We start from the raw sequence: 48,413 nt of genomic DNA on the forward strand, positions 1-48,413 counted from the left end.
GGCAGAGAGGTCACACCCGTTCCCATACCGAACACGGAAGTTAAGCTCTCTAGCGCCGATGGTAGTTGGGACCTTGTCCCTGTGAGAGTAGGACGTCGCCAAGCAACTAAAAACACAAGTCATTTGACTTGTGTTTTTTTGTATTGTTAAAAAGAATGGGAAAGAAGTAATGGAAATACAAACACGTTGCCCAAGAGTTAATCATATTATATAAAAGATGGGTGTATATTTTTCTGTAAATTGTTAAGGATTAGAAGTATAAAATAGGTTCACTTAAATAGGGAGGGAAGATTATGAAATTACAAAGTGAAGTTTGTATTGTTTGTGAGACAAAAAGAAAAGAAGGTATATATGTTTATAATAATTTAATATGCCATGAATGTGAAAAGGATATGGTGAATACAGAGACAGATGATCCGAAATATATATATTATTTAAAGCAGCTTCGAAAATTAGAAGTATCATATTTTTAAATAGGCATATGCCTATTATTTTTTTTGTTCTGTATAATAGATAGAGAATGAATAATAAGGAAGAGATGTAGATGAATCAAAATCGTATGCCTTTATATGAGGCGTTAATAGAGTTTAAAGAAAGAGGGCCGTTATCCTTTCATGTTCCTGGTCATAAGAATGGTTTAAACTTCCCTCAGGAGGTAATAAGAGAGTTTAAAGGTATTCTATCTATTGATGTAACTGAATTAGCAGGACTAGATGATTTGCATAGTCCGTTTGAATGTATAGATGAGGCACAACAATTATTGGCTGAAGTTTATAATACAAAGAGAAGTTATTTTTTAATTAATGGTTCAACAGTCGGGAACTTAGCAATGATTTTGTCTTGTTGCGGGGAACATGATATTGTTCTTGTACAAAGAAATTGTCATAAATCAATTATTAATGGTTTAAAACTTGCGGGAGCAAATCCCATTTTTTTAGATCCATGGATTGATGAAGCTTATAACGTACCAGTGGGAGTTCGTAATGAAATTATTAAGAACGCAATTGGAAAGTATCCAAATGCGAAAGCACTTATTTTAACGCATCCTAATTATTATGGTATGGGGATGGATTTAGAGGCAAGCATCGCTTTTGCACATGCACATAAAATCCCTGTTTTGGTAGATGAGGCACATGGGGCACATCTATGTTTGGGAGAACCATTTCCGAAGTCAGCATTAACATATGGTGCAGATATTGTAGTTCATTCTGCACATAAAACATTACCCGCAATGACAATGGGTTCCTATTTACATATAAATAGTCATTTAGTAGACGAAGATAAGGTTACTACTTATTTAAGTATGCTACAATCTAGTAGTCCATCGTATCCAATTATGGCTTCCTTGGATATAGCACGCTTTACAATGGCGCGTATAAAAGAAGAAGGTCACAGTGAAATTGTTGAGTTTTTACGAAGATTTAAGGAACAATTACGTTCTATTCCCCAAATCGCCATTTTAGAATATCCGTTGCAAGATGAGTTAAAGGTCACCGTACAAACTCGTTGTCAGTTATCAGGGTACGAATTACAGTCTGTATTTGAAAAGGTCGGTATATATACAGAGATGGCTGATCCGTACAATGTCCTATTTATTTTACCCTTACAAGTAAATGAGGGATATATGAAGGTTATAGAGATGATCCGAGTAGCATTGCAACATTATGAGGTGAAAGACAAGAGGGAATCTATTCGTTATACTTATAATGGTGAATTCTCTCTTTTACCGTATACGTATAAACAACTAGACGGATATGAAACAAAGATAGTATCTATAGAAGAGGCTGTTGGAATGATTGCGGCGGAAATGGTGATTCCGTATCCACCTGGAATTCCATTAATTATGTATGGAGAGAGAATTACTTCAGAGCATAAAGAGCAAATTATGTATTTAGAAAGAGCAGGAGCTCGTTTTCAAGGTAATACGAAATATATGAAAGTGTATGATATAGAAAGTAGGTTTTAGGATGAAGGGATTATTTGTAACAATTGAGGGCCCAGAAGGTTCAGGTAAAACAACGTTAATTAAAAGCTTATTGCCATATTTTGAACAAAAAGCACAGAAGGTAATGGCGACAAGGGAACCAGGCGGTATTGCAATTTCTGAGGACATTAGGACGATTTTACATAAACAAGAATATACGATGATGGAAGCACGTACAGAAGCGCTTCTTTATGCTGCTGCGCGCAGACAACATTTAGTAGAAAAAGTTATGCCAGCACTTAATGAGAACTACCTCGTGTTATGTGATCGTTTTATAGATAGCTCTTTAGCATACCAAGGCTATGCAAGAGGATTGGGTATGGATAAGGTATTTGAAATAAATCGTTTCGCAACAGAGGACTGTATGCCTAGTTTAACAATTTATCTAGACATTGAGCCTGAGGTTGGTTTGGCTCGGATTGAAAAAGATGCAGGGCGTGAAGTAAATCGACTAGATATGGAAGATATCTCTTTCCATAAAAGTGTGCGCGAAGGGTATTTACAAGTTGTAGAACGTTTCTCGGATCGTATTGTATTGGTAAATGCTGATCAACCGATGGAAAAACTTATAGAAGAAGTTGTTCAGATTATAGAAGATAAATTGTTATAATAGAAGGAAAGAATGAAATAAGTGAGGTATGCATTATGACGAAGACGTGGGAGCAGCTTTCTGCTATACAACCCATCGGTGTAAAAATGTTGATGAATAGCATTGCAAAAGAGCGTATATCCCACGCTTACTTGTTAGAGGGAGGGAAAGGGACAGGAAAGTTTGCGACAGCAATTCAAATGGCAAAGAGTTTCCTCTGTTCTGAGCGGAATGGAGTAGAGCCCTGCCATGTATGTACAAACTGTAAGCGAATTGATTCAGGTAACCACCCTAACTTACATATTGTAAAACCAGACGGATTATCTATTAAGAAGCAGCAAATTCATGATTTACAAGAAGAGTTTTCCAAAACAGGATTAGAGGCAAATAAAAAAATATATATTATTGAGCACGCAGATCGTATGACAGCAAATGCGGCAAATACACTTTTGAAATTTTTAGAAGAACCAAGTAGTGATACAACTGCTATTTTACTTACTGAACAAAGTCATCAAATTTTAAATACGATTTTATCTCGCTGCCAAGTTGTTACGTTTAGACCGTTACCTACGGAATCTTTAATTAGAAGATTACAGGATGAAGGGATTACAGCATCTTTATCGACACTTGCTGCTCAACTTACAAATAGTTTTGATGAAGCTTTAGCTTTATGTAGTGATGAATGGTTTGCACAAGCACGAGCTTTAGTGATAAAATTATGTGAAGCGCTCGAAAAAGATAAAACCTCTATTTTTTTTGTACAAGAAAAATGGGGAAAACACTTTGGAGAGAAAGAACAATTACAGCAAGGTTTAGATATGTTACTCCTTATTTATAAGGATTTATTATATGTTCAACTTGGAGAAGAAGATCGTCTTGTTTTTCATGAGCAGAAAGAGATGTTTGAATCGTTTTCCTATGCTCAGAAGCGCATTGTATCAGCTCTCTTTAATATATTAGAGGCAAAAAATAGAATCAACGCTAATGTAAATGCGCAGCTTGTGTTCGAACAGTTAGTGTTGCGGTTGCAGGAGGGATGACCGTTTTGTATGATGTAGTAGGTGTTCGCTTTAAGAAGGCCGGAAAGGTATATTACTTTGATCCAAACCAGTTCGATATCTCTGAAAATGAGTTTGTCATTGTAGAAACGGTAAGAGGTATTGAATACGGAAAAGTAGTTATTACCAAAAAACAAGTTGATGAAAACGACGTTGTATTACCGCTAAAAAAGGTTATTCGTATTGCAAATGAAAATGATCGTACCATTGTTGAAGAGAACAAACATGCTGCCAAAGAAGCATATCAAGTCTGTCAACAAAAGGTAGTAGAGCATAATCTTGATATGAAACTTGTAGATGTAGAGTATACATTCGATCGTAATAAGATTATTTTCTATTTTACTGCGGATGGTCGGATCGATTTCCGCGAACTAGTGAAGGACTTAGCCGCAATTTTTAGAACAAGAATTGAACTAAGACAAATTGGTGTTCGTGATGAAGCGAAGATGCTAGGTGGTATTGGTCCATGTGGTCGTATGCTTTGTTGTTCTACTTTTTTAGGGGATTTTGAACCTGTATCCATTAAAATGGCAAAGGATCAAAATTTATCATTAAATCCTGCAAAAATCTCTGGTTTATGTGGTCGCTTAATGTGTTGCTTAAAATATGAGAATGATGAATATGAGGCAGCAAAGGAACAACTTCCTGATTTAGATCAACGTATACAAACCCCGCATGGTACTGGCCGTGTTATCGGATTAAATATTTTAGAAAGATTAATTCAAGTGGAACTAGTAGACAAGGAACGGATAGTAGAATATACGTTAGATGAGTTAGTGAATAAAGGGGTCGTTTCGAGTCAAACCACAGATTAATGAGGTGGGTGCTTGTGGAGAAAAAAGATATTTTTGAATCGGTTTCTAGTATGGAAGAGCAAATTGGACATTTATATAAACAGTTGGGAGAGTTAAAACAGCATCTTGCAGAGTTGTTGGAAGAAAACCAGCATATAAAAATGGAAAATAACAATTTGCGACACCGTTTTGAAGAAGTGCAGAATAAAGAAAAACAAAAAACTCAAAAACGTAAAGAAGTGAAGCCGAAAACAGATATTGGTGAAGGCTATGACAATTTAGCGAGACTATATCAAGAAGGTTTTCATATTTGCAATCTACATTATGGAAGTGTACGTAAAGAGGGAGATTGTTTGTTCTGTCTTTCATTCTTAAATAAAAAGTGAAATTACCTTTCCAATTATAATTGGAAAGGTAATTTTTTATACATGAAATAGGGTAGGTTAAGGGTAAGAAAAGGAGCAGTATATGAATTTATATGAAGATGAACGTTTAGATTACTTATTAGCACAAGACATGAAGATTATACAAAGCCCATCAGTATTTAATTTTTCTTTAGATGCCGTTTTACTTGCAGATTTTGCATGGGTACCAATTCAAAAGGGGAATTTACTTGATTTGTGTACAGGTAACGCTGTTGTTCCCCTTCTATTAAGTACAAGAACAAAAGGAAATATTACTGGTGTGGAAATTCAAGAACGCTTATATGATATGGGAGTAAGAAGTGTTCAATACAATGGGTTGGAAGAAAGAATTCACCTCATACATGGAGATTTGAAAGATATGCCAGAGAAACTTGGACGTCATCAATATGATGTTGTTACATGTAATCCACCATATTTTCAAACACCTCAAACTTCAGAGAAAAATATGAATGAACATTTAGCGATAGCTCGTCATGAAATTATGTGTACATTAGAAGATGTTGTATCTGCAAGTAGTCAGTTAGTAAAACAAGGTGGGAAAGTAGCGTTTGTACATCGTCCAGGGCGATTACTAGACATTGTCACATTAATGCGTAAATATAAAATTGAACCAAAGCGTGTGCAATTTGTTTATCCTAAGGTTGGAAAAGAAGCAAATACATTGTTAATTGAAGGAATTAAGGATGGAAATGCAGATTTGAAAATTTTACCGCCTCTCGTTGTATATGAGAACAATAACGAATATACAAAGGAGCTACGTTCAATTTTATATGGAGAAGAATAAGCACTTTTTTTATGTGGTAGAGTGCTCTGATGGAAGTTATTATGCTGGATATACAAACCATATAGAAAAGAGAATTCAGACTCATAATAGCGGCAAAGGGGCTAAGTATACACGCGTCAGGCTTCCTGTCGTTTTAAAATATGTAGAGACCCACGATGATAAGCGTACAGCTATGCAAGCGGAGTATTACTTTAAGCAATTAACGAGAAAACAAAAAGAGGCATATATGCAAAAAGGAGAACGCTATGTGGCAACAAAAAAGCTTTCAACAAAATGAAAAGGGAGTTTTATATTTAGTACCAACTCCTATTGGAAATCTAGAAGATATGACATTTCGTGCAATCCGAATTTTAAAAGAAGTTGATTTAATTGCTGCTGAAGATACGAGACAAACGAAAAAACTTTGTAATTATTTTGAAATTGAAACACCTGTCACGAGTTATCATGAGCACAATAAAGAAGTAAGTGGGAAGAAACTATTAGAGAAATTAGAGGATGGAAAGAATGTAGCACTTGTTAGTGACGCTGGTATGCCGTGTATTTCTGATCCAGGTTACGATATTGTCGTTGAGGCAGTAGCTGAGCAATATCATGTAATTCCGCTTCCTGGAGCAAATGCAGCCCTTACAGCATTAATTGCATCCGGTCTTGAAACAAAGCAGTTTTATTTCTATGGTTTCTTGCAGAGAAACAAAAAGGAACGGAAGATGGAGTTAGAAAAGCTTCGTTATGTACAAACTACAATGATGTTTTATGAAGCACCTCATCGTTTAGATGATACTTTAATTTCGATGCAGGAAGTGTTGGGAAATAGAGAGATTGTATTATGTCGAGAGTTAACGAAAAAATTTGAGGAATTTATTCGAGGAACAATCGAAGAAGCAATTGAGTGGACGAAGCAAAATGAAGTACGTGGTGAGTTTTGTATTTTAGTAGCTGGTTCAACAGAAGAACCTGCTCCAGAAGAACAATGGTGGGAATCTCTTTCGGTATATGATCATATTGAATATTATATAAATGAAAAAAGTATGAATTCAAAAGAAGCGATTAAAACAGTCGCTAAAGATCGAGATTTGTCGAAAAGAGATGTATATCAAATCTATCATGTCGATAAAAAATAAGCTTCTCATAATTGAGAAGCTTATTTTGCTGTTTCGATATAATCTTGAAGTTCGTTTAAGATTTGCTCAGCGCCTTCTTTGCTTAAGATGATTTTACCTTCAGCTAAAGAAAGGTTACCGTCAGATACTTCACCAGTTACTTGGCAAGTCATGTTTGGTTTATATTTCTTTAAGATGATTTTTTCGTCATCAACATAGATTTCAAGAGCGTCCTTTTCTGCAATACCTAAAGTACGGCGTAATTCGATTGGAATTACTACACGACCTAATTCATCAACTTTACGAACAATACCAGTAGATTTCATAATTTTTTTCCTCCTAAATAAATAGTTTATAAGTTTCGAGTCTATTTTTAGATTCGTCATTTTTCGACAAAATACCCTATGGACATATGATACCAATCATTTACATTTCCGTCAATTCTTAAATTCTATATTTTTTAAAAAGATTTATAGATTTCTTATTTCTTATATATAATAGATTGAGAGGAAATTCCACAATTATTTACATTATTTTCTGAAAAAATAATAAATTAAAAGTGGATATTGTATATTTTTTTGAAATATGAGCAATAGATGATAAAGATATTGAGCATTAAGATCTAAATTGAAAATTAGGTTGGCGTAAAGAAGATAAGTTAGATTTGGGCTGCTCGTAAAAGCCCAATTAACGTAGGCTAATAATTAGTGGGGAGGAACAAAAACCCTACTGATTAAAGTTTCACTTTATATATGAGTTTTTGATATACTGTTTATAAATACATATGAGGTTATTCGGGAGGTCCAAAACAATGACAGAGGAAAATAAGTCCTTTTATATTACTACCCCAATTTATTATCCAAGTGGAAAATTACACATTGGACATGCTTATACGACAGTAGCAGGAGATGCGATGGCACGATATAAGCGTATGCAAGGTTATAATGTGCATTATTTAACAGGAACTGATGAACATGGACAGAAGATCCAAAAGAAAGCAGAAGAGTTAAATATTACGCCACAGGCATATGTTGATAACATTGTTGCAGGAATTAAAGAGCTTTGGGAGAAGATGGATATTTCTTATGATGATTTTATTCGTACAACTGAAGATCGTCATAAAGATGTTGTCGAAAAAATCTTTAAACAATTAGTAGATCAAGGTGACATTTATCTTGATGAATATGAAGGTTGGTATTCTGTACAAGATGAGACGTTCTATACAGAGCATCAATTAGTAGAGCCAATTATGGAAGGCGACAAAGTAGTTGGAGGAAAAAGCCCAGATAGTGGTCATGATGTAGAACTTGTTCGTGAAGAATCTTATTTCTTTAGAATGGGTAAATATGTCGACAGACTATTAAAGTTCTATGAAGATAATCCACATTTCATTCAGCCGGAGTCTCGTAAAAATGAAATGATTAATAATTTTATTAAACCGGGATTAGAAGATTTAGCAGTTTCTCGTACTTCATTTGACTGGGGAGTTCGTGTTCCTGGTAACCCAAAACACGTTATTTACGTATGGGTTGACGCATTATCTAACTATATTACGGCGTTAGGTTATGGAACAGCAAATGAAGAGAAATATAAAAAATTCTGGCCTGCAGATGTGCATTTAGTTGGGAAAGAAATTGTTCGTTTCCATACAATTTATTGGCCGATAATTTTAATGGCATTAGATTTACCTCTTCCGAAGAAAGTCTTTGCTCATGGCTGGATTTTAATGAAGGATGGAAAGATGAGTAAGTCAAAAGGAAACGTAGTAGATCCAGTTACATTAATCGATCGTTACGGATTAGATGCATTACGTTATTACCTACTTCGTGAAGTTCCATTTGGATCTGATGGCGTATTTACACCAGAAGGATTTGTGGAGCGTATTAATTTCGACTTAGCAAATGACTTAGGTAATTTATTAAATCGTACAGTAGCTATGATTGATAAGTACTTTAACGGAGAAATCCCTGCATTTAAAGCAAATGTGACGGAATTTGATGAAACGTTAGTAGCGTTTGCACAAGATACTTTGAAAAAAGTAGAAGAAGCAATGGAGAATATGGAGTTCTCTGTAGCGTTAGGATCTATTTGGCAACTAGTTAGTCGTACGAATAAATATATTGATGAAACACAACCATGGGTATTAGCAAAAGATGAGAATGATCGTGAAAAGTTAGCCTCTGTAATGGCTCATTTAGCAGAAGTACTTCGTCAAACAGGTATTATGCTTATGCCATTCTTAACAGTAGCACCAAGCAAGATGTTTGCTCAGCTTGGCCTTACTGATGAAGCTCATAAATCTTGGGAAAGTCTATCTACAATTGGCTGCATTCCAGCTGGAACAAAAGTAGAAAAAGGAAACCCAATTTTCCCTCGTTTAGAAATGGAAGTGGAAGTAGAGTACATTAAAGAACAAATGAAAAGCTCTGCTCCTAAAGTAGAAGAGAAAAAAGAAGAAGAACCGAAGGCAGAAGAAATTACAATTGATGATTTCTTTAAAGTAGAATTACGCGTAGCTGAAGTACTATCTGCTGAACCTGTGAAAAAAGCAGACAAGCTGTTAAAAATTCAACTAGACTTAGGTACAGAAAAGCGTCAAGTTGTTTCTGGAATTGCAAAATTCTATTCGCCGGAAGACTTAAAAGGTAAAAAGGTTATTTGTGTAACAAACTTAAAACCTGTAAAATTACGCGGTGAATTATCGCAAGGTATGATTTTAGCGGGTGAAGAGAATGGCGTATTGTCATTAGCATCAATTGACCAAAATCTACCAAATGGTACAAAAATCAAGTAATTAAGACAAGAAAAGAGATGTTTCACGTGTAACATGTGTGAAGCGTCTTTTTTCTTTTTACACTCTCTATTTTTGCATTAAGATTGTAGTATTGTTATCGTTAAGTTATTAAAGAACTTATTTTTGTAGAATAAACTTGATTTCAATATAAAAGGAGTTATGTATTATGTTGTTTGATACACATTCACATTTGAATGCAGAGCAATTCGAAGGAGATTTGCAAGAGGTTATTGCCCGAATGAAAGAAGCGGGAGTTACTTATACAGTTGTTGTTGGTTTTGATGAAGTAACGATAAAAAAGGCGATGGAATTAGCTGAAGCCTATGATTTTATTTACGCTGCGGTTGGGTGGCACCCAGTTGATGCAATCGACATGACAGAAGAACATTTAGCTTGGTTAGAAGAACTTGCTTCTCATCCTAAAGTCGTTGCACTTGGAGAAATGGGCTTAGATTATCACTGGGATAAGTCTCCAAAAGAAATACAGAAAGAAGTATTCCGTAAACAAATTGCATTAGCGAAAAAAGTAAAATTGCCGATTATTATACATAACCGCGATGCAACTCAAGATATTGTTGATATTCTAGAAGAAGAGAATGCAGCTGAAGTAGGAGGCATTATGCATTGCTTTAGCGGCAGCGTAGAGGTAGCAGAGCGATGTGTTGATATGAACTTTTTAATTTCGTTAGGTGGACCAGTTACATTTAAAAACGCTAAGAAGCCGAAAGAGGTTGCTACGGAGATTCCATTAGAGAAATTGTTAATAGAGACGGATTGTCCGTATTTAACACCGCATCCATTTCGAGGGAAACGAAATGAACCGAGTTATGTAAAACTCGTGGCAGAAGAAATTGCGAATTTAAAAGGAATTTCTTATGAGGAAGTAGCAGAAATGACAACTAAAAATGCAAAAGTTTTATTTGGTGTTGAATAAAAAAGAATGGGGAAACCTGTTCTTTTTTATTTTGAGAAAAACTAGTAGAAGTGATGAAGAAAATAAATGTGAATGATGAAGTGTTACAATAAGGACAGAGAACAAAGATTTTTCTATTCTATTTTTTAAAATATAAGAATGGGGAAAATAATAATGGAAAAGTCGTCATTTTTTTGTTTTACTAAGTAGAGACGAAATGAGTGTGGAGGCAAGCATGAAAATAAAAGAGATTATCGTTGTAGAAGGTAAAGATGATACAGTTGCGATTAAGCGTGCTGTTGATGCGGATACAATTGAAACGAACGGTTCAGCAATCGGTGATCATGTTATTGAGCAAGTTAAATTAGCGCAGCAAAAAAGGGGCGTTATTATTTTCACAGATCCGGATTATCCTGGAGAGCGTATTCGAAAAATTATTTCTGACAAGGTTCCTGGCTGTAAGCATGCCTTTTTACCGAAGGAAGAAGCGCTTGCTAAAAGGAAAAAGGGTGTTGGGATCGAACACGCTTCTAATGAGTCGATTCGCCGCGCTCTAGAGAATATACATGAAGAAATGGAAGCTTACACAAGTGAAATTAGTTGGAGTGATTTAGTCGATGCAGGCTTAGTGGGCGGAGAAATGGCAAAGAGCCGCAGAGAAAGAATGGGTAAGCTATTAAAGATTGGTTATACAAATGCAAAACAGTTACATAAACGATTACAGATGTTTCAAGTTTCAAAGGAATCATTTGCAGAAGCTTATAAGCAAGTAATACAGGAGGAAAAAAAATGAAGGATATCGCAACGCCAAATCGTACAAAAGACATTGTTGAAAAGTATGGATTTTCATTCAAAAAAAGTTTAGGACAAAACTTTTTAATTGATACAAATGTATTAAATCGTATTGTCGATCATGCAGAAATTGGTTCAGAAAGTGGTGCAATTGAAATTGGACCAGGTATTGGTGCATTAACAGAGCAATTAGCAAAGCGTGCTAAAAAAGTAGTGGCTTTTGAAATTGATCAAAGACTATTACCAATTTTAGATGAGACGTTAGCGCCATATGGTAACGTTACAGTTATTAATAAAGACGTACTAAAAGCAGATGTACATGAAGTATTTAATGAGCAATTTGAAGAAGGGCAAGATGTAATGGTAGTAGCTAACTTACCATACTATATTACAACGCCAATTTTATTTAAATTGCTTGAAGAAAAGTTACCAGTTCGTGGATTTGTTGTTATGATGCAAAAAGAAGTTGGAGATCGTTTAGCTGCTAAACCTGGAACGAAAGAGTATGGTTCTTTATCGATTGCTATTCAGTATTATACAGAAGTTGAAACAGTTATGACTGTACCGCGTACAGTGTTTGTACCACAGCCAAATGTTGATTCTGCAATTATTCGCCTTCTAAAGCGTCCGAAACCGGTTGTAGAGGTGACAGATGAAACATTCTTCTTTGAAGTAGTACGAGCAAGTTTCGCACAGCGCCGTAAAACTTTGATGAATAATTTATCAAATAATTTAAATGGTTTCCCGAAAGATAAGGAATTATTGGATCGAATTTTAACAGAAGTAGGAATTGATCCAAAGCGAAGAGGCGAAACGCTATCTATTGAAGAGTTTGCAACATTAAGTAATGCATTAGTTCTTCATAAATTATCATAAGAATATGAAAGGGACAGTTCAAGTTGAACTGTCCCTTTTGTCACCTTTCTCTCTTTAAATTCATACTTTAAAAACAGGTAAGATGGCCTAATGAGTTTGGAGGTAGGAGAATGGTTTTACATGTTGGAGAATTAGTGGAACGATATTCTCATAAGAGGGATATTCTTTTTCGTATTATAGAAATAAAAGGCGAGATAGCTATATTGTTTGGAGAGGAAATTAGACTGGTGGCGGATGCGCCACTTGAAGATTTAATTAGTATAGATCAAAGAGAACATAAAAAAAGGGTGAAGCGTGAGAAAGAAACAATGGAGCGCACGTATCGTTTGTTTCAACAAGATTATGTACTGATGAAACAAAGGCATGAACATACTTCAACTGGTGGATACACAAGTGAGGTGAATTATTTTCAAATGCCGGGACGTGTATTGCATATAGATGGAGACCCTTTATATTTGCGCAAGTGCTTAGATTTATATAATAAAATTGGCGTTCCTGTTCAAGGTATTCATTGTAAAGAAACGGAGATGCATGAAAAAGTAGTAGACTTAATAGATCACTTTCGCCCAGACATTCTCGTTATTACAGGGCATGATGCATATACAAAATCAAAAGGAGTGAAGGGAGATTTAGCGGCATATAGGCATTCAAGACATTTTGTACAGGCTGTTCGTGAAGTGCGAAAAAAATATCCATCATTGGATCAACTTGTTATTTTTGCTGGGGCATGTCAATCACATTTTGAGGCACTAATTCGTGCAGGGGCCAATTTCGCTAGTTCACCATCTAGAATTAATATTCATGCACTAGATCCTGTATATGTAGTTGGTAAAATTAGTTTTACTTCATTTATGGAGAGAGTCAATGTATGGGATGTCGTACGTAATACAATTACTGGTGAAAAGGGACTAGGTGGAATTGAAACGAGAGGGATTTTACGAACGGGATTACCTTTTCAACATTACGAAGAGTAAGCAGGATACATATGTATCTTGCTTTTTTGTATGGAAGGATTTAAATGAATTTGGATAAAAAGAGGTAAGAACGTGCAGACTACGTAATGATACTTTTACAATATAGTATTTCTTCTATCTATTCAAACGCAGGATGATATTAGCTGTGAATCGCGGTTAATAATTAGGATAGATATATCGTGCTTTAAGTGTTCAATCTAAATTACAGCGAGGTGTAGCGAAGTATATGTCAAAACGTTTAGATGAAATTAAAAGCGAATTAGATCACCATCTTGGACAGCGACTTATGTTAAAAGCAAATAGTGGAAGAAGAAAAACTGTGGAGCAATCAGGTGTACTAGCAGAAACATACCGTTCCGTTTTTGTTGTACAATTAGATCAACAAGAAGATGCGTTGCAACGTGTATCTTATAGTTATGCAGATGTTTTAACAGAGACAGTAGAGTTAACATTTTATGGAGACCCTCATAATGAGGTCATTTTATAATTTGTATATCATTACATATATTCCCATAAATGAAAAGCTATATTATTTTGCATACTAACTATACCGTAGCAAAATAAGGAGGGACTCTGCATTGAGTAGACGAAGAGGTGTCATGTCAAACCAATTTAAAGAAGAGCTAGCAAAAGAGCTTGGCTTTTATGATGTTGTTCAGAAAGAAGGATGGGGCGGAATTCGTGCGAAAGATGCTGGTAACATGGTGAAACGTGCTATAGAAATTGCAGAACAGCAATTAATGAAACGAAACCAGTAGTTGTAAGATACTTTCTATGCTACGGTAGCCGAGGAGACATTCCTCGGCTTTTTGTACTCTAAAAGGTGCCATCATTTTACATAAGTAGTTTCATTCTGAATGCTTTTCGTTATAATTAGGGAAGTGTCATCGTCTTACTATAAATTTATGGTAAAATAAACGATAAAAGATTGAGTACATAGAGTGGGTGAATAGATTGAAGCTACTAGTGAAAGCACCAGCAAAGATTAATCTGTCGTTAGATGTACTGGGAAAAAGACAAGACGGATATCATGAAGTGAAAATGATTATGACAACCATTGATTTAGCAGATCGTCTAGAACTAACGGAATTAGCAGAAGACCGTATTGAAATTTTATCCCATAATCGGTATGTCCCAGACGACCAACGAAATTTAGCTTATCAGGCAGCGAAATTATTAAAAGAGAAGTTTAATGTAAAAAAAGGTGTATCTATTACTATTGAAAAAACGATTCCAGTAGCAGCTGGATTAGCAGGTGGAAGTAGTGATGCAGCAGCGACATTACGTGGTCTTAATAAATTATGGAATTTAGGGCTTACAATTGATGAGTTAGCAGAGCTTGGCGCAGAAATTGGATCAGATGTATCGTTCTGTGTATACGGAGGCACAGCAATTGCCACTGGAAGAGGAGAGAAAATTGAGCATATAAAGACTCCGCCTTCTTGTTGGGTTATTTTAGCGAAACCACATATAGGTGTATCTACTGCTGATGTGTATGGAAATTTAAAGTTAAATCGAGTTACACATCCGAATGTAGATAAAATGGTTGATGTCATAAATTCTGGTGATTATAAAGGAATTTGTGATACTGTTGGTAACGTTTTAGAAGATGTAACATTTGGAATGCATCCTGAAGTTGCCCGTATTAAATCACAGATGAAGCGATTTGGAGCGGATGCTGTATTAATGAGTGGAAGTGGTCCAACTGTATTTGGACTTGTACACCATGATTCACGAATGCATCGCATTTATAACGGATTAAAAGGATTTTGTGAACAAGTCTATGCGGTACGTTTATTAGGAGAGCGAGAAACGCTTGAATAAAGACGTATAATACGTTATGATTTGTTTAGAATATTCGTGATTTGAGGTGAGAGTATGAAAATTAGAAGAAGTACAAGATTAGTCGATATGACTTATTACTTGCTACAAAACCCTCGTCAGCTAGTATCTCTCACTTTTTTTGCTGAAAGGTATCAATCGGCTAAGTCTTCCATTAGTGAAGATTTAGTTATTATTAAGCAAACGTTTGAACAACAAGGGGTCGGCACATTGCAAACGATACCAGGAGCAGCAGGAGGAGTGAAATATATACCGTATATAAGTGAAGAAGAGGCAGATCTAATTATTGATGAGCTTTGTGGCTTATTTGAAAACCCAGATCGTATTTTGCCTGGCGGTTACTTATACATGACAGATTTATTGAGTAATCCTCGCCATATTAATGGCGCAGGTCGTTTGTTTGCTTCTGTTTTTGCTAGGCAACCAATTGATGCAGTTATGACGGTGGCAACGAAGGGGATTCCACTTGCTTATGCAGTGGCAAATTACTTAGATGTACCAGTTGTAATTGCAAGGAAAGATAATAAGGTAACAGAAGGTCCGACTGTTAGTATTAACTATGTGTCGGGTTCTTCTAAACGAATTCAAACAATGACGTTAGCAAAACGCAGTCTTCCAGAAGGGTCGAATGTTTTAATTATTGATGACTTCATGAAAGCTGGCGGAACAATTCAAGGTATGATGAGTATGTTAGAAGAGTTCAAGGCTAATGTTGTTGGTATTGGTGTATTAGTAGAATCCACAGATATTGAAGAACGACTAATTAATAATTTTGTATCATTAATTCGTCTATCGGAAGTTGATGTGAAAGAAAAAACGATTCAAGTGGAAAAAGGGAATTATTCTCTTGCGCCATTTGATGAAGGGCTTGTAGAGGCGGAATAAAAGATAGAGCAGATAGCTCTATCTTTTTTTATTTTATTTATAGATTATAAAATAGATGGACAAACTGCCTTTCGTACACTATTTTTAAAGAGTAAAATAAATAATAAAAGGGTGAAAAGTATGAAAGTTGTTCAAACAAGCAAGGCACCACAAGCAATTGGACCTTATTCACAGGGGATTATTGTAAATAACATGTTCTATAGCTCAGGACAAATTCCATTGACGGCAAATGGGGAGCTTGTAACAGGAGATGTAACAGTACAAACAGAACAAGTATTTCAAAATTTACAAGCGGTATTAGAGGAAGCAGGTGCTTCATTTGATACAGTCGTAAAAACAACAGTATTTTTAAAGGACATGGATGATTTTAATGCTGTGAATGAAGTGTATAGCTCTTATTTCTCTACTCATAAACCAGCTCGATCTTGTGTGCAAGTAGCAAAATTACCGAAAGATGTTTCCGTTGAAATTGAAGTAATCGCCCTAGTTAAGTAACCTTTTGTAAGCGATAACCTCCACTAATCTCTATATTCAACTACTTTAAAAATTTTTATCTTAAAAATTTTTAAAAAATTAAAGGGAAAATAGAAAATTTGTGGAATTTATACAAATATATCGCTTATTTAGAAAAGGGTGGTGAACACAAGATGGAAGTGACTGACGTAAGATTACGCCGCGTAAACACAGAAGGCCGCATGAGAGCAATTGCCTCTATTACTCTAGACCATGAATTTGTTGTTCATGATATTCGTGTAATTGATGGTAATAATGGATTATTTGTAGCAATGCCAAGTAAACGTACTCCAGATGGAGAGTTCCGTGACATTGCACATCCAATTAATTCTGGTACACGCTCTAAAATTCAAGATGCGGTTTTAACAGAGTATCATCGTTTAGGCGAGTTAGAAGAGGTTGAGTTTGAAGAAGCGGGTGCTTCGTAAAATTCGAATGAAAAGGGCTTTTGACAAAAAGCCTTATAATTTTGTAGCAAACTCCTGTAAGCATTTACAGGGGTTTGTTTTTTTTTGCTTTATATTTGGAAACTGCATAATTTATTAACATAAAAAGAAGAAACTACTAATTTTTTCAAAATCATTTTAAATAGTATAGCTTATTTCTTAAAAAAGATACTAAAGAGTAAAACATCTTATAAGAATTATGGTAAAATTTAATAGTTAAAATGTGTTTCTTGAAATATATGATGATTTAGGATAATATCTTTAATGGATAAATAGGTTGCGATGGAGGGTCTATATGTCAAACAGATTTGCAGTGATTCTAGCTGCAGGTAAAGGCACACGTATGAAGTCTAAGCTATACAAAGTGCTGCATCCTGTATGTGGAAAACCTATGGTACAACACGTAGTCGATCAAGTATCTCAATTAGGATTGCAGAAACTTGTAACGGTTGTTGGACATGGTGCTGAAATGGTACAAGAACAGCTAGGGAACGTAAGTGAATTTGCATTACAAGCAGAACAACTTGGTACAGCACATGCTGTAGATCAAGCTGCAAGTGTACTTGCAAATGAAGAAGGAACAACTTTAGTTATTTGTGGTGATACGCCTCTAATAACTGCTGAAACAATGGAAGCATTACTTCAGCAACATAAAGAAGCAGGAGCAATGGCGACGGTGCTAACAGCATACATAGAAGAGCCTGCTGGATATGGCCGTATTGTTCGTAATGAGAATGGTCATGTTGAAAAGATTGTTGAGCATAAAGATGCAAATGAGAAAGAATTAGCTATTAAAGAAATCAATACAGGTACGTATTGTTTTGATAATAAGGCTTTATTTGCTTCACTTTCTAAAGTTTCAAATGATAACGTGCAAGGTGAATATTACCTTCCAGATGTTATTGAGATTTTAAAAAATGAAGGTCATATCGTATCAGCTTATCAAACAGAGCAGTTCGACGAAACGTTAGGTGTTAACGACAGAGTCGCTCTATCGCAAGCGGAAATTATTATGAAAAACCGTATCAACCGAAAGAACATGGTAAACGGTGTTACAATTATTGATCCAAGTAACACTTATATTTCTGCTGATGCAGTTATCGGTAGTGATACAGTTCTTCATCCAGGAACAATTATTGAGGGGAACACTGTAATTGGCTCTGATTGTGAAATTGGACCGCATACAGTAATTCGCGATAGTGAAATTGGAGATCGTACGACAATTCGACAATCTACTGTACATGATAGTAAGCTTGGTACAGAAGTATCGGTTGGTCCATTTGCACATATTCGCCCAGATTCAGTTATTGGAGACGAAGTACGCGTTGGAAACTTCGTGGAAATCAAAAAAACTGTCTTTGGTAATAGAAGTAAAGCTTCACACTTGAGTTATATCGGGGATGCACAAGTTGGAGAAGACGTGAATCTTGGTTGTGGTTCAATTACGGTGAACTATGACGGTAAGAATAAATTCAAAACTGTGATTGGTAATGGGGTATTTATTGGATGTAATTCAAACCTTGTTGCTCCAGTAACAGTTGAAGATGGTGCTTATGTGGCAGCAGGCTCTACAATTACAGAGAATGTTCCATCAAAAGCATTATCGGTAGCACGTGCACGTCAAGTTAACAAAGAAGACTATGTTGATCAATTGCTGAATAAGAAAAAATCATAATGTGGAGGGTTAATCTAGATGTCGACTCAATATCTAAATTCTAATTTGAAAGTATTCTCTTTAAACTCTAATAAGGAACTTGCTGAGCAGATTGCAAAGCATATTGGAGTAGGGCTAGGAAAATGTTCTGTTGATCGTTTTAGTGATGGAGAAGTTCAAATTAACATTGAAGAAAGTATCCGTGGTTGCGATGTATTCATTATTCAATCTACAAGCTTCCCAGTAAACGAACATATCATGGAATTACTTATTATGATTGATGCATTAAAACGTGCATCTGCGAAAACAATTAATATTGTTATTCCTTACTATGGTTATGCGCGTCAAGACCGTAAAGCGCGTTCTCGTGAACCAATTACATCGAAACTTGTAGCAAACTTGCTTGAAACAGCAGGTGCAACTCGTGTAATCACTCTAGATTTACATGCTCCACAAATTCAAGGGTTCTTTGATATCCCAATCGACCACTTAATGGGTGTACCGATTCTTTCAGATTACTTTGAAACAAAAGGTCTTAAAGATATCGTAATCGTGTCTCCTGACCATGGTGGTGTAACTCGTGCAAGAAAAATGGCAGATCGTCTAAAAGCGCCAATCGCTATTATTGATAAGCGTCGTCCTCGCCCGAACGTATCAGAGGTAATGAACATTATCGGTAATATTGAAGGTAAAACAGCGATTTTAATTGATGACATCATTGATACAGCTGGTACAATTACATTAGCAGCAAACGCTCTTGTTGAGAACGGTGCTTCTGAAGTATATGCTTGCTGTACACACCCAGTATTATCTGGTCCAGCAATTGAGCGTATTCAAAATTCAAATATTAAAGAGTTAGTTGTAACGAACTCTATCGTATTACCAGAAGAGAAGAAAATCGACAAAGTACATGAACTTTCAGTTGCTCCATTAATCGGAGAAGCAATCATTCGTGTATACGAAGAAGAATCTGTGAGTGTATTATTCAATTAATTGGATAGAATGAGACGTAACCAAAATTGGTTACGTCTTTTCGTATCGAAAAAAGAAAGTAGTGGTACAAGAATGAAATTGATAGTAGGACTTGGGAACCCAGGTAGAGAATATGAATTAACAAGGCATAATATTGGATTTATGGCCATTGATGAACTTGCGAAGCGTTGGAACATTTCTTTGAATGAACAAAAATTTAAAGGTGTATTTGGTGCAGGGTTTGTTAATGGAGAAAAGGTAATCTTATTAAAGCCGCTAACATACATGAACTTATCTGGGGAAAGTATTCGTCCACTCATGGATTATTATAAAATTGATGTTGAGGACTTCGTTGTTATGTACGACGATTTGGACATTCCTGTAGGTAAATTGCGTCTTCGCATGAAAGGTAGTGCTGGTGGACATAATGGTGTAAAGTCAACGATTTCGCACCTAGGAACACAAGAATTTCAACGTATCCGTATGGGAATCGATCGCCCGAAAAATGGAATGAAGGTAGTCGATTATGTATTAGGACGCTTTACATCTGAAGAGATTCCGGATGTTAACCATTCTATTGAAAAAGCAGCGGATGCATGTGAAGAGTGGCTAAATAAGCCTTTTCTCCAAATCATGAATACTTTCAATAGTTAAAAATGAGATTGGGAATATTTCTCTTTTGTTTTACCCATACTAGTAGTAATTGAATTTTTAGGAGGCTAGTATGGAAGGGTATTATTATTGCAGACACTGCGGAGGTAATGTAGGCTCCATTAACGCAGAAAAAGTATATAGCGACGTTTTATTTCAACTAACAGAGCAAGAAGTAGTAGAAATGATTCATTTTCATGAGAATGGAAATATATATATAAAAACGATTTGTGAATCGTGTCAAGAAACGCTCGCATCTTATCCTGAGTATTATGAGTATGAAAAATTTCTGCAATAAAATGTTGTCGCTTTGGCATGTCCAAAGCATTTTTCTGTTTTCCTTTTCCAAAATATTTGCATAAAATAGAATGACTTGCTCTTTATGTTGAGAGGAGTTTTAAAAATGATAGGTTTATTAGAGCAATTTTATAAAAATGAAGAGATACAATCGGTTATTAATGGATTAGAAGATGGGTTAAAAGAACAACTTATATCAGGGATGGCAACGTCTTCTCGTTCGTTATTAATGGCGGCTTTATATAAAAAAACAAAAAAATCACAATTAATCGTGACACATAACTTATACCAAGCACAAAAAGTACATGAAGATTTAGTGGCATTACTTGGTGAAAAAGATGTGTGGCTATATCCAGTGAATGAACTGATAGCATCGGAAATTGGGGTTGCAAGTCCAGAATTGAAGGCGCAACGTATAGAAGTGTTAAATCGCTTGGCTGCGGGAGAGAATGGAATCATTGTAGCGCCAGTGGCAGGATTGCGTAGATTTTTACCAATAAAAGAATTGTGGAAGCAAAAGCAAGTTGAAATCAATCTAGGGCAAGAGATTGATTTAGATGCGCTCTTGCATACTTTACATCATATTGGCTATGAACGTAAGTCGATGGTAGAAGCTCCAGGGGAGTTCAGTTTGCGTGGGGGAATATTAGATATTTATCCTTTAACTGAAGAACTACCATTTCGTATTGAATTCTTTGATACAGAAGTCGATTCTATTCGATTATTTGATGTGGATGAACAGCGTTCTCAAGGTAAAAAAGAAAGCGTTAGGTTTGGTCCGGCAACAGAGTTTTTATTTTCACAGGAAGAATTAAAATCAGGAATTCAGCATCTTGAAGAAGGTTTAACTAAGACGATGCAAAAACTTTCTGATGATAAACTAAAGACTACAGTGCTTGAGACGGTAAGTCATGAAATTGAGATGTTGAAAAACGGGCAAAGTATAGAACAGATGTTTAAATACTTATCTATTTTCTATAAAGAACCTGCTAGTCTGATAGATTATTTACCAGAAGACGGTGTTGTAATTTTAGACGAGATTTCCCGTATTCAAGAAACAGCATCGCATCTTGAAACAGAAGAGGCGGAATGGTATATATCACTTCTTGGTGAAGGAACAATTATTCAAGATTTATCTTTCTCTCACCCATTCGAGGGGTTTCTTCATCATAAAAAAAGAAGTTTTGTATATTTAACGTTATTCTTGCGTCATATCGCACACACACATCCGCAAAATATTGTTAATGTAACATGTAAAACAATGCAAGATTTCCATGGACAGATGAATTTGTTAAAAACAGAAATTGATAGATGGAATGAAGGGCATTTTACGACTGTTGTACTTGGAACAGATGATGAACGTGTGAAAAAATTACAACATATTTTAAGTGATTATGATATTGAGGCAGATATTGTAGAAGGTACAGATATCTTATTGCCTGGAAGGTTACAAATTGCTGTAGGTGATTTACATGCAGGATTTGAAATGCCGATGCAAAAGCTTGTTGTCATTACTGAAAAGGAGCTTTTTCATAAGAAAGTTAAAAAATCACAACGTAAACAAAAGTTATCGAATGCTGAACGTATTAAAAGTTATTCGGAATTAAAAGTTGGAGATTATGTAGTTCACGTAAATCATGGTATAGGTAAATTTTTAGGTATTGAGACATTAGAGATTAATGGTGTTCACAAAGATTATTTAAATATTAAATATCAAGGTAATGATAAGCTATACGTTCCAATTGAACAAATTGATCAAGTCCAAAAATATGTAGGATCTGAAGGTAAGGATCCGAAAGTTTATAAATTAGGCGGTAATGATTGGAAAAAGGTTAAAACGAAAGTTGAAAAATCTGTACAAGACATTGCGGATGACCTAATTAAACTATATGCTGAGCGCGAAGCTTCAAAAGGCTATGCATATACGCCAGATACGGCAGAACAACAAGAGTTCGAATCCTCTTTCCCATATCAAGAGACAGAGGATCAGTTACGTTCTATTGACGAGATTAAAAAAGATATGGAACGCGGACGCCCGATGGATAGGCTCCTTTGTGGTGACGTAGGGTATGGAAAGACTGAAGTGGCTATTCGTGCGGCATTTAAAGCAATTATGGATGAAAAACAAGTTGCAATTTTAGTACCGACAACGATTCTTGCGCAGCAACACTATGAAACAATTCGAGAGCGTTTTCAAGATTATCCGATCAATATAGGCTTATTAAGTAGATTCCGTACGAGAAAACAACAAAATGAAACAATTAAGGGCTTAAAGGATGGAACAGTAGATATCGTAATCGGAACACATCGTATTTTATCTAAAGATGTTACGTATAAAGATTTAGGGCTTCTTATTATTGATGAAGAACAAAGATTTGGTGTAACACATAAAGAAAAAATTAAACAATTGAAGGCAAATGTTGACGTATTAACATTAACGGCAACTCCGATTCCGCGGACGCTTCATATGTCTATGCTTGGTGTGCGCGACTTATCTGTTATTGAGACACCACCAGAAAATCGTTTCCCAGTCCAAACGTATGTAGTCGAGTATAATCCAGCGTTAATGCGAGAGGCAATAGAGCGAGAGCTTGCAAGAGGTGGTCAAGTTTACTTCCTATATAACCGTGTAGAGGATATTGAAAGAAAAGCAGATGAAATTTCGATGTTAGTTCCAGATGCCCGCGTAACGTACGCACATGGGAAAATGAACGAAAGCGAATTAGAGTCTGTTATGCTATCATTTTTAGAAGGACAGCATGATGTTCTTGTAAGTACAACAATTATTGAGACGGGTGTAGATATTCCGAATGTAAATACGTTAATTGTATTTGATGCAGATCGTATGGGATTATCACAGTTGTATCAGCTTCGTGGGCGTGTTGGACGTTCTAATCGTGTTGCGTATGCATACTTTGCATATAAACGTGACAAAGTGCTGTCAGAGGTTGCAGAGAAGCGTCTACAAGCAATTAAAGAGTTCACGGAACTTGGATCTGGTTTCAAAATTGCGATGAGAGATTTATCTATTCGTGGAGCAGGTAATTTGTTAGGGGCAGAACAGCATGGATTTATTGATTCTGTCGGATTTGATCTATATTCGCAAATGTTAAAAGATGCAATTGAACAGCGTAGAGGAACAGATGGGGCTGAAAATATAGTTAATGTTGAAATTGACTTAGAGGTAGATGCATATTTACCAGATGCTTATATTTCAGATAGTAAGCAAAAAATTATGATGTATAAACAATTTAGAGGTGTTTCTGCAATTGAGGATATTGAAGAATTGCAGGAAGAAATGATCGATAGATTTGGCGATTATCCACAAGAAGTTGGTTATTTATTACAAATTGCAAATATTAAAGTGTTGGCAATGAAAGAACAAATTGAATTAATTAAGCAGAATAAATTTGAAGTAACATTCCTGTTTTCTGAACAAGCAAGTCAAAATATTGATGGTGGAAAATTATTCATGCTCGGAAATAGTTTTGGACGTATGATCGGTTTAGGAATGGAAGGATCACAATTGAAAATTGTTATGAAAACAAATGGCTTAGAGACATCGAAGTGGTTAACAATTGCTGAAAATTTATTAAAAGGCTTACCAGATGTAAAAAAAGAAGTAATAAATGCCTAAAATAAGATAAAAAAATACAATTCGACGTGCATAGAAGAACTAATGTGTAAAATACTATGTCTAACAGTTGGTGATTTTTACATGAACAGGTAAATTCACCACTTTGATCATCAGTAGAAAGTGAGGCAGCATTAGAATGAAAGCAACTGGAATCGTACGTCGAATTGATGATTTAGGCAGGGTAGTAATCCCGAAGGAAATTCGTAGAACTTTACGTATTCGAGAAGGAGACCCACTAGAAATATTTGTTGATCGCGATGGAGAGGTAATTTTAAAGAAATATTCTCCAATTAGTGAGCTAGGTGATTTTGCAAAAGAATATGCTGATGCTTTATATGACAGCTTAGGACATAATGTGCTTGTGTGTGATCGAGATTCTATCATCGCAGTATCAGGCGTATCGAAAAAAGAATACTTAAATAAAAGTGTTGGCGATCTAATTGAAAAAACGATGGAAGAACGAAAGTCTGTTATTATGACGGATGAAAGTGATATTTCCATTATTGATGGTGTAACAGAAAAGGTTCATTCTTATACAGTTGGACCGATTGTTGCAAACGGAGATCCGATTGGAGCCGTCATTATTTTTTCAAAAGAAGCCATTATAAGCGAGATCGAGCATAAAGCGGTTAATACTGCTGCCAGTTTCTTAGCGAAACAAATGGAACAGTAAGGGTATATTGATTTTAGAAGTAGCAATCTTTCCTAATTATGATCTTTCTTTTTGAGAAATCAATTATTTGGAGATATATGTATATTGAATGAAGGTAGCACTTTGCTACCTTTTTTCGTTGAATATTTTTAACATTTAGGAACTCATTATTACCCGTGTTGGTAAGGGAGTTTGTTCTTTTCTTTATGATATAATACGAGAGGTGAGAATAGAAAAAGGAGTTTTCTTGTATGGAAGCGAAGAAGTATCAAGCCTTTTGGCGTGGGGCTATTATATTAACGATTGCAAGTTTCGTTACAAAAGTATTAAGCGCTTTTTACCGTATTCCATATCAAAATATAGCGGGGGATATTGGGTTTTATATTTACCAACAAATTTACCCGTTTTATGGATTTTGTTTAATTTTAGCTACTTATGGATTTCCTGTTATCATTTCGAAAATGGTTGCAGAACGACTAGAGCGGGGAAAACAAAAAGAAGCAGAAGAAATTATTTGTGTATCTTTTTGGTTCTTATTAGGGATTGGTTTTATAGGCTTCTTTACACTGTTTTTTGGGGCCGAAACAATTGCGGTAGCTATGGGCGATATACACTTAGATAAGTTACTACGTGTTATTTCATTTTCATTCTTATTGATGCCATTTTTGTCTGTAGCAAGAGGGTATTTTCAAGGATTCAATAATATGATGCCAACGGCTGTTTCGCAAGTAATAGAACAAACAATTCGAGTTTCTATTATTGTATTTTTATCGCTATTCCTAATTGCTCACGGATTTGATTTATATACAGTTGGTGCAGGGGCTATGTTAGGCTCAATTGCGGGTGGACTTATTGGGATTATTGTACTTATATTGTATATGCGTCAAGATTTTCGTTCTATATTCTTCAAAAGTGCAGCGAGAATTAAGGGTAAAAGGAAGATAGTTAAAATCCTTTTTTGGCAGGGGTTAGCGATTTGTGTTAGTAATTTAGTGCTTATTTTTATACAGATGGCTGATTCAGTGTCCTTTTACAGCTTACTTATTGGTGCGGGAGAACAGGTTGAAAATGCAAAGGTATTAAAGGGTGTTTATGATAGAAGTATTCCGCTAATGCAATTAGGTACTGTTGTGACGACTTCTTTCTCGTTGTCACTTATTCCGATTATTACAGCGGCGAAGGAAAGAGGAGATCTTTCCTTTATTCAAGAAAAGGTAAAGTTAGCAATGAAAATAACATTTGTTATTGGACTTGCAGCAGCTATTGGACTAACTTGTATTATTCAACCTACCAATATTATGTTGTTTGAAAACAGTGATGGATCAGATGTTTTATCTATTTTATCGTTATCTATTTTATTTAGTTCATTGTCAATTACGACAGCTTCTATTTTACAAGGATTAGGGCAAACGTTTAAGCCAGCGTTATTTGTTGTATTTGGAGGTTGCTTAAAGTTAGCGTTAAATTATATATTCATGCCTTATTTTGGTGTGAAAGGTGCAGCTTTTGCGACTTTATGTGCGTTAATTATAATCTCTGGATTAAATAGTTTGTTGCTTACGAGAGCTGTATCAGGGTCACTTATCAATAAGCGAAATATGTTAGGGATAGTAATTAGTGGTATCTGTATGGGGTTTGTATTAATGATGTTCACACGTGTGTTACAGATGTCTGGATTAGTAATTAATACGGAACATAGAGGAAGCGCGACGCTTGAAGCGTTGTTAGGTGTAGCCATCGGCGGATTGACATATATGTTTTTTATTTTGAAATTACGTGTATTTACAAAAAAAGAATTAGGAACCGTTATGAAACAAGAGAAAAAAGAAGGTTCATTGAAGAAGAGTGGATAGAGGTGACTGGTTGTGAGTGGAATCATTACTATTTTAGGTTTAGGAGCTGGTGAATTAGATCAGCTAACGATGGGTGTATATCGAAAAATAAAAGAAGCAGACCATCTGTTTGTTAGAACGAAGGAACATCCAGTTATAGAAGAATTGGAGAAAGAAGGCGTACAATATACGTCTTTTGATGCTGTATATGAAGCGCATGATACGTTTGAAATTGTATATGAAACAATTGCGAATAAATTGCTAGAACAAGCTGAAGGTACAGAAATTATCTATGCTGTTCCCGGGCATCCACTTGTAGCAGAAAGAACAGTTCAGCTACTGTTAGAAAAAGGAGAAGTTTCAAATGTTGAAGTGCGAATTGAGGGTGGACAAAGTTTCCTTGATCCTATGTTTGCAAGTCTAAAGATTGATCCGATTGAAGGATTCCAATTACTTGATGCTACATCATTTGAAAGAGGGCAATTAGAACTGCGTCAACACTTAATCTTTTGCCAAGTATATGATGCATTCGTTGCATCTGATGTGAAATTAACATTAATGGAGATGTTACCAGATGATTATGAAGTGTATATCGTAACAGCTGCAGGAACTTCATTTGAACAAGTAAAGAAGGTACCGTTGTACATGTTAGATCATGAAACGGAATTGAATAATTTAACGAGTGTGTACGTGCCGCCAGTTCAGGAGCGTGCGTCCTTGTATCAACAGTTTGATGTTCTTAGAGAAATTATTGCGGAACTTCGTGGTCCAAATGGTTGTCCGTGGGATAAAAAGCAAACACATCAATCATTAAAGAAATATTTAATTGAGGAAGCTTATGAAGTGTTGGAAGCAATCGATGAAGAGGATGATGATCACTTAGTAGAAGAATTAGGTGATATATTATTACAAGTTATGCTTCATGCTCAAATCGGAGAAGATGAAGGTTGGTTCTCTATAGATGATATCATTCGAACTCTATCTGAGAAAATGGTTCGTCGCCATCCGCATGTGTTTGGAAATACGGATGTAAACAGCGCTGATGAAGTGATTGCAAATTGGGAAGAAATTAAAAAACAAGAAAAAGGATTCGTGAAAGAATCTGTTTTAAATGGCGTTCCAAAAAGTTTGCCGCAGTTACTACGCGCCTATGAAATTCAGAAGAAAGCTGGTAAGGTTGGATTTGATTGGGTTGATGTGCAACCGATGATAGAGAAAGCTTTGGAAGAATGGCAAGAGTTCCAACAAGAGGTTACAAATATGGATGAGGAAAAGATGCTGGGTGAGTTTGGTGATTTACTATTTGCATTTGTTAATATAGCTCGTCATTACAAAATAGATCCAGAAGAGGCGTTACGTTCAACTAATGAGAAATTTACTGGTCGTTTTTTATACATGGAGGCAAAAGTAGCTGAAATGAATAAAGAGATGAAAGATTTATCATTAGAACAGTTAGATGTTTTATGGGAAGAAGCGAAACAAACAGAGCGTTAATAGGGGGATTTGATATGCGTCTAGATAAGTTTTTAAAAGTATCACGTTTAATTAAAAGAAGAACATTAGCGAAAGAAGTAGCTGATCAAGGAAGAATATCTATTAATGGTCAAGTGGCAAAAGCGAGTTCTGATGTGAAAGTAGCTGATGAATTAACAATTCGTTTTGGTCAAAAAATAGTGACTGTGAAAATAAATGAATTAAAAGAAACAACTAAAAAAGAAGATGCAGCAAATATGTATAGCTTAGTTCGTGAAGAAAAAGTAAAAGCGGAAGAAGGCTTGTTCTAAAATCATGTATCCCCTCATACATTACTATTAGCTAGTAAAAACCTATGGGGGGATTTACGTGAATAATGGTTACTCACCTACGTCTTCTAATCAACAAAATGTTTCTGTAGAGCATGACATTATTATGCGTGGCAGGCGTATAATCGATATTACCGGTGTGAAGCAGGTAGAGAGTTTTGATAGCGAAGAGTTTTTACTAGAGACCGTAATGGGTTTTTTAACGATTCGTGGTCAAAATTTACAAATGAAAAATTTAGATGTGGAAAAAGGTATTGTGTCGATTAAAGGGAAAGTTAATGAGATGCTGTATATTGATGAAAATCAAGGGGAAAAAACTAAAGGTTTCTTTAGTAAGTTGTTTAAATGAGCTTAACAATTCAGTTGTATACAATGCTTTCAATGATTGGGATGGGTGCTTGGATTGGAGCGTCTTTAGATACATATCAACGTTTTTTAAAGCGCCAAGAACGTAAACGTTGGCTTGTATTTATACATGATATATTATTTTGGATTGTCCAAGCATTATTCGTCTTTTATGTATTGCTTCTCGTAAATGAAGCTGAGCTACGTATATATGTGTTTTTGGCATTATTATGTGGTTTTGCGGCATATCAAAGCTTATTGAAGGCACTATACATGAAGCTGTTAAATTTTCTCATCTATATTTTTATGCAAACAACATATTTTTTTGTTCGAATTATACAGCTACTCATGATAAAACCTGTTATTATTATAGCGCAGCTATTTATTGCATTTATATTATTCTTATTTCGTATACTGCTTTCAATTGGACATGTGTTATGGAAAATGGTGATTTGGATATTACTTTTCATATGGAAAGTTTTTTTCTGGCCTGTTCGATTTATTGCTTCGCTCATATGGAAACTTCTCCCTAATCGTGTTAAACTTTTTATAGTGAAACATATAGGGTTCCTGCAATATATAGCAAAATTGAAGGGACATATCTTCCAACTATGGGAGCATATAAAAAAGAAGTTAGGGGGACCTCGGAAATGAGGGAACTGAGACAAAGAACAATCGAAAAACAGAGTCCAAATCCTGTTAAAGAGCATATAATACAAACGGATGAGAACAGGAAGCGACTTTATCGCCGTTTAGCGGTTTTTCTTGTCTTTACTTTTACAATTATTGCGAGTATTAGTGTAACGTTTTATCAACAAAACAGTTCCATTAAAGCAAAAGAAGCAAAAGTTAAGGACATGAAAAAAGAACTGGATTCATTAACGAATAAAGAAAAAAGTCTAAAAGACGAAGTTCAAAAGTTAAATGATGAAGAGTACGTATTAAAGATTGCTAGAAGGGATTATTTCTTCTCTGGTAAAGGGGAGATAATTTTTCCTGTTTCTAAGTAGAGTATGTCTTATTGACACTATATTTTAGGATTATATATAATAAAGTAAAATTTGACTTTTTAACCACTAAGGAGGAGCATTTTTTTTATGTCAATCGAGGTAGGCAGCAAGTTACAGGGTAAAGTAACAGGTATTACAAATTTTGGGGCTTTTGTGGAGCTGCCAGAGGGCTTAACGGGTCTTGTTCATATTAGTGAAGTTGCTGATAACTATGTAAAAGATATTAACGATCACTTAAAAGTGGGCGACCAAGTAGAAGTAAAAGTTATTAATGTTGAAAAAGATGGAAAGATTGGTTTATCTATCAAAAAAGCGAAAGAACGTGAAAAAACAGAAGGAGATCGTCCACGTGGTGAATACCAACGCGGTGGTGATCAACAACGTTCTGGACGTCCACAACGTAATAATCGCTCTTTCAACAGAGATAATCGCGGTGGCGGTAACGACCGAGCTCCGAAAGAAACATTTGAGCAAAAGATGGCACGCTTCTTAAAAGATAGCGAAGATCGTTTAACTTCTTTAAAGCGTAACACAGAGTCTAAACGTGGTGGCCGTGGCGCGCGTCGCGGATAATAAGGACGTTTAGTTTTTAACATATAGAGAGGTACCCAGAGTAATGTCTCAGGGTGCTTTTTTATATGTAAAAAATATTTTCAAAAAAGTTTTTGAGATGTGTTGACTTTAATTAGTATCTGATGTAAGATACTAATTGTCCGTTAAATAAGACGACATGGCGGTGTAGCTCAGCTGGCTAGAGCGTACGGTTCATACCCGTGAGGTCGGGGGTTCGATCCCCTCCGCCGCTATATTTAATTTAACGGCCCGTTGGTCAAGTGGTTAAGACACCGCCCTTTCACGGCGGTAACACGGGTTCGAATCCCGTACGGGTCATCTAAAAAGATCATGCAAATTTGCATGATCTTTTTTTGTTAAATAAATTAAGATATACAACACTTCTACAAAATCACCCTATATTTTCTGAATGTTTAATTAAAATCTTGAAAATAACTTACATACCCTGTATATCTGTAGAGTTATTTCGAATAAAAAGTCGAACGATTATAAAAGTGAAAACTGTTGTTTTGACAAAAAAACCAACAATCATCTTTTATAATGACAGTAATTAAACTATGCAGGTGGTGTTAAAAATATGCCTAAAGCAGGAAGGAATACTATGAATACAAGTGCATTGGCAATGAATGAGAGTCAGCTTGATGGAATAAAGTGGACGAGTAAGTTGCGAATAAAATTTGAGCAAGTTTTCTTTAGATGGGGATTTATTATTGTTGTTATTGGTTTTCTTTTGGGACGAGCATATATATTAACAAATATTTTACCGTTTGCACTGCCATTTTTTGCTGCTGTTTATGTTATGAAGCGGGATAAGATGCCGCTAGCATTTTTAGCTCTAATGGGAGGAGCTCTTTCAGTATCGATAGATAATTTGTTTTTTACCTTTGCATCTATCTTTACCTTCTTCATTTATAATATCTTCTTTAGTCGATTTACACGTAAAACTGTTGGACTTGTTCCATTTCAAGTATTTATCTCCGCATTAACCGCACACTTAGTTGTTGTATATTTTGCACAACAAACTGTCACCATGTACGATTTACTCGTTAGTACCATTGAGGCTGGGCTTAGTTTTGTATTAACTATGATATTTTTACAAAGTGTCCCACTTTTAGTGGAAAGGAAAGGAAAACAACAGGCATTAGAGACGGAAGAAATTGTTTGTTTGATTATATTACTAGCATCTGTTTTAACGGGTACAACAGATTGGTTTGTATATGATGCTTCTATTCAACATATTTTTACAAGGTATTTAGTGCTAGTATTTGCATTTATTGCGGGTGCTGCCACAGGGTCTACAGTGGGGGTTGTAACAGGACTAATATTAAGTTTAGCAAATGTGTCTAGCTTGTCTCAGCTTAGCCTTCTTGCTTTTTCTGGATTGCTTGGTGGATTGTTAAAAGAAGGAAAGCGTTTAGGTGTTAGTTTAGGTTTATTAATTGGGACAAGCTTAATTACATTATATGTAGACAAACAGACAAATATTGTAACAACTTTAATTGAGTCAGGTGTAGCGATTGTTATCTTCTTATTAACACCGAAGCTTGTTTTGGATCGTATTGCTAAATTTATGCCAGGTACACAAGAGCATTCGCAAGATCAACAACAATATTTAAGAAGGATGCGTGATGTTACAGCAAATAAAATCAACCAATTTGCAAATGTATTTGCTGCTTTATCTAATAGCTTTTCTGTATATGGGTATGTAGAGGAAGAAGATAAAGAGACAGAAGCAGATTTGTTTTTGAGTACAATTACTGCGAAAACATGTCAAACATGCTTTAAAAAGGATCAATGCTGGGTAGTGAATTTTGATAAAACGTACGATTATATGAAACAAATAATGAATGAAACGGAAGGAGGAACCCTGCAACATAATCGTAAATTAGTTCGTGAGTGGGACAAGCATTGTGTGAGAGGGAAAAAAGTGACGGATTTAGTAGCCGGTGAATTAGATCACTTCTATGAGGGACAAAAATTACGAAAACAAATGAAGGAAAATCGTAGAATAGTAGCGGAGCAACTATTAGGTGTATCAAAGGTTATGGAGGATTTTGCTAAGGAGATACAACGAGAGCGTGAAAATCATCAAGTGCAGGAAGAACAGATTATGCAAGCGTTCCGAGATTTTGGTGTCGAAGTAGAGCATGTTGATATTTATTGTTTAGATAGAGGAAGTATTGATATTGAAATGTTAATTCCAGTTGCATCTAATGAACATGGTGAGTGTGAAAAGTTAGTTGCACCGATGCTTTCAGATATCCTTAAAGAAAATATTGTCGTTAAACATGAAGAAAAGTCTTCTTATCCAAATGGCCATAGTTTAATATCATTTGGTTCGGCGAAGACGTATTCTCTTGATACAGGATTGGCTACAGCTGCAAAAGGCGGTGGATTTGTTTCGGGTGACTCTTATGCGATGATGGATTTAAGTGTTGGTAAATATGCACTTGCGATTAGTGATGGTATGGGTAATGGGCAAAGAGCTCATATGGAAAGTAAGGAAACGGTGAAATTATTACAAAAAATACTCCAATCAGGCATTGATGAAGAAATAGCAATTAAGTCTATCAATTCAATTCTTTCTTTGAGAACGACAGAAGAAATGTTTACGACATTAGATTTAGCTATGGTAGATTTGCGGGATGCGAGTGCAAGGTTTTTAAAGATTGGATCAACGCCGAGTTTTGTTAAACGCGCAAATAATATTTTGAAAATTGAAGCAAGTAATTTGCCGATGGGAATCATCGAAGATGTTGAAGTTGATGTGGTGGGTGAACAATTAAAAACGGGCGATATTCTTATTATGATGAGTGATGGGATTTTTGAAGGAGCACAGCATGTGGAGAATCATGAATTGTGGATGAAACGAAAAATTAAAGAATTGCAAACCGAAGACCCGCAAGAAATTGCTGATATCATTATGGAAGAAGTGATTCGCTCTTGTGATGGTTATATAAATGATGATATGACTATTGTAGTGGCAAAAGTGAAGAAAAATATGCCGAAGTGGGCTACGATTCCGATTGTAGGAATGCAAGCGCAGTAAAATGTAAGTGGAATGTTTATCTATAATTTGATTTTAAAAACCTAGGTGAATACCTAGGTTTTTTTGTGGGAAAAGGTAATGTTATTAATTTTGTGAATATACACGGAGGATGTAAGATAAAAATGTAATTTTTGTATATCTTTTTTTTGCACAATGTTTGTAAAAGTTGTACCATTGTAGACAAGGTGACTAAGGTTGCTGTTCTTGTTTAATGAAAGGTGATTGCGAAGTTGAAAGATACATTTGTTGAAAAAGTAGATGACTTTGTAAAGCAGCATGATGTATTAAAGAATGATTCAACAATTGTTGTGGGAGTTTCTGGTGGTCCTGACTCGTTAGCGCTTTTATATTATTTATTAGAAAAAAGAGCGGAAAAACAGTTGGAAATTGTAGTTGCTCATGTGGATCATATGTTTAGAGGTGATGAATCTTATGAGGATTTACAGTTTGTGCAGGGCCTTTGTGAAGAACTGGGAATTATTTGTGAAACGATAAGGATTAATGTATCACAATATCAACAGCAATACGGAATGAATGCACAGGTTGCTGCGAGAGAATGCAGATATGCATTTTTGGAAAGAATAATGAAGAAATATGATGCAAGATATGTTGCTCTTGGACATCATGGAGATGATCAAGTCGAGACAATTTTAATGCGTCTTGTAAGAGGGAGTACTCCGAAAGGATATGCAGGAATTGCAGTGAAGCGTCCTTTTCATAATGGATATTTAATTAGGCCGTTACTTGGCGTAACGAAGGAAGAAATTGTTGATTACTGTAATAAGCTAAATTTAATGCCACGTATAGATCCGAGTAATAAAAAGGAAGTATATACAAGGAATCGATTACGTAAATATGTCCTTCCTCATTTGAAAGAAGAAAATCCACAAATGCATGAGAAATTCCAAAAATTTAGCGTGCAGATGCAAGAGGATGAGGCTTATTTGCAGGAATTAGCTTTTGAGAAAATGAATAAAGTAATTACAAAAAAAAGTGATAAACAAATTAGCTTATCAATTCCTGCCTTTGAATCCATGTCTATGCCTTTACAAAGAAGAGGGATTCAACTAATATTAAACTATCTTTATGAATATAAGATTCCATCTTCTCTTTCTTCTATACATATTGACAAGTTGATTGAGTTTTTTAAGCGGACACAACCTTCAGGTTCACTTGATTTTCCGGGTGATTTGAAAATTGTTCGTTCATACGAGGAGTGTAGCTTTAGATTTAAACAAGAAATTGTCTCTCCTTTTTCACAAGATTTATTAGTACCCGGGACCATTACGCTATTGAACGGGGATGAATTTGTAACAGAGGTGAGCGAAGATATACCAAGTAACATGAATGAAACAGTATTTGTTGCTAAGTATAATGATATATCATATCCACTTCGTATTCGTTCTAGAGAAAATGGAGATCGCATGTCAATACAAGGTATGAATGGCACGAAAAAGATAAAAGCTATTTTTATCGAAGCGAAAGTACCGAAAGAAAAAAGAGAAGAATGGCCGGTCGTTTGTGATGCAAGTGGGACTATTATTTGGGTACCCTTGTTGAAACGATCTGCATTTGCAATTTCGAAAGAGATGGCAAAGAAGGATAAATATATGATTATTCACTACAAAAGCAAGGAGTCTTCCGGGAGGATAATGAAATGATGAATCAAGATATCGAAAAAGTATTAATTTCTGAAGAGCAAATACAAGAAAAGGTGCGCGAACTAGGTGCAATTATTGCAGAGGATTATAAAAACACAGTACCTCTTGCAATTGGTGTATTAAAAGGCGCAATGCCATTCATGGCAGATTTATTAAAGAGAACAGATACATATCTTGAAATGGATTTTATGGCTGTATCTAGTTACGGTCACTCTACAGTTTCAACAGGCGAAGTGAAAATTTTAAAAGATCTTGATACTTCTGTAGAAGGTCGCGATATTTTAATCGTCGAAGATATTATTGATAGTGGTCTTACACTAAGCTACTTAGTAGACTTATTCAAATATCGTAAAGCGAAGTCTGTAAAAATTGTTACATTATTAGATAAGCCAACAGGCCGTAAGGTTGATCTGAAAGCGGATTATGTTGGATTTACTGTTCCACATGAATTTGTAGTAGGATATGGATTAGATTATAAAGAGCAATACCGTAATCTTCCTTATGTAGGCGTATTAAAACCAAGCGTTTACTCAAATTAATTAAATATAGGCTTCACAATTGTATAGGAAAGTTTTTCTATGTTACGATTTACTATAGTGTTTATGCCGTGAGAGGAGGTTAGGAATGAATCGTATCTTCCGTAATACCATCTTTTATTTACTGATATTCTTAGTAGTAATTGGAATCGTGAGCTATTTTAATGGTTCGACACAAAAAACGACATCAGTTAGCTACGACAAATTCATTACTAAACTAGAAAGCGGTGAAGTGCGTAATGTGCAACTTCAACCGAAAAATGGTGTATTTGAGGTAAAAGGACAATTTAATAACTCTAGCCAAGGAGAACAATTTGTTACTTATGCACCAAATACTGAGGAATTACAAAAGAAAATTAATGATAAAGCGAAAGGTGCCGAAGTTAAGTATCAACCAGCAGAAGAAACAAGTGCTTGGGTAACATTCTTTACTTCAATCATTCCATTTGTCATCATCTTCATTTTATTCTTCTTCTTATTAAACCAAGCTCAAGGCGGCGGTAGCCGTGTTATGAACTTCGGGAAAAGTAAGGCGAAGTTATATAATGATGAAAAGAAAAAAGTTCGTTTCAGAGATGTTGCTGGTGCGGATGAAGAGAAACAAGAACTTGTTGAGGTAGTTGAATTCTTGAAAGACCCTCGTAAGTTCTCTGAAGTTGGTGCTCGTATTCCAAAGGGTGTCCTATTAGTTGGACCTCCAGGTACAGGTAAAACTTTATTAGCACGTGCTGTTGCAGGTGAGGCTGGCGTTCCATTCTTCTCTATCAGTGGTTCTGACTTCGTAGAGATGTTTGTCGGTGTCGGTGCATCACGTGTACGTGATTTATTTGAAAATGCAAAGAAAAATGCTCCTTGTATCATTTTCATTGATGAAATTGATGCAGTAGGTCGTCAACGTGGCGCAGGTCTTGGTGGTGGTCATGATGAGCGTGAGCAAACATTGAACCAATTACTTGTTGAAATGGATGGATTCGGTGCAAACGAAGGTATTATTATCGTTGCTGCGACAAACCGTCCAGACATTCTTGACCCAGCGTTATTACGTCCAGGTCGTTTTGACCGTCAAATTACAGTAGATCGTCCAGATGTAAATGGCCGTGAAGCTGTACTGAAAGTACATGCGCGTAATAAACCACTTGATGAGCATATTAATTTAAGAGCAATTGCGACTCGTACACCAGGATTCTCTGGTGCGGATCTTGAAAACTTATTAAACGAAGCTGCTTTAGTAGCTGCACGTCAAGATAAGAAGAAAATTGATATGAGTGATATCGATGAAGCGACGGATCGTGTTATTGCAGGTCCAGCTAAGAAAAGTCGTGTTATCTCTGAAAAAGAACGTAATATCGTTGCTTTCCATGAAGCAGGTCATACTGTAATTGGTGTTGTTCTTGATGAAGCAGATGTCGTTCATAAAGTAACAATTGTCCCTCGTGGTCAGGCTGGTGGATATGCGGTAATGCTTCCGAAAGAAGATCGTTACTTCATGACGAAACCAGAGTTACTTGATAAAATCACTGGTTTACTTGGTGGCCGAGTAGCTGAGGAGATTGTATTTGGTGAAGTGAGTACAGGTGCTCATAATGACTTCCAACGTGCGACTGGTATTGCAAGACGTATGGTTACGGAATTTGGTATGAGTGACAAACTTGGACCGATGCAATTTGGTAGCTCGCAAGGTGGTCAAGTGTTCTTAGGAAGAGACTTCCACTCAGAACAAAACTATAGTGATGCGATTGCACATGAAATCGATATGGAAATGCAATCAATTATGAAAGAATGTTATGCTCGTGCAAAACAAATTCTTACTGAAAACCGTGATAAACTAGATATTATCGCACAAACGTTACTTGAAGTAGAAACGTTAGATGCAGAGCAAATCAATCATTTATGTGATTACGGCAGATTGCCAGAACGTCCAACATCTTCAGATGATGTGAAAGTAAACATCAACATGAAGAAAGACGATGAAGATAAAGAAGATAAGTAAGAAGTGAAGGAGTGACTATCGTCACTCCTTTTTTGTTTGTTAAAATCTTTGTTAATTACTATTGAGAACTTAGTGGATAAAGTAATTTAAGTAAAACTAGTATTAAAAATTGAAATAGAGAGCAATCTTTTTGTAAAATGATGAGGATAGGAAAGCTGATTATATAAGTATGTGTGATATGATGTTTTTATAAGTTTTATACATACTGCACAAATATAGATTAAATAAGATAAGTGGTGAGAATATGATTTTTGTATTGGATGTAGGGAACACAAATGCTGTACTAGGTGTGTTTGAAGAGGGGGAACTTCGTCAGCATTGGCGCATGGAAACAGATCGTCATAAGACAGAAGATGAATATGGAATGCTTGTAAAGCAATTGCTTGAGCATGAGGGTCTTTCGTTTGAAGATGTGAAAGGTATTATTGTGTCTTCAGTCGTACCACCAATTATGTTTGCTTTAGAGCGCATGTGTGAAAAATATTTTAAAATTAAACCGCTTGTAGTAGGGCCTGGGATAAAAACAGGACTAAATATTAAATATGAAAATCCGCGTGAAGTAGGCGCAGACCGAATTGTAAATGCAGTAGCAGGAATCCACTTATATGGAAGTCCGCTCATTATTGTTGATTTTGGTACGGCTACTACATATTGTTATATTAACGAAGAAAAACATTATATGGGTGGAGTTATTACGCCAGGAATTATGATTTCAGCAGAGGCTTTATATAGCAGAGCAGCAAAACTTCCTCGTATCGAAATTACAAAACCAAGCAGTGTTGTTGGGAAAAATACAGTAAGTGCGATGCAATCTGGTATTCTTTATGGTTATGTTGGACAAGTGGAAGGTATTGTTAAGCGTATGAAAGAAGAAGCTAGACAAGAACCTAAAGTTATTGCAACAGGTGGATTGGCAAAATTAATTTCCGAAGAATCGAATGTAATTGATATTGTAGATCCGTTTTTAACGTTAAAAGGTTTGTATATGTTATATGAACGTAATGCAAATTTACAGCATGAGAAAGGTGAATAAATACGTATGAAAGATTATTTAGTAAAAGCGTTAGCATTTGATGGAGAAGTGCGTGCGTATAGTGTACGTACAACAAATACAGTAAGTGAGGCGCAAAGACGTCATGATACATGGAGAACAGCTTCAGCGGCACTAGGGCGTTCTTTGACTGCGGGTACAATGATGGGCGCAATGTTAAAGGGTGAGCAAAAGTTAACGATTAAGGTAGAAGGTAACGGTCCAATTGGCCCTATCTTAGTAGATGCTCATGCAAATGGAGATGTACGTGGTTATGTAACGAATCCGCATGTTGATTTTGAAGGAACAGAACAAGGGAAGTTACGTGTATATCAAGCGGTAGGTACAGAGGGGTTTGTAACTGTAATTAAAGATATTGGAATGCGTGAGCCGTTTATTGGTCAATCTCCAATCGTTTCAGGAGAATTAGGAGAAGACTTTACGTATTATTTTGCAGTTTCTGAACAAACGCCTTCTTCTGTAGGTGTTGGTGTTCTTGTAAATGGAGATGATAGCATATTAGCGGCAGGTGGATTCATCCTTCAAATTATGCCGGGTGCGCAAGATGAAACGATTTCATTTATTGAAGACCGTTTACAAAAGATTCCACCTGTATCAACGTTGATTGAACAAGGTCTTTCTCCGGAAGAGCTACTATATGCAGTTCTTGGAGAAGATAAAGTAAAAGTATTAGAAACAATGGATGTTCAATTTAATTGCACATGCTCACGCGAGCGTATTGAGAGTGTATTAATTAGTTTAGGTAAAACAGAGTTAGAGCAAGTTCGTGAAGAAGAGGAAGAGACAGAAGTTCACTGTCATTTCTGTAATGAACGATACAAGTTCTCTAAAGAAGATATTACAAATTTAATCGAGAATTTGTAATAAGGGAATTAAGAGGAGCAATCCTCCAAATGAATTGACAAACAGGGAATTTTCTGACAAAATCTAAATATAGATAAAACCAATAAAAATACTCGGTGTTAGGAGTGACAGGAATGCGAGTGGCACAATCAGTTTCAGAATTAATCGGGAAAACGCCGATCGTTAAGTTGAACCGCATCGTAGAATCAGACAGCGCAGATATATACTTAAAATTAGAATTTATGAATCCGGGGAGTAGTGTTAAAGATCGTATCGCATTAGCTATGATTGAAGATGCTGAAAAAAAGGGATTATTAAAAGAGGGCGATACAATCATTGAGCCGACAAGTGGTAACACAGGAATTGGTTTAGCGATGGTAGCGGCTGCTAAAGGATATAATGCAATCTTAGTAATGCCAGAAACAATGAGTATTGAGCGTCGTAATTTATTACGTGCTTACGGTGCGGAATTAGTATTGACTCCAGGGCCTGAAGGAATGGGTGGAGCAATTCGTAAAGCGACTGAATTAGCAAAAGAACATGGCTACTTTATACCACAACAGTTCAAAAACCAATCGAATCCAGAAATTCACCGTTTAACAACAGGTCCAGAAATTATTGAACAAATGGGCGACCAATTAGATGCGTTTATTGCAGGTATTGGTACAGGTGGAACGATTACTGGTGCTGGTGAAGTACTGAAGGAAGCGTATAAAGATATTAAAATTTATGCAGTAGAACCTGCAGATTCACCAGTATTATCTGGTGGGAAGCCAGGTCCACATAAAATCCAAGGAATTGGGGCGGGATTTGTTCCGGAGACGTTGGATGTAGAAGTATATGATGAAATTATTCAAGTGAAAACAGAGCAAGCATTTGAATATGCGAGAAGAGTGGCTAAAGAGGAAGGTATTTTAGTTGGTATCTCTTCAGGCGCAGTTATTTATGCAGCAACAGAGGTTGCGAAAAAGTTAGGTAAAGGGAAAAAGGTACTTGTTATTATCCCGAGTAACGGTGAACGTTATTTAAGTACACCACTTTATCAATTTGAATCCTAATTAAACGCGATTGAAAAAGCATCCTTGAAAAAGGGTGCTTTTTCTTTTGGGATTGGAAATAGGAAAAGAGTGAATGACTAGAAAACTTCATGTAAAATAAGAGGTAGTATAATTAAATTATTTTCACTAGCCTTCGAGTATAATCAATCTCTATATAAATAACTTATGTAGTTTGAGCTGGTTTATCTAAGAGGGTGGGATAAAAGAAGACGGGGTGTTGATATGCAACGAAGAAAATCTTTAGCGCTTTCTATTCCATATCAGTTAGATTTCTTTAAGCAATATAAATTTCTTTCTCAGGGTAAATCGCAACATATTTTGTTAGAAAGCGGCCGTGGCGGTCGTTATAACATTGTAGGGCTGAACCCAGTAGCGGTAATCCGAGGGAAGGGTGAAACGTTACATATAAGTGAAAGTGGTAAGGAAACAATAAAACGAGGGAATCCGTTAGATTTAATGCAAGAATATATGGAACAATGGAAGACGGACTATAACCCAGAGTATCCGCCTTTTCAAGGTGGTGCAATTGGCTATTTCAGTTATGACTGTATCCGTTATATTGAAAAGCTGCCTTCTCTTGCGGAAGATGATATTGATATACCTGACATCTTCTTTTTATTATTTGATGACGTATTTGTCTATGATCAAAAAGAACAAGTGTTATGGGTTATTACGCATTATGTAGATAAATATGAAGAGGCGAAAGAACGGCTAAATGAGTGGAAGAGTCTTTGGATGACAGAAGCGCCTGAAGTGACCGTGCCCTTTGAAAGTCCTGAAAAGAAAAGTGAAGCAGTTGCTTTTACTGAAGCTGGCTTTATGAAGGCAGTTGAATGTATTCAAGAATATATTGGAGCGGGTGATGTGTTCCAAGTAAACTTGTCGACGAGACAAGAAAGAACGTTACAGACACACCCACTAGAAATTTATACAAGTCTTCGTGAAATTAATCCATCTCCATATATGGGTTACCTGGAGCTTGGGGATTTTCAAATCGTTAGTGGATCGCCAGAGTTGTTAATTAAGAAACAAGGAACTGAAGTAAGTACAAGACCAATTGCTGGAACGAGATCTAGAGGCGCGGATGAGCAAGAGGATGAAGAATTAGCAAGAGAATTAATTGAGAACGAAAAAGAAAGAGCAGAGCATGTAATGCTTGTGGATTTAGAAAGAAATGATTTAGGACGTGTTTGTAAATATGGCACTGTAGAAGTAGATGAATTTATGGTAATTGAGAAATACTCACATGTTATGCATATTGTTTCTAATGTGCGTGGTGAGGTGGAAGAAGATAAAGATGCTTTTGATTTAGTGAAGGCTGTATTCCCTGGGGGAACAATTACTGGTGCCCCAAAAATACGTACGATGGAAATTATTGAGGAATTAGAACCTGTTCGAAGAGGGATTTATACAGGTTCAATCGGTTGGATTGGTTATTCTGGAGATACAGAATTGAATATTGTAATTAGAACACTTCTTGCTAAAGATGGAAAAGCTCATGTACAAGCAGGGGCGGGAATTGTAATTGATTCAAATCCGGAAAATGAATATAAAGAGTCGTTAAAAAAGGCGATTGCTTTATGGCGTGCAAAAGAACGTAGTGAAGAAACGGTTAGGTGAGAGAAATGATATTAATGATTGATAATTATGATTCTTTTACATTTAATTTAGTGCAGTTTCTTGGAGAACTTGGACAAGAGCTCGTTGTTAAACGTAACGATGAAGTGACTATTTCAGATATTGAGAATATGAAACCAGATTTTCTAATGATTTCTCCAGGTCCGTGCAGTCCTAATGAAGCTGGGATTAGTATGGAAGTTATTAAATACTTTGCTGGAAAGATTCCGATTTTTGGTGTTTGTCTAGGGCATCAATCCATTGCACAAGTGTTTGGTGGAGAGGTTGTCCGTGCAGACCGATTAATGCATGGAAAAACGTCGCTTATGCATCATGATGGAAAGACGATTTTTTCGGATATTCCTAATCCGTTTACTGCGACGCGCTATCATTCCCTTATTGTTAAGAAAGAGACGTTACCCGATTGCTTAGAGGTAACATCTTGGACAGAGGAAGGGGAAATTATGGCACTTCGTCATAAGACATTACCGATAGAGGGTGTGCAATTCCATCCAGAATCTATTATGACTTCTCATGGGAAAGAGCTGTTGCAGAATTTCATTCGTAAATACAGTCCAAGTGTGACATTATGTTAATTTACGTAAATGGTCAGTATGTAGAAGCAAGTGAAGCGAGAATTTCTCCTTATGATCATGGTTATTTATATGGTCTTGGAGTTTTTGAAACGTTTCGTATTTATAATGGTCATCCTTTCTTATTGGATGATCATTATAACCGTTTAATAGAGGCGCTGGATACATTGCAAATTAAATGGACAATGACAAAAAATGATGTGATGCTTATTTTGAAAGATTTACTCGCTAAGAATGAATTGAAGCATGCATATGTACGTTTTAATGTATCGGCGGGTATAGATGAAATAGGATTACAAACGGAAATGTATGAAGAGCCTTCTGTTATTGTTTTTATAAAACCTTTAACAGCTCCAGGGGATGTAGTGGAAAAAGAAGGTGTTATTCTAAAACAAGTGCGAAATACACCGGAAGGGACATTTCGCCTGAAGTCTCATCACTATTTAAATAATATTTTAGGGAAGCGTGAAATTGGAAATGTTGTGAGTAAGGAAGGTATTTTCCTCACTGAAGCAGGTTATGTTGCAGAGGGCATTGTTTCGAATCTATTTTTTGTGAAAGGTGATGTTTTATATACACCTTCGTTAGAGACAGGGATTTTAAATGGTATCACTCGTGCGTTTATTATAAAGAGTGCTGAAGAATTAAATATAGAAGTAAAGGAAGGTTTCTTTACAAAAGATGAGCTACTTTCAGCGGATGAAGTCTTCGTAACAAACTCCATTCAAGAAATTGTTCCGCTTTATCGTATAGAAGCGCAGGATTTCCCGGGTAAAGTAGGAGTGGTTACAAAAAGTTTAATGTACCTTTATGGAATGCAAAGAGAGAAATTATGGAGCAGAAATGAATTACGAAGAGGAGATGTGTAGTTTGAAGTGGGATTATGATTTGCGCTGCGGCGAATATACATTGAATTTAAATGAAAAAACATTAATTATGGGGATTTTAAATGTAACACCAGATTCGTTTTCTGATGGTGGGAGTTACAACGAGGTAGATGCTGCGGTACGTCACGCAAAAGAAATGCAAGGTCAAGGTGCTCATATTATTGATATTGGTGGCGAATCTACTCGCCCAGGTTTTGCTAAAGTATCAGTAGAAGAAGAAATAAAGCGAGTTGTCCCGATGATTCAAGCAGTTTCAAAAGAAGTAAAATTGCCTATATCTATCGATACATATAAAGCTGAAGTTGCAAAGCAAGCAATTGAGGCTGGTGCTCATATTATTAATGATATTTGGGGAGCGAAGGCGGAGCCAAAAATTGCTGAAGTCGCAGCTCATTATGATGTACCCATCATTTTAATGCATAACCGCGATAATATGAATTATCGTAATTTAATGGCGGATATGATTGCTGATTTGTATGACAGTATTAAAATTGCTAAAAATGCTGGTGTGCCAGATGAGAATATTATTTTAGATCCAGGTATCGGTTTTGCTAAAACACCTGAGCAGAACTTAGAGGCGATGCGTAATTTAGAACAGTTAAATGTGCTAGGTTATCCAGTTCTCTTAGGTACTTCGAGAAAGTCCTTTATTGGGCACGTATTAGATTTGCCAGTGGAGGAACGCCTTGAGGGAACAGGAGCTACCGTTTGTCTTGGTATTGAAAAGGGCTGTGAGTTTGTTCGTGTCCATGATGTGAAAGAAATGGCGCGTATGGCTAAAATGATGGATGCGATGATTGGTAAGGGGGTAAGGTAATTGGATAAAATTTATATCCATGATATGGAGTTTTATGGTTATCATGGTGTGTTCCCAGAGGAGAATAAATTAGGTCAGAGATTTAAAGTTGACTTAACGGTGGAGTTGGATTTAAAGCGTGCAGGGGAAAGTGATGACTTAGAGCATTCGGTCAATTATGGAGAGCTTTTCGAATTATGTAGAAAAGTTGTTGAGGATAGAAAGTATAAGCTTGTGGAGAGTATCGCTGAAAATATTGCTGCAGATATATTAAAACAATATGAAAGTATTTCACGCTGTACAATTAAGGTAATTAAGCCGGATCCACCGATACCGGGTCATTATCGTGCTGTAGCAGTAGAAACTACGAGAGAACGTCCATGAACAATATAGCTTACATTGCATTAGGGTCAAATATTGGAGAGCGTTATACGTATCTAACTGAAGCGATTCAGTTTTTAAATAAAAATCCTTATATTCAGGTTGATGATATTTCATCTGTATATGAAACTGAGCCAGTTGGCTATACTGACCAAAGTTGCTTTTTAAATTTAGTTATAAAAATTTCTACCAATTTATCACCACAAGAGTTATTGAAAGTAACACAAAAAGTAGAAAATGACCTAGGAAGAAAAAGGGAAATTAGGTGGGGGCCGAGGACTATCGACCTTGACATTTTACTTTATAATCAAGAGAATATTGAAGCAGAGAATCTTATTGTTCCGCATCCGCGGATGTTTGAAAGAGCTTTTGTTATCGTTCCGTTGTTAGAGATTAATCAAGACATAAAACAAAACATTTCACGTTCACAAGTAGAAGAAATGAAAAGGCGAGAGGGAGTAACGGTATGGAAGCAGAAAAATGGGGAAGACGCATTCGTGCTTTTCGAAAGTTAAAAGGCTATACACAAGAAGGTTTTGCTAAAGAACTAGGGGTATCTGTATCTGTTTTAGGTGAGGTTGAGAGAGGGAATAGATCGCCTTCTCAAGATTTTGTAGTAGAAGTTGCTAAGGCATTAAATGTTTCGATAGAGGAATTAATGCCAAAGTGATTGTACAGGAAGGAGTAGGTTGATTGTTAAAGATTGCAAATATCGAGATGAAAAATCCGGTTGTACTAGCACCGATGGCGGGAGTGTGTAACTCTGCATTCCGTTTAACAGTAAAAGAATTTGGTGCCGGCTTAGTTTGTGCTGAAATGGTAAGTGATAAGGCAATATTACTTAATAATAAAAGAACATTAGATATGTTATATATCGACGAGAGAGAAAAGCCATTAAGTTTACAAATTTTTGGTGGAGAGAAAGAAACTCTTGTAGATGCTGCGAAATATGTAGATAAATATACGACAGCAGACATAATTGATATTAATATGGGTTGTCCAGTGCCGAAAATCGTTAAATGTGATGCGGGGGCAAGGTGGCTTTTAGATCCGAATAAAATATATGAAATGGTAGCAGCGGTTGTAGATGCTGTAGAAAAGCCGGTTACAGTTAAAATGCGTATCGGTTGGGATGAAGAACATATTTTCGCAATAGAAAATGCTAGGGCTGTTGAGCGTGCTGGTGGCCAAGCTGTGGCGGTTCACGGACGTACACGAGTGCAAATGTATGAAGGAAAAGCGGATTGGGATATTATTAAACAAGTAAAACAATCTGTAAATATCCCGGTTATCGGAAATGGTGATGTCGCAACGCCGCAAGATGCAAAGCGTATGCTTGATGAAATTGGTGTAGATGGTGTTATGATTGGTCGTGCGGCTCTTGGAGATCCGTGGATGATTTATCGTACGGTAAAGTATTTGGAGACAGGTGAATTAATGCCGGAACCAACAGTGCGCGAGAAAATTGATGTATGTATGTTACATCTAGATCGTCTTATTGACTTAAAGAACGAAAGTGTCGCTGTAAGAGAGATGAGAAAACATGCAGCTTGGTATTTAAAAGGTGTTCGTGGTAATGCGAGTGTACGTAATGGTATTAATGCTTGTAACACACGGGAAGACCTTGCGAATGTGTTAGGTACATTTGTAGAAGAAGTGGAAGCGAAACAACAAACAATTTACGTTGGTTAATAATGGACATAGGAGATTGACATTCTTCTATACACTTCCTATAATTACGTGAAAGAAAGAAGAGCTGCCAGTTAGTTGCTGGCAGTTTTTCTAGTTGAGTAGAAAATGCTATACTGTATATATTGTAAAATTAAATAGAGCTGGAGTGATATCAATATCATGGATAACATGAACCACGAAGAATTAAACGACCAATTGATTGTTCGTCGTGAAAAGCTACATAATTTACGTGAACAAGGAATTGACCCGTTCGGTAAAAGATTTGAACGCACAAATTCAACAACTGATTTAGTGAGTCTATATGGAGAGTTCTCTAAGGAAGAATTAGAGGAGAAGGAAATCGCTGTTTCTATCGCTGGTCGTATTATGACAAAACGCGGAAAAGGGAAAGCTGGATTTGCACACGTTCAAGATTTACATGGACAAGTTCAAATTTATGTTCGTAAAGATGCTGTTGGAGATGACGAGTACGAATTATTTAAAACAGCAGATTTAGGTGATTTAGTAGGTATTGAAGGTAAAGTGTTCAAAACAAATGTTGGAGAACTTTCAGTAAAAGCAACAGGCTTTACGCTATTAACGAAATCTCTTCGTCCATTACCAGATAAATACCATGGATTAAAAGATGTTGAACAACGCTACCGTCAACGTTACTTAGACTTAATTACAAGTATGGAAAGTCGTGAAACGTTCGTTACTCGTAGTAAAATCATTCGTGAGATGAGAAGATACCTAGATGACAACGGTTATCTTGAAGTGGAAACACCTATGATGCATGCAATTGCAGGTGGAGCTTCTGCGCGTCCTTTCACTACACATCATAATGCGTTAGATATGGAATTATATATGCGTATCGCAATTGAGCTACATTTAAAGCGTCTTATTGTGGGTGGTTTGGAAAAAGTATATGAGATCGGCCGTGTATTCCGTAATGAGGGTGTATCAACTCGTCATAACCCTGAGTTTACGATGATTGAATTATATGAAGCATACGCTGATTATAAAGATATTATGAAGTTAACAGAAGATATGGTTGCTCATATCGCGAAAAAAGTACTGGGTACAACAACAATCCAGTATGGTGATTATGAAATTAATCTAGAACCAGAATGGACACGTCTTCATATGGTAGATGCGATTAAGCAATACTCTGGAGCTGATTTCTGGAATCCGATGAGTGTAGAAGAAGCGCGTGAGCTTGCAAAAGAACATAATGTAGAAATTAAAGATACAATGGAAGTTGGTCATATTATAAATGAATTCTTCGAACAAAAAGTAGAAGATAAATTAATCCAACCAACATTTATTTACGGTCATCCGGTAGAAATCTCACCGCTTGCGAAAAAGAATGATGAAGATCCAAGATTTACAGATCGTTTCGAATTATTTATCGTTGCGCGTGAACATGCAAATGCATTCACTGAGTTAAATGATCCAATCGATCAAAAAGAACGTTTTGAAGCGCAATTAAAAGAGCGCGAACAAGGTAATGATGAAGCTCATATGATGGATGACGATTATATTGAAGCTCTTGAGTACGGTATGCCTCCTACGGGTGGATTAGGAATCGGTATTGATCGTCTAGTTATGTTATTAACAAATGCACCATCTATTCGTGATGTATTATTATTCCCTGCTATGCGCCATAAACAAGACTAAGCTTTGGAGATTTCTCCAAAGCTTTTTTTATTTGAGCATGAGTTGCGTGGGTATAGTAAGTCTTGATAGTGCGAGAAATTATATTTATATAGAAGAAATGTGCTGTTTTTATACTTTTTTACTAAGTTAAAAATTTTATTAGAAAAACTATTGCATTTTAATAATCAAACTGGTATATTTATATTCGTTGCCACGAAAGGTAACAAACAAAACAAACGAAAAACAACTTATTGAAAAAAGTTGTTGACGAAAATATAACGAAATGTTATATTGATAAAGTCGCTTCCGAGCGACGAAGTAGTTCTTTGAAAACTGAACGAAACAAACAACGTGAAACGTCAATTTTTATTTTAGATGCTAGACAAACTAACTTTATTGGAGAGTTTGATCCTGGCTCAGGATGAAC

At 36.0% G+C, this 48,413-nt stretch carries 50 protein-coding genes, 2 tRNA genes and 1 rRNA gene; 52 read left to right on the forward strand and 1 reads right to left on the reverse strand.

The genetic code is table 11. The annotated features are described in order from the left end of the window. The 10 genes from rrf to rsmI all read left to right on the forward strand — a co-directional run. Positions 1 to 104 (forward strand): 5S ribosomal RNA (rrf, locus tag ACTFN4_RS29260); the annotation flags it as partial. A 189-nt stretch (positions 105 to 293) separates the two neighbouring features. Further along, a complete protein-coding gene (locus ACTFN4_RS29265) occupies positions 294 to 473 on the forward strand; it encodes a sigma factor G inhibitor Gin (protein ID WP_000776278.1) in 180 nt (59 codons plus the stop codon). Positions 474 to 544: 71 nt separating this feature from the next. Beyond that, complete coding sequence (locus ACTFN4_RS29270) at positions 545 to 1,966, forward strand: aminotransferase class I/II-fold pyridoxal phosphate-dependent enzyme (protein WP_001075304.1); 1,422 nt, start codon at positions 545 to 547, stop codon at positions 1,964 to 1,966. A gap of 1 nt (position 1,967) precedes the next feature. After that, positions 1,968 to 2,594, forward strand: coding sequence for a dTMP kinase (tmk, locus tag ACTFN4_RS29275; protein ID WP_000677221.1), 627 nt, complete (start codon positions 1,968 to 1,970; stop codon positions 2,592 to 2,594). 35 nt (positions 2,595 to 2,629) lie between these two features. Further along, on the forward strand, positions 2,630 to 3,613 hold the full coding sequence (gene holB, locus ACTFN4_RS29280) for a DNA polymerase III subunit delta' (RefSeq protein WP_000169561.1): 984 nt from the start codon (positions 2,630 to 2,632) through the stop codon (positions 3,611 to 3,613). 5 nt (positions 3,614 to 3,618) lie between these two features. After that, positions 3,619 to 4,446, forward strand: a complete 828-nt coding sequence (locus ACTFN4_RS29285) for a PSP1 domain-containing protein (RefSeq protein WP_000272429.1) — start codon at positions 3,619 to 3,621, stop codon at positions 4,444 to 4,446. A 14-nt stretch (positions 4,447 to 4,460) separates the two neighbouring features. Further along, positions 4,461 to 4,811, forward strand: a complete 351-nt coding sequence (gene yabA, locus ACTFN4_RS29290; RefSeq protein ID WP_000412063.1) for a DNA replication initiation control protein YabA — start codon at positions 4,461 to 4,463, stop codon at positions 4,809 to 4,811. A gap of 82 nt (positions 4,812 to 4,893) precedes the next feature. After that, entirely contained in the window at positions 4,894 to 5,634 is a 741-nt protein-coding gene (locus tag ACTFN4_RS29295) for a tRNA1(Val) (adenine(37)-N6)-methyltransferase (protein WP_001055366.1), read from the forward strand. Next, positions 5,621 to 5,911: a GIY-YIG nuclease family protein gene (locus tag ACTFN4_RS29300; RefSeq protein WP_000414350.1), complete on the forward strand. Its 291-nt coding sequence runs from the start codon at positions 5,621 to 5,623 to the stop codon at positions 5,909 to 5,911. The genes ACTFN4_RS29295 and ACTFN4_RS29300 overlap by 14 nt, the downstream gene beginning before the upstream one ends. Beyond that, positions 5,880 to 6,755, forward strand: coding sequence for a 16S rRNA (cytidine(1402)-2'-O)-methyltransferase (rsmI, locus tag ACTFN4_RS29305; RefSeq protein WP_000267821.1), 876 nt, complete (start codon positions 5,880 to 5,882; stop codon positions 6,753 to 6,755). Before ACTFN4_RS29300 ends, rsmI begins: the two co-directional genes overlap by 32 nt. A 20-nt stretch (positions 6,756 to 6,775) precedes the next feature. On the opposite strand, the gene ACTFN4_RS29310 is transcribed toward rsmI, so the two are convergent. Further along, positions 6,776 to 7,060, reverse strand: coding sequence for an AbrB/MazE/SpoVT family DNA-binding domain-containing protein (locus ACTFN4_RS29310; RefSeq protein ID WP_000843036.1), 285 nt, complete (start codon positions 7,058 to 7,060; stop codon positions 6,776 to 6,778). A 485-nt stretch (positions 7,061 to 7,545) separates the two neighbouring features. Here ACTFN4_RS29310 and metG point away from each other — a divergent pair, with 485 nt between their 5' ends. The 42 genes from metG to lysS all read left to right on the forward strand — a co-directional run bounded on the left by metG (position 7,546) and on the right by lysS (position 48,007). Beyond that, positions 7,546 to 9,528 carry a methionine--tRNA ligase gene (metG, locus tag ACTFN4_RS29315; RefSeq protein ID WP_000134140.1) on the forward strand — a complete coding sequence of 661 codons (1,983 nt, stop codon included), beginning with the start codon at positions 7,546 to 7,548 and terminating at the stop codon, positions 9,526 to 9,528. Between the two features lie 166 nt (positions 9,529 to 9,694). Continuing rightward, entirely contained in the window at positions 9,695 to 10,462 is a 768-nt protein-coding gene (locus ACTFN4_RS29320; protein WP_000895851.1) for a TatD family hydrolase, read from the forward strand. Positions 10,463 to 10,676: 214 nt separating this feature from the next. After that, the gene (gene rnmV / locus ACTFN4_RS29325; RefSeq protein ID WP_000692835.1) at positions 10,677 to 11,234 is read left to right on the forward strand and encodes a ribonuclease M5; all 558 of its coding nucleotides are present in this window, start codon (positions 10,677 to 10,679) and stop codon (positions 11,232 to 11,234) included. Next, complete coding sequence (gene rsmA / locus ACTFN4_RS29330) at positions 11,231 to 12,109, forward strand: 16S rRNA (adenine(1518)-N(6)/adenine(1519)-N(6))-dimethyltransferase RsmA (RefSeq protein ID WP_000651548.1); 879 nt, start codon at positions 11,231 to 11,233, stop codon at positions 12,107 to 12,109. Before rnmV ends, rsmA begins: the two co-directional genes overlap by 4 nt. Positions 12,110 to 12,219: 110 nt before the next feature. Next, a complete protein-coding gene (gene yabG, locus ACTFN4_RS29335) occupies positions 12,220 to 13,083 on the forward strand; it encodes a sporulation peptidase YabG (RefSeq protein ID WP_000242868.1) in 864 nt (287 codons plus the stop codon). A gap of 226 nt (positions 13,084 to 13,309) precedes the next feature. Next, a complete protein-coding gene (gene veg, locus ACTFN4_RS29340) occupies positions 13,310 to 13,570 on the forward strand; it encodes a biofilm formation stimulator Veg (RefSeq protein ID WP_000044347.1) in 261 nt (86 codons plus the stop codon). Between the two features lie 91 nt (positions 13,571 to 13,661). After that, positions 13,662 to 13,841 carry an acid-soluble spore protein SspF gene (sspF, locus tag ACTFN4_RS29345; RefSeq protein ID WP_002094215.1) on the forward strand — a complete coding sequence of 60 codons (180 nt, stop codon included), beginning with the start codon at positions 13,662 to 13,664 and terminating at the stop codon, positions 13,839 to 13,841. 196 nt (positions 13,842 to 14,037) lie between these two features. Continuing rightward, positions 14,038 to 14,907, forward strand: coding sequence for a 4-(cytidine 5'-diphospho)-2-C-methyl-D-erythritol kinase (ispE, locus tag ACTFN4_RS29350; RefSeq protein ID WP_000772104.1), 870 nt, complete (start codon positions 14,038 to 14,040; stop codon positions 14,905 to 14,907). Positions 14,908 to 14,961: 54 nt separating this feature from the next. Continuing rightward, positions 14,962 to 15,810, forward strand: coding sequence for a pur operon repressor (gene purR / locus ACTFN4_RS29355; RefSeq protein ID WP_000702466.1), 849 nt, complete (start codon positions 14,962 to 14,964; stop codon positions 15,808 to 15,810). A gap of 120 nt (positions 15,811 to 15,930) precedes the next feature. After that, on the forward strand, positions 15,931 to 16,305 hold the full coding sequence (locus ACTFN4_RS29360; protein ID WP_000869815.1) for a RidA family protein: 375 nt from the start codon (positions 15,931 to 15,933) through the stop codon (positions 16,303 to 16,305). A 152-nt stretch (positions 16,306 to 16,457) separates the two neighbouring features. Further along, positions 16,458 to 16,751, forward strand: a complete 294-nt coding sequence (gene spoVG / locus ACTFN4_RS29365; RefSeq protein WP_000454041.1) for a septation regulator SpoVG — start codon at positions 16,458 to 16,460, stop codon at positions 16,749 to 16,751. Positions 16,752 to 17,064: 313 nt separating this feature from the next. Beyond that, positions 17,065 to 18,444, forward strand: a complete 1,380-nt coding sequence (gene glmU / locus ACTFN4_RS29370; protein WP_000071041.1) for a bifunctional UDP-N-acetylglucosamine diphosphorylase/glucosamine-1-phosphate N-acetyltransferase GlmU — start codon at positions 17,065 to 17,067, stop codon at positions 18,442 to 18,444. A gap of 18 nt (positions 18,445 to 18,462) precedes the next feature. After that, positions 18,463 to 19,416, forward strand: coding sequence for a ribose-phosphate diphosphokinase (locus tag ACTFN4_RS29375; protein ID WP_000107420.1), 954 nt, complete (start codon positions 18,463 to 18,465; stop codon positions 19,414 to 19,416). A 72-nt stretch (positions 19,417 to 19,488) separates the two neighbouring features. Then, positions 19,489 to 20,049 carry an aminoacyl-tRNA hydrolase gene (pth, locus tag ACTFN4_RS29380; RefSeq protein WP_000767702.1) on the forward strand — a complete coding sequence of 187 codons (561 nt, stop codon included), beginning with the start codon at positions 19,489 to 19,491 and terminating at the stop codon, positions 20,047 to 20,049. A gap of 70 nt (positions 20,050 to 20,119) precedes the next feature. Next, positions 20,120 to 20,344 carry an anti-sigma-F factor Fin family protein gene (locus ACTFN4_RS29385; RefSeq protein ID WP_000399438.1) on the forward strand — a complete coding sequence of 75 codons (225 nt, stop codon included), beginning with the start codon at positions 20,120 to 20,122 and terminating at the stop codon, positions 20,342 to 20,344. Between the two features lie 105 nt (positions 20,345 to 20,449). Beyond that, on the forward strand, positions 20,450 to 23,980 hold the full coding sequence (mfd, locus tag ACTFN4_RS29390) for a transcription-repair coupling factor (protein WP_000579688.1): 3,531 nt from the start codon (positions 20,450 to 20,452) through the stop codon (positions 23,978 to 23,980). Positions 23,981 to 24,116: 136 nt separating this feature from the next. Beyond that, positions 24,117 to 24,653: a stage V sporulation protein T gene (spoVT, locus tag ACTFN4_RS29395; RefSeq protein ID WP_000648302.1), complete on the forward strand. Its 537-nt coding sequence runs from the start codon at positions 24,117 to 24,119 to the stop codon at positions 24,651 to 24,653. Between the two features lie 230 nt (positions 24,654 to 24,883). After that, entirely contained in the window at positions 24,884 to 26,485 is a 1,602-nt protein-coding gene (locus tag ACTFN4_RS29400; RefSeq protein WP_000387591.1) for a putative polysaccharide biosynthesis protein, read from the forward strand. Positions 26,486 to 26,497: 12 nt separating this feature from the next. Beyond that, positions 26,498 to 27,958 carry a nucleoside triphosphate pyrophosphohydrolase gene (gene mazG, locus ACTFN4_RS29405; RefSeq protein ID WP_000014239.1) on the forward strand — a complete coding sequence of 487 codons (1,461 nt, stop codon included), beginning with the start codon at positions 26,498 to 26,500 and terminating at the stop codon, positions 27,956 to 27,958. Between the two features lie 14 nt (positions 27,959 to 27,972). After that, positions 27,973 to 28,248: an RNA-binding S4 domain-containing protein gene (locus ACTFN4_RS29410; protein WP_001234876.1), complete on the forward strand. Its 276-nt coding sequence runs from the start codon at positions 27,973 to 27,975 to the stop codon at positions 28,246 to 28,248. 58 nt (positions 28,249 to 28,306) lie between these two features. Further along, positions 28,307 to 28,615: a sporulation protein YabP gene (gene yabP, locus ACTFN4_RS29415; RefSeq protein ID WP_001059104.1), complete on the forward strand. Its 309-nt coding sequence runs from the start codon at positions 28,307 to 28,309 to the stop codon at positions 28,613 to 28,615. After that, the gene (gene yabQ / locus ACTFN4_RS29420; protein ID WP_000059772.1) at positions 28,612 to 29,265 is read left to right on the forward strand and encodes a spore cortex biosynthesis protein YabQ; all 654 of its coding nucleotides are present in this window, start codon (positions 28,612 to 28,614) and stop codon (positions 29,263 to 29,265) included. The genes yabP and yabQ overlap by 4 nt, the downstream gene beginning before the upstream one ends. Then, a complete protein-coding gene (gene divIC, locus ACTFN4_RS29425; RefSeq protein WP_001208739.1) occupies positions 29,262 to 29,621 on the forward strand; it encodes a cell division protein DivIC in 360 nt (119 codons plus the stop codon). Before yabQ ends, divIC begins: the two co-directional genes overlap by 4 nt. Positions 29,622 to 29,708: 87 nt before the next feature. Continuing rightward, the gene (locus ACTFN4_RS29430) at positions 29,709 to 30,194 is read left to right on the forward strand and encodes a S1 domain-containing RNA-binding protein (RefSeq protein ID WP_000021451.1); all 486 of its coding nucleotides are present in this window, start codon (positions 29,709 to 29,711) and stop codon (positions 30,192 to 30,194) included. 159 nt (positions 30,195 to 30,353) lie between these two features. Beyond that, positions 30,354 to 30,427: transfer RNA gene (locus ACTFN4_RS29435), tRNA-Met, on the forward strand. A 13-nt stretch (positions 30,428 to 30,440) separates the two neighbouring features. Beyond that, positions 30,441 to 30,512, forward strand: a tRNA-Glu gene (locus tag ACTFN4_RS29440). Positions 30,513 to 30,771: 259 nt separating this feature from the next. After that, a complete protein-coding gene (spoIIE, locus tag ACTFN4_RS29445) occupies positions 30,772 to 33,243 on the forward strand; it encodes a stage II sporulation protein E (protein WP_001123540.1) in 2,472 nt (823 codons plus the stop codon). Positions 33,244 to 33,473: 230 nt separating this feature from the next. Continuing rightward, positions 33,474 to 34,904: a tRNA lysidine(34) synthetase TilS gene (gene tilS / locus ACTFN4_RS29450; protein WP_000655463.1), complete on the forward strand. Its 1,431-nt coding sequence runs from the start codon at positions 33,474 to 33,476 to the stop codon at positions 34,902 to 34,904. Further along, positions 34,901 to 35,443, forward strand: coding sequence for a hypoxanthine phosphoribosyltransferase (gene hpt / locus ACTFN4_RS29455; protein ID WP_000981842.1), 543 nt, complete (start codon positions 34,901 to 34,903; stop codon positions 35,441 to 35,443). Before tilS ends, hpt begins: the two co-directional genes overlap by 4 nt. Positions 35,444 to 35,528: 85 nt before the next feature. Beyond that, the gene (gene ftsH, locus ACTFN4_RS29460; protein WP_001079674.1) at positions 35,529 to 37,430 is read left to right on the forward strand and encodes an ATP-dependent zinc metalloprotease FtsH; all 1,902 of its coding nucleotides are present in this window, start codon (positions 35,529 to 35,531) and stop codon (positions 37,428 to 37,430) included. A 244-nt stretch (positions 37,431 to 37,674) separates the two neighbouring features. Next, positions 37,675 to 38,463, forward strand: a complete 789-nt coding sequence (locus ACTFN4_RS29465) for a type III pantothenate kinase (RefSeq protein WP_000578368.1) — start codon at positions 37,675 to 37,677, stop codon at positions 38,461 to 38,463. Between the two features lie 6 nt (positions 38,464 to 38,469). Continuing rightward, positions 38,470 to 39,345, forward strand: coding sequence for a redox-regulated molecular chaperone HslO (gene hslO, locus ACTFN4_RS29470; protein ID WP_000656372.1), 876 nt, complete (start codon positions 38,470 to 38,472; stop codon positions 39,343 to 39,345). 113 nt (positions 39,346 to 39,458) lie between these two features. Continuing rightward, complete coding sequence (cysK, locus tag ACTFN4_RS29475; RefSeq protein WP_001261712.1) at positions 39,459 to 40,382, forward strand: cysteine synthase A; 924 nt, start codon at positions 39,459 to 39,461, stop codon at positions 40,380 to 40,382. Positions 40,383 to 40,604: 222 nt separating this feature from the next. Continuing rightward, positions 40,605 to 42,002, forward strand: a complete 1,398-nt coding sequence (gene pabB, locus ACTFN4_RS29480; RefSeq protein WP_001189728.1) for an aminodeoxychorismate synthase component I — start codon at positions 40,605 to 40,607, stop codon at positions 42,000 to 42,002. A gap of 5 nt (positions 42,003 to 42,007) precedes the next feature. Continuing rightward, a complete protein-coding gene (gene pabA / locus ACTFN4_RS29485; RefSeq protein ID WP_000602294.1) occupies positions 42,008 to 42,595 on the forward strand; it encodes an aminodeoxychorismate/anthranilate synthase component II in 588 nt (195 codons plus the stop codon). Beyond that, a complete protein-coding gene (gene pabC, locus ACTFN4_RS29490) occupies positions 42,589 to 43,461 on the forward strand; it encodes an aminodeoxychorismate lyase (protein WP_000909884.1) in 873 nt (290 codons plus the stop codon). Before pabA ends, pabC begins: the two co-directional genes overlap by 7 nt. Further along, positions 43,436 to 44,296, forward strand: a complete 861-nt coding sequence (gene folP, locus ACTFN4_RS29495) for a dihydropteroate synthase (protein ID WP_002164656.1) — start codon at positions 43,436 to 43,438, stop codon at positions 44,294 to 44,296. The genes pabC and folP overlap by 26 nt, the downstream gene beginning before the upstream one ends. Then, entirely contained in the window at positions 44,297 to 44,659 is a 363-nt protein-coding gene (gene folB, locus ACTFN4_RS29500) for a dihydroneopterin aldolase (RefSeq protein ID WP_439963253.1), read from the forward strand. Continuing rightward, positions 44,656 to 45,171, forward strand: a complete 516-nt coding sequence (folK, locus tag ACTFN4_RS29505) for a 2-amino-4-hydroxy-6-hydroxymethyldihydropteridine diphosphokinase (protein ID WP_001059450.1) — start codon at positions 44,656 to 44,658, stop codon at positions 45,169 to 45,171. Before folB ends, folK begins: the two co-directional genes overlap by 4 nt. Next, positions 45,123 to 45,326, forward strand: a complete 204-nt coding sequence (locus ACTFN4_RS29510; protein ID WP_000387031.1) for a helix-turn-helix domain-containing protein — start codon at positions 45,123 to 45,125, stop codon at positions 45,324 to 45,326. The genes folK and ACTFN4_RS29510 overlap by 49 nt, the downstream gene beginning before the upstream one ends. Positions 45,327 to 45,349: 23 nt before the next feature. Then, complete coding sequence (dusB, locus tag ACTFN4_RS29515; RefSeq protein ID WP_000912251.1) at positions 45,350 to 46,348, forward strand: tRNA dihydrouridine synthase DusB; 999 nt, start codon at positions 45,350 to 45,352, stop codon at positions 46,346 to 46,348. 159 nt (positions 46,349 to 46,507) lie between these two features. Further along, positions 46,508 to 48,007 (forward strand): lysine--tRNA ligase, encoded by a 1,500-nt coding sequence (gene lysS, locus ACTFN4_RS29520; RefSeq protein ID WP_000369668.1) that lies wholly within the window; start codon positions 46,508 to 46,510, stop codon positions 48,005 to 48,007. The last annotated feature ends 406 nt before the right edge of the window (positions 48,008 to 48,413 follow it).

This window comes from Bacillus cereus group sp. MYBK95-2, assembly GCF_051915225.1.
Taxonomy (GTDB): domain Bacteria; phylum Bacillota; class Bacilli; order Bacillales; family Bacillaceae_G; genus Bacillus_A; species Bacillus_A cereus.

What these genes read in the sequence shown, in the direction of transcription:
- ACTFN4_RS29295 (WP_001055366.1), top strand. Translation starts at nt 4,894, where the DNA reads ATGAATTTATATGAAGATGAACGTTTAGATTACTTATTAGCACAAGAC.
- ACTFN4_RS29270 (WP_001075304.1), top strand. Translation starts at nt 545, where the DNA reads ATGAATCAAAATCGTATGCCTTTATATGAGGCGTTAATAGAGTTTAAA.
- glmU (WP_000071041.1), top strand. Translation starts at nt 17,065, where the DNA reads ATGTCAAACAGATTTGCAGTGATTCTAGCTGCAGGTAAAGGCACACGT.
- rsmI (WP_000267821.1), top strand. Translation starts at nt 5,880, where the DNA reads ATGTGGCAACAAAAAAGCTTTCAACAAAATGAAAAGGGAGTTTTATAT.
- hslO (WP_000656372.1), top strand. Translation starts at nt 38,470, where the DNA reads ATGAAAGATTATTTAGTAAAAGCGTTAGCATTTGATGGAGAAGTGCGT.
- ACTFN4_RS29465 (WP_000578368.1), top strand. Translation starts at nt 37,675, where the DNA reads ATGATTTTTGTATTGGATGTAGGGAACACAAATGCTGTACTAGGTGTG.
- pabB (WP_001189728.1), top strand. Translation starts at nt 40,605, where the DNA reads ATGCAACGAAGAAAATCTTTAGCGCTTTCTATTCCATATCAGTTAGAT.
- hpt (WP_000981842.1), top strand. Translation starts at nt 34,901, where the DNA reads ATGATGAATCAAGATATCGAAAAAGTATTAATTTCTGAAGAGCAAATA.
- rsmA (WP_000651548.1), top strand. Translation starts at nt 11,231, where the DNA reads ATGAAGGATATCGCAACGCCAAATCGTACAAAAGACATTGTTGAAAAG.
- divIC (WP_001208739.1), top strand. Translation starts at nt 29,262, where the DNA reads ATGAGGGAACTGAGACAAAGAACAATCGAAAAACAGAGTCCAAATCCT.
- pth (WP_000767702.1), top strand. Translation starts at nt 19,489, where the DNA reads ATGAAATTGATAGTAGGACTTGGGAACCCAGGTAGAGAATATGAATTA.
- ACTFN4_RS29385 (WP_000399438.1), top strand. Translation starts at nt 20,120, where the DNA reads ATGGAAGGGTATTATTATTGCAGACACTGCGGAGGTAATGTAGGCTCC.
- ACTFN4_RS29410 (WP_001234876.1), top strand. Translation starts at nt 27,973, where the DNA reads ATGCGTCTAGATAAGTTTTTAAAAGTATCACGTTTAATTAAAAGAAGA.
- ACTFN4_RS29320 (WP_000895851.1), top strand. Translation starts at nt 9,695, where the DNA reads ATGTTGTTTGATACACATTCACATTTGAATGCAGAGCAATTCGAAGGA.
- spoVG (WP_000454041.1), top strand. Translation starts at nt 16,458, where the DNA reads ATGGAAGTGACTGACGTAAGATTACGCCGCGTAAACACAGAAGGCCGC.
- ACTFN4_RS29360 (WP_000869815.1), top strand. Translation starts at nt 15,931, where the DNA reads ATGAAAGTTGTTCAAACAAGCAAGGCACCACAAGCAATTGGACCTTAT.
- ACTFN4_RS29510 (WP_000387031.1), top strand. Translation starts at nt 45,123, where the DNA reads ATGGAAGCAGAAAAATGGGGAAGACGCATTCGTGCTTTTCGAAAGTTA.
- ACTFN4_RS29310 (WP_000843036.1), bottom strand. Translation starts at nt 7,060, where the DNA reads ATGAAATCTACTGGTATTGTTCGTAAAGTTGATGAATTAGGTCGTGTA.
- pabC (WP_000909884.1), top strand. Translation starts at nt 42,589, where the DNA reads ATGTTAATTTACGTAAATGGTCAGTATGTAGAAGCAAGTGAAGCGAGA.
- spoVT (WP_000648302.1), top strand. Translation starts at nt 24,117, where the DNA reads ATGAAAGCAACTGGAATCGTACGTCGAATTGATGATTTAGGCAGGGTA.
- yabQ (WP_000059772.1), top strand. Translation starts at nt 28,612, where the DNA reads ATGAGCTTAACAATTCAGTTGTATACAATGCTTTCAATGATTGGGATG.
- purR (WP_000702466.1), top strand. Translation starts at nt 14,962, where the DNA reads ATGAAAATTAGAAGAAGTACAAGATTAGTCGATATGACTTATTACTTG.
- metG (WP_000134140.1), top strand. Translation starts at nt 7,546, where the DNA reads ATGACAGAGGAAAATAAGTCCTTTTATATTACTACCCCAATTTATTAT.
- spoIIE (WP_001123540.1), top strand. Translation starts at nt 30,772, where the DNA reads ATGCCTAAAGCAGGAAGGAATACTATGAATACAAGTGCATTGGCAATG.
- ftsH (WP_001079674.1), top strand. Translation starts at nt 35,529, where the DNA reads ATGAATCGTATCTTCCGTAATACCATCTTTTATTTACTGATATTCTTA.
- cysK (WP_001261712.1), top strand. Translation starts at nt 39,459, where the DNA reads ATGCGAGTGGCACAATCAGTTTCAGAATTAATCGGGAAAACGCCGATC.
- ACTFN4_RS29430 (WP_000021451.1), top strand. Translation starts at nt 29,709, where the DNA reads ATGTCAATCGAGGTAGGCAGCAAGTTACAGGGTAAAGTAACAGGTATT.
- mfd (WP_000579688.1), top strand. Translation starts at nt 20,450, where the DNA reads ATGATAGGTTTATTAGAGCAATTTTATAAAAATGAAGAGATACAATCG.
- folK (WP_001059450.1), top strand. Translation starts at nt 44,656, where the DNA reads ATGAACAATATAGCTTACATTGCATTAGGGTCAAATATTGGAGAGCGT.
- folP (WP_002164656.1), top strand. Translation starts at nt 43,436, where the DNA reads ATGAATTACGAAGAGGAGATGTGTAGTTTGAAGTGGGATTATGATTTG.
- ACTFN4_RS29375 (WP_000107420.1), top strand. Translation starts at nt 18,463, where the DNA reads ATGTCGACTCAATATCTAAATTCTAATTTGAAAGTATTCTCTTTAAAC.
- pabA (WP_000602294.1), top strand. Translation starts at nt 42,008, where the DNA reads ATGATATTAATGATTGATAATTATGATTCTTTTACATTTAATTTAGTG.
- veg (WP_000044347.1), top strand. Translation starts at nt 13,310, where the DNA reads ATGTCAAAACGTTTAGATGAAATTAAAAGCGAATTAGATCACCATCTT.
- lysS (WP_000369668.1), top strand. Translation starts at nt 46,508, where the DNA reads ATGGATAACATGAACCACGAAGAATTAAACGACCAATTGATTGTTCGT.
- holB (WP_000169561.1), top strand. Translation starts at nt 2,630, where the DNA reads ATGACGAAGACGTGGGAGCAGCTTTCTGCTATACAACCCATCGGTGTA.
- ACTFN4_RS29300 (WP_000414350.1), top strand. Translation starts at nt 5,621, where the DNA reads ATGGAGAAGAATAAGCACTTTTTTTATGTGGTAGAGTGCTCTGATGGA.
- rnmV (WP_000692835.1), top strand. Translation starts at nt 10,677, where the DNA reads ATGAAAATAAAAGAGATTATCGTTGTAGAAGGTAAAGATGATACAGTT.
- ACTFN4_RS29400 (WP_000387591.1), top strand. Translation starts at nt 24,884, where the DNA reads ATGGAAGCGAAGAAGTATCAAGCCTTTTGGCGTGGGGCTATTATATTA.
- tmk (WP_000677221.1), top strand. Translation starts at nt 1,968, where the DNA reads ATGAAGGGATTATTTGTAACAATTGAGGGCCCAGAAGGTTCAGGTAAA.
- yabG (WP_000242868.1), top strand. Translation starts at nt 12,220, where the DNA reads ATGGTTTTACATGTTGGAGAATTAGTGGAACGATATTCTCATAAGAGG.
- ACTFN4_RS29265 (WP_000776278.1), top strand. Translation starts at nt 294, where the DNA reads ATGAAATTACAAAGTGAAGTTTGTATTGTTTGTGAGACAAAAAGAAAA.